We start from the raw sequence: 57,671 nt of genomic DNA on the forward strand, positions 1-57,671 counted from the left end.
ACAGAGCCTCACACTGAGGAGCGGCAGCCACTGTACGGGCCAATCACCGGATGGAAGCGATCCAACCACCGCGACATCCGCGGCACCACAGAGCCTCACACTGACGCCACTGTAGACCGCAGCGCCTGAATCCTCGGGAATCCTCGGGCACCGGAATCCTCCGGCATCCGCGCGAGAGGCGTCGCTGCCCTGCGGTGCTCCGCCCCACTCGTGGCGGGCCCGCCCCGTCAAGCGCCGGCAACCTTTGGGGCGTGAGGGCAAAAACTTGGCAATGACCCGGTTGACCTAGCCGTCCACGCCCAGGTCCGACCGTAGATTGACGGAGGTTGTTCGGCGACGCGTACTTCCCCTGTCCGGCGTCGCGCTCGGACAGACGCAGGAACCCGGAATGTGCAGTCGTACTGGAAGCAGGTCGAGATACGTGGCGAATCATCGCGCTGACGGACGCGCCACGGTGCGCAAGCACCGTGCCATCGGAGGAACTCATCGCGACGCGACCCTCCCCGCCGGTGTGGTGAAGGTCAGCGTGCTCGGAGCACTCGCGACCGCCACGATCGCCGCACCGCTGGCCGCTGCCGCGGCCGGGGTCGACGAGGACATGCCCCAGAGCGCGTCCCAGGCGTCCGAGGCCGGCTCCCGGGGCCAGGGTGACTCCGCGAAGCAGGCCGGCCCCGCCGCCGAGGTCCCGCCCGTCGCCCTCCCGGTCGCCGAGGCCGCCGGCTCTGCACAGCAGGCCGCGGCCGAGACCCGTGCGGACGAGGACAGCGCCAGCCGGAGCGAGGAGCGCACCGCTCCCGCCGAGGAGGACGCCGCGTCCGAGGAGCCCGCAGAGGATCTCGGCATCGAGGTGGAGCTCCCCGAGCCCGAACCCGCGGTGAGCGAGAGCTCCGCCGGGGCAGCCGGCAGCAGCGGGTACGTCCGTCCCGTCAGCGGCCCCATCACCTCCGGCTTCGGCGGTCGCATGCACCCCGTGCTGGGCTACTTCAAGGGCCACGACGGCGTCGACTTCGGTGCCAGCTGCGGCACCCCGGTCCACGCCGCGAAGGGCGGGACCGTCGTCGCCGTCGAGTACCACCACGCCTCCGGCAACCGCGTGAAGATCGACCACGGCAACGGGGTCATCACCGGCTACTACCACCTGCAGGGCTTCAACACCTCTGTCGGTGCCACGGTCGAGGCCGGCGAGGTCGTCGGCTACGTCGGCACCACCGGGCGCTCCACCGGCTGCCATCTCCACTTCGCGAAGATGGACGAGGCGGGCAACTACTCCAACCCGATGTCGCTGCTGCAGTGAGCCGCACCCCGGTCGTCCTCGGCGTCGAGTCGTCCTGCGACGAGACCGGATTCGGGATCGTCTCCGACGGCGTCCTGCTCGGTCAGGGCCTCGCCTCCAGCGCCTCCCAGCACGCCGAGTTCGGGGGAGTGGTCCCCGAGATCGCCGCCCGCGCCCACCTGGACGCCGCGGTCCCCACCCTGCGCATCGCCCTCGCCGACTCCGGTGTCGAGGCCGAGGACATCACCCACGTCGCCGTCACCTCCGGACCCGGGCTGGCCACCGCCGTCCACGTCGGCCTCGCCGCCGCGAAGTCCGTCGCCTGGGCCCTGGACAAGCCGCTGTTCGGCGTCCACCACCTGGCCGGTCACGCCGCCGCGGACACCCTCGAGCACGGGCCGCTGCCGGAGCGCAGCATCATCCTCATCGTCTCCGGCGGCCACACGTCGATCCTCGCCGTCGGCGATCTCGTGCGCGACCCGATCGAGCATCTCGGCGACACCCTCGACGACGCCGCCGGTGAAGCCTTCGACAAGGTCTCCCGGCTGCTCGGCCTGGGCTACCCCGGCGGGCCCGCCATCTCGCGCGCCGCGGCAGGCGGCGACCCGGGTGCCTTCTCCTTCCCCCGCGCCCTGCTGCGCCCCGGCGATGCGCCCTTCACGTTCTCCTTCTCGGGTCTCAAGACGGCCGTGGCGCGCACGGTCGAGACCCTCGAGCGCGCCGGTGAGCCGGTGCCGGTCGCCGATATCGCCGCCTCCTTCGAACAGGCCGTGGTGGATGTGCTGGTGACCAAGTCGCTGCGCGCCGTCCGCGAGCGGGAGCTGGACACCCTGGTCATCGTCGGCGGCGTGGCCGCGAACGCACGCCTGCGGTCCGTGGCGCAGGAGCGCTGCGATGCGGCGGGCGTCGAGCTGCGGATCCCGCCGCCGCGGCTGTGCACCGACAACGGCGCCATGATCGCCGCCGTCGGGGACCTGCTGGTCCGCTCCGGCGCCGACCCCAGCGGGCTGCGCATCGCCGCGGATCCGTCCGCGGTCCTGCACGGGGCCCAGCTGCCGCTGCCGCGGTGAGGTCCCTCTCACACCGGCGCCGCCTGCCCGGCACGGATGGTCATCCCGGCGCGTGGTGTTGCTAGACTTCCGTGGTCGGCCCGCGTAGCTCAGTGGATAGAGCGTCTGCCTCCGGAGCAGAAGGTCGTAGGTTCGAATCCTGTCGCGGGCACTGACACCCGGAGCCGGGGCACCGTCAGCACGGTGCCCCGGCTCTCTCATGTGACGAGGTCGCGCATCTGTACGCGACGCTCAGGCGCGGAGGGCGGCGAGCGAGCCCGCTCGGGCCCGCTCGCCGCCCGCTCCTCAGCCCTGCGGCCCGCGCAGCTCGACCAGGCGCTGCAGCAGCGAGCGGACCGCGTCGATGTCCTCGATCCGCAGCCGGGCCGCGGTATCCCCGCCGCCCACCTTGATCCCGACGTCGCCCTCGCCGAGCTGGGAGAAGACGGACTCGTCGGTGACGTCGTCGCCCAGGTACAGCCACGCATCGGCCGCGCTGGCGCGGGCGAGGGCGTCGATCGCCGCACCCTTGGAGGTGTGGACGACCGAGAACTCCACGACCTCCTTGCCGGGGGTGACGGTGACGTCGGGGAGGGTGACGGCGTACTCCAGGGCGGCCTCGGTCGCGTTGATCGAGCCCCGCCCGCGCGCGTTGCGCGTGTGCAGCACGGCGGCCGCCGGCTTCGTCTCGACCTCGGCACCCGGATGCGCACGGGAGATCCGGTTCAGGTTGCCGGTGATCGCGGCGAGCAGGTCCTCCTTCTCGGGGGACATGGTCAGCGCCGCGGAGTCCAGCACCTCGGCCTGCATCCACGGCGGCAGCGCACCGACCTCGGCGCCGTGCGAGCCGACCAGCACCACCGAGCTCGGCATCGAGGTGTGGGAGTCGAGATTGCTCAGCGCCCTGCCGGAGACCAGCGCCACCGCGACGCCGGGCATCTCGGAGAGGTCGCGCAGCGCCATCAGGGCCTCGGGGTCGGGCTGGACGGCGTCGCGGTCGGCGACGATCGGCGCCAGCACCCCGTCGAAGTCGGAGGCCACGAGGATCCGCGGGACGGTGGCGAAGTCGCGCAGGGCGGACTCGACCGCCTCGGGGTCGCTGGGCTCGTCCCCGGTCAGCCGGATGACGGGCTTGGCCACCTGCTCGGGACGCCCGATCTGCTCCAGCTCGTGGAGGAAGGCGTGCGCCCAGGCCTGGACGTCGTTCTCCATCACCTGGTGGCGCAGGGAGCGCATCGACTCCTCCTGCTCCTCCGGCGGCATCGTCAGCGCCCGCAGGATCGCGGCCTTCAGGTCATCGATGTCGTGGGGATTGACCGTCACCGCGGCGCGGAGCTCGTCGGCGGCGCCGGCGAACTCGCTGAGCACGAGCACGCCCTGGAGATCCGGACGGGAGGCCACGTATTCCTTGGCCACCAGGTTCATCCCGTCCCGCAGCGCCGTGACGAGCACGACGTCGGCCGTCATGAACAGGGCGGTCATGTCGCGGCGGTCGAAGGAGCGGTGCTGATACGACACGGCGGGACGACCGATCGAGGAGTGGTCGCCGTTGATCCGGCCGACGGTCAGCTCGACCTCGTCGCGCAGCTGCTTGTAGGCCTCGACCCGCTCGCGCGACGGCGTGGCGACCTGGACCATGACGGTGTCCTGGGGATCCACGGAGCCGTCGTCGAGCAGCTCGCCCCAGGCCTTGAGCCGGTGACGGATGCCCTTGGTGTAGTCGAGGCGGTCCACGCCCAGCACGATCTTCTGCGGATCGCCGAGGTCCTTGCGCAGCTGGACGGCCCGCTCGCGCACCTCCGGATCCTCGGTCAGCGCGGAGATCGAGGCGGAGTCGATGGAGATCGGGAACGTCTGGGCCACGACCTCGCGCACCGGGGCGGCGCCCAGACCGGGGACCGAGATGGTCTGCCCGTCCACGTGGTAGCCCAGCAGCTTGCGGACCGCCGCCACGAAGTTCTGGGCGTCGCTCTCACGCTGGAATCCCACCAGGTCCGCCCCCAGCAGCCCGCGCAGGATCTGGTTGCGCTTGGGCAGCTGGGAGAACAGCTCCACGGGCGGGAACGGGATGTGGTTGAAGAATCCGATGCGCACGTCGCTGCGCTCGTCGCGGATCATCCGCGGCACCAGCTGCAGCTGATAGTCGTGGACCCACACCGTCCCGTGCTCCTCGGCGACGGCCGCGGCCTCGCGGGCGAAGCGCCGGTTGGTGCCGACGTAGGAGCCCCACCAGGTGCGGTGGAACTCCGGATCGACGATGACGTCGTGGTACAGCGGCCACAGCGTGGCATTGGAGAAGCCCTCGTAGTACCGCTCGATGTCCTCCTGCTCGAGACGGACCGGGTAGAGGGACATCCCGTCGGCCTCGAACGGCTCGGGCGGCTCCCCGGGCGAACCGGCCCAGCCGACCCACGCCCCGGACTCCACCGTGCGCATCACGGACTCCATCGCGGTGACCAGGCCGCCGGGGCTGGTGACCCACTCGGTCGCCCCGTCGGGCAGGGTGCGGGTGTCGACCGGCAACCGGTTGGCGACCACCACCAGCTGGTGGCCGGGATCGGGACGGGAAGCGGCTGTGGGCACGGTGTCTCCTTCGCGACGTTCGAACGGGAGCGGCCGGGAAGCCCGCGCCGTCGCGCTGCCGGAGGGCGGCGGAGGCCGGCTTCCGCTCCGATATCGGGAGACTACCAAGTGCGATCACTCACCCGGGACACCTCGGCGGCCGCGCTGCCGTCTCAGCAGGCACGCTGACCAGCACAGATGCCCACCGACCGGCCGGACGGGCCGGCACGGCAGCCCCGTCGGCGAGCCCGCGGGGCGGACGCGGCTCCAGCGCCGGCCCGGCTCGGTCTAGGGTCGGGAGTCGCCGCCGCGCCCGCGACCGGCCATCGAGCAGACCACAGGAGCAGACATGCGCGCCCACGAGGCCGGAGCCCTCCACGGCAACGACGCCGCCCCCACCTGGCTGCCGTATCCCACCGACGTCAACACGCTGATCGACGGACTGTGGTCGGAGACCACCGTGCGCGGTGAGGACGGCTCGCTGCGCACCGGCGGCCTCAGCGTCCACGAGATCGCGGAGCAGGTCGGCACCCCCGTCTTCGTCGTCGATGAGCAGGACTTCCGCTCCCGCGCCGTCCGCTTCCGCGACGCGTTCGCCGGCGCCTTCGCCCATCTCGGCGGGTCGGGCGTGTACTACGCCGGCAAGGCGTTCCTGTGCACCGCGGTGGCGCAGTGGATGCAGGAGGAGGGGCTCGGCCTGGACGTCTCCACCGGCGGTGAGCTCGCGGTCGCCCTGCGCGCCGGCTTCCCCACCGAGCGCATCGCCCTGCACGGCAACAACAAGTCCGATGCGGAGATCCGCCGCGCACTGTCCACGGGCGTCGGGCGCATCGTCATCGACTCCCTGGCGGAGATCGACCAGGTCTCCCGTCTCGCCGGGGAGCTCGGCGTGGTCGCCTCGGTGATGCTGCGTGTGACCACCGGCGTCGAGGCCCACACCCACGAATTCATCGCCACCGCCCACGAGGACCAGAAGTTCGGGATCTCCCTGACCGCCGGGGACGCCCTCGAGGCGGTGCGTCGCGTGATCGCCCGACCGGAGACGCTCGACCTGGTGGGCCTGCACTCCCACATCGGGTCGCAGATCTTCGACGTCGGCGGCTTCGAGATCGCCGCCCGCCGGGTGCTGGAGCTGATGGCCCAGGTCCGCGACGAGCTCGGCCGGGAGATCCTCGCGCTCGACCTCGGCGGCGGCTTCGGCGTCATGTACAACACCCAGCACACCCCCTCGACCCCCGAGGAGCTGGCCGCCGGCATCGCCCGGATCATCGAGCAGGAGGCCGCGGCGCTCTCTCTCCCCGTGCCGCACGTGTCCTTCGAGCCCGGCCGCGCGATCGCCGGCCCCTCGACCCACACGCTGTACTCGGTGGGCACCGTCAAGGACGTCCACCTCGGCGGCCCGCATCACCGCGTGTACGTCTCGGTCGACGGCGGCATGAGCGACAACGTGCGCACTGCGCTGTACGACGCGGACTACTCGTGCCTGCTGTCCGGACGCGTCTCCGACGCCGCCCCCGAAGTCGTGCGCGTGGTCGGCAAGCACTGCGAGAGCGGGGACATCGTCGTCAAGGACGAGTACCTCCCGGCCGACGTGCAGCGCGGTGACCTGGTCTCGGTCCCGGTGACCGGCGCCTACTGCTACTCCCTGGCCTCGAACTACAACCACGTCCCGCGCCCCGCGGTGGTCTCCGTGCGCGACGGAGAGCTGCGCACGCTGATGCGTCGCGAGACGGAAGAGGACCTCCTCGCCCTCGACGTCGGCTGAGGAGCGGGCGCGGTCCGTGGGTCCGCGCACAGTTCTTCGTCGTTCATCGACGGTCACGAAGGACCCGTGACCTCCGATACAGTGCCAGAGCCCGCCCCCGGCCACCGCCGGACCGTGTGGAAGGACCACCTCACGCATGTCCCAGAGCTCTCCCGGCAGCCCGCCGTCACCGGCCGGCGCCGACACCTCGACCGAGCTGCCGACCCTGCGCGTCGCCGTGCTCGGAGCCGGCACCGTCGGCACCGAGGTGCTGCGCCTGCTCTCCCAGCAGGGCGTGGACCTCTCCCACCGCATCGGCGCCCGCCTCGAGGTCATCGGCGTCGCCGTGCGCAACCTGACCCGCGACCGCGGGGAGCACGTCCCCGCCGAACTGCTCACCGAGGACGCCACGTCCCTCGTCCAGCAGGCGGACCTGGTCATCGAGGTCATCGGCGGCATCGAGCCCGCCCGCACGCTCCTGCTGGAGGCCATGGCCGGCGGAGCCAGCGTGGTGACGGCGAACAAGGCCCTGCTCGCCCAGGACGGCGCGGCCCTCTACGAAGCGGCCGACATCCACGGCGTGGACCTGTACTTCGAAGCGGCGGTGGCCGGCGCCATCCCCCTGGTCCGGCCCGTGCGCGAGTCCCTGGCCGGTGACCGCATCCAGCGGGTTCTCGGCATCGTCAACGGCACCACCAACTACGTCCTGGACGCGATGACCCGCACCGGGGCGAGCTTCGACGAGGCGCTGGAGAGTGCGAAGGAGCTCGGCTACGCCGAGGCCGATCCCACCGCCGACGTGCAGGGCCATGACGCCGCCGCGAAGGCCTCGATCCTGGCCTCGCTGGCCTTCCACACCCGCGTGCGCCTGTCCGACGTCCACTGCGAGGGCATCACCGAGGTCTCCGCACAGGACATCGCCGCGGCCACCCGGATGGGCCGGACCATCAAGCTGCTCTCGATCATCGAGCGCATCGAGGACGAGACCGGTGAGCGGGTCTCCGCCCGGGTCTACCCGGCACTGATCCCCGACAGCCACCCGCTGGCCTCCGTCTCCGACGCCTACAACGCCGTGTTCATCGAGGCCGACGCCGCCGGGTCGCTCATGTTCTACGGCCAGGGAGCCGGCGGCGCACCGACGGCCTCGGCGATCCTCGGCGACGTGGTCTCCGCGGCCCGTCAGCGCGTGCGCGGGGGAGTGGGCCCGCGCGAGTCGCGCTACGCCGAGCTCGACGTGATCGCGATCGACGACCTGCGCAGCGCCTTCTACGTCTCGCTGACCGTGCAGGACCGCCCCGGCGTGCTCGCCGAGATCGCCGGCACCCTCTCCGGGTACGGCATCTCCATCTCCACCATCCACCAGGAGCTGCTCGAGGGCGACGGGACCGAGCAGCAGGCGCTGGCGAGCATCGGCATCACCACCCACCGCGCCCTGGAGTCGGCGATGACCGCGTCGCTGGACGTCTTCTCCGCGACGGCGACGGTCCTCGGCATCGATTCCGTCCTGCGCATCGAAGGAGAATGACCCCATGGCACACCAGTGGCGCGGCGTCCTCGCCGAATACCGCGAGCACCTGCCCTTCGCCGAGGGCGATACCCTCCTGAGCCTGGGGGAGGGCGGGACCCCGCTGGTGCCCGCCCCGGCTCTGTCCGAGCGCGTGGGCGCAGAGATCCACATCAAGGTCGAGGGACAGAACCCCACCGGCTCCTTCAAGGACCGCGGGATGGTCGCGGCGATGACCAAGGCCGTGGGCGACGGGGCGACCGCCGTGGTCTGCGCCTCGACCGGCAACACCAGCGCCTCGGCCGCCGCCTACGCCACCGCGGCGGGCATGACCTGCGCCGTGCTGCTGCCGCAGGGAAAGATCGCGGCCGGCAAGCTCGCCCAGGCCGTGGTCCACGGTGCCCAGCTGATCCAGGTCGAGGGCAACTTCGACGACTGTCTCGAGATCGCGCGCAAGCTCGACGCCGAGCATCCCGTCGAGCTGGTCAACTCCGTGAACCCGTACCGCCTGCAGGGCCAGAAGACCGCCGCGTTCGAGGTCAGCGACGCCCTGGGCCGCGCCCCGGACATCCACGTCCTCCCGGTCGGCAACGCCGGCAACATCTCCGCGTACTGGATGGGCTATCGCGAATACCACGAGGCCGGGATCACCGCCGCGCTCCCGGCCATGTGGGGGTTCCAGGCGAGCGGCGCGGCGCCCTTCGTCGCCGGTCACCCGATCACCGACCCCGAGACCGTCGCCACCGCCATCCGGATCGGTGCCCCCGCGTCCTGGACCCTCGCCGTCGCCGCCCGCGACGACTCCGGCGGCCTCATCGACGCCGTCACCGATCAGCAGATCCTCGATGCGCAGCGTCTGCTCGCCGCCGAGGTGGGGATCTTCGTCGAGCCGGCGTCCGCGGCCGGAGTGGCCGGCCTGCTCCAGCAGGCCGAGCGGGGCCTCGTCCCGGCCGGCGCCACGATCGCGGTGACGGTGACCGGCAACGGGCTGAAGGACATCGACACGGCGCTGTCCCAGCGCGACATGACCCCGACGGTGATCGGGGCCGACGTCAATGCCGCCGCCGAGGCCATCGGCCTGTGAGGATCCAGCATCCCCGGGTCTCCGTGCGGGTCCCCGCGACCGCGGCCAACCTCGGACCGGGCTTCGACACGCTCGGCCTCGCGCTCGAGCTCTGCGACGACCTCGAGCTCGAGGCCACCACCGGCGGCACGGAGATCCACGCCACCGGTGAAGGCGCCGACTCGGTGCCCGCCGGGGAGGACCACCTCGTGGTGCGCGCCCTGCGTCGCGGTCTGGACCACGCCGGCGCCCCGCAGGTCGGGGTGCGCCTGCGCACCGTCAACCGCATCCCGCACGGCCGGGGACTGGGCTCCAGCGCGGCCGCCACCGTCGCCGGGCTGCTGCTGGCCCGCGGTCTGCTCGCGGAGCCCGAGGCGCTCGACGACGCCGGCCTGCTGCAACTGGCGAGCGAGTTCGAGGGCCACCCCGACAACGCCGCGCCGGCCGTCCTCGGGGGCGTCGCGCTGTCGTGGATGGACGCCGGCAGGGCCCGCGCCGTTCCTCTGACCCATGCCCCGGGGGTCCTCCGCCCGCTGGTGCTGCTGCCGACGGCGACGCTGTCCACCCACCAGGCGCGCGGCCTGCTGCCCGAGACGGTGCCGCGCGAGGACGCGGTCTTCAACGCCTCGCGCGCGGCGCTGCTCGTGCATGCACTCGCCGGTGATCCCGCGCTGCTGATGGAGGCCACCGAGGACCGCCTGCACCAGGAGCAGCGTGCACCGGGGATGCCTCGCAGCCTCGAGCTGATGCGGGTGCTGCGCCAGGAGGGTCATCCCGCGGTGATCTCCGGGGCCGGACCGTCGGTGCTGGTGCTGTCCGGGCGCCGATCCGAGATCGCCCCGCTGGTCCGCCGCATCGTCGACGAGCCCGAGACGTGGCGAATCGCCCAGGTCCCGGTCCGGGAGCGCGCTGCCGCCCCTGTGGTAGGTTGAGCATGCGTCCAGGCGGCATCGTCCGGCCATGAGCACTGCACGAAGACTGTGAGCACTGCGAACACTGCAGCCCACGCGTCGAGCAGGGTTCCGCGTCACGATGCATCTCCCTGATCAGCGTCCCGCATGTTCCTCTGCGCTCCGCGCACGTCGTGCCGAGCAGGCCCGTGCACCGACGCCGACGCACCCCGAAGCACACCAGCAGGCCGATCACCGGTGCCCTGCACCGTGGATACGACTCCTGCTCGGACGAGCTGCTGCGGCACCCGGACCACATCGTCCCTCTGCCACGCAGCGGCACCCCCAGACCAGATCAGGACCGGCATCGGCCGGTCCGACAGGAAGGAACCCGGGTGAACGACACCACTTCCGGCGCAGATCTCGCGGCGAAGAAGCTTCCCGAGCTGCAGTCCATCGCGGCCGGACTCGGCATCAAGGGCGCCCGCCGCCTGCGCAAGGGCGAGCTGATCGACGCGATCCGCGGGGGCGGGTCCACGTCGGCCCCCTCCGCCGCACCCGCCCAGCAGAGCGCCCCGGCCCCGCAGGCGACGCCGCCGGCGGCCGCAGAGCCCGCCGCACCACCCAACGAGTCCGCGACGAGCGAGCCCGCGACCAGGGGCGGCACGTCGACCCGTGAAGCGCAGGAGGAGCCGGCCTCGGCCGCCGAGAGCACTCGCTCCTCCGGCCGCGGCCGTTCCCGCTCGCGCGAGCGGGACGAGAGCACCGAGGCCGCCCCCGACCTCGGGCTGGAACTGCCTGTGGCCAGCGCGGCGACCGAGAGCGCGGCTCGCCGTGACGAGGACCGCGGCCAGGGCGGGCGCCAGGACGACCGCCGCCAGAGCCGCCGCGAGGATCGCCAGGGTGGCGATCGCCGCGAGGACACCGCCGGCCAGGACCGCTCCCGTGACGACAGCGGCAACGAGGACGACGCTCGCCGAGGCGAGGACCGCGCCTCCCAGCAGGACCGCGGCTCCCAGCAGGGCCGGGACCGTCGTGGTGACCAGGATCGCCGTGGCAACCAGCAGGGCGGGAAGCAGCAGGGCGCGGGCCAGCGTCGCCGCCTCGAGGACATCGAGCTGCCCGACCGTTCGGGTGAGGACGAGGACGACCGCGGCCAGGGTGGGGACAACGTCGACGACGATCGTCGCGGCCGGTCGCGCAACCGCAACCGCTCTCGCGACCGCAAGCGTCGCGGCCGCGGCGGTCAGAACGACCAGGGGGGCTACGGCAACCAGGGGAACCAGGGCCAGGGCGGCCAGGGCAACCAGGGCGGCCAGGGCAACCAGGATGGTCGCGGCGACCAGAACGAGGATTCCGAGCCCCGTGAGGGCGAGGAGCTGATGACGGTCGCCGGCATCCTCGATGTCCGGGACAACAACGCCTACATCCGCACCACCGGGTACCTCCCCGGGCCGAGCGACGTCTACGTGACCATGAACCAGGTCCGGCGCGCGGGCCTGCGCAAGGGCGACGCCATCACCGGCCAGGTGAAGCCGCCCCGCGGTGGCGAGGACCAGCAGTTCGAGCAGCCCCAGCGCCACGGCGGCGGACGCAATCGCCGCGGCAAGGGCGGTGGCGGCGGCAACCAGTCCAAGTACGCGGCACTGGTGCAGGTCGACACGGTCAACGGGATGCCCACGGACCGTGCCCGCTCGCGGGTGGACTTCGGCAAGCTCACCCCGCTGTACCCGGACGATCGCCTCCGCCTGGAGACGGCTCCGACCAACCTCGCCCCGCGCGTGATCGATCTGGTCTCGCCCATCGGCAAGGGCCAGCGCGGTCTGATCGTCGCGCCCCCGAAGGCCGGCAAGACCATCGTCATGCAGCAGATCGCCAACGCGATCACCCAGAACAACCCCGAGGTCCACCTCATGGTGGTGCTGGTCGACGAGCGCCCCGAGGAGGTCACCGACATGCAGCGCACGGTCAAGGGTGAGGTCATCGCCTCGACCTTCGACCGTCCCGCTTCGGACCACACGATCGTCGCGGAGCTGGCCATCGAGCGCGCCAAGCGCCTGGTCGAGATGGGCCGCGACGTGGTGGTGCTGCTGGATTCGCTGACGCGCCTCTCGCGTGCCTATAACCTCGCCGCGCCGGCCTCCGGCCGCATCCTCTCCGGCGGTGTCGACGCCTCGGCGCTGTACCCGCCCAAGCGGTTCTTCGGCGCGGCCCGGAACATCGAGCACGGCGGATCGCTGACCATCCTGGCCTCGGCCCTGGTCGAGACCGGCTCCAAGATGGACGAGGTGATCTTCGAGGAGTTCAAGGGCACCGGCAACATGGAGCTGCGCCTGTCCCGTCACCTCGCGGACAAGCGCATCTTCCCGGCCGTGGACGTCAACGCCTCGGGCACGCGCCGCGAGGAAGCTCTCATGGGCAAGGAGGAGCTGGCCATCATGTGGAAGCTCCGCCGCGTGCTCGGCTCCCTCGAGCAGCAGCAGGCCCTGGAACTGCTCATGGAGCGGGTCAAGAAGACCCAGTCGAACACCGAGTTCCTCATGACGGTCCAGAAGAACACGCCGAGCGTGAACGGCCGCAACCCGGACTGACCCTCCGGACGGCGACGAGCCACCCGATGGAGCGCCTGCTGTCATGTCCTGGACGGACATGACAGCAGGCTCTCTCTCATGGGGCGTCGGGCGCCGGGGCAGCCGGCACCTCAGCCCTTGATCGCCCCGGCGGCGATATTGGCGATGAAGTGCCGCGAGCCGATGATGAACACGCCGATCAGCGGGACGACGCTGATCAGCGCTCCCGCCATCACCATCCCGTAGTCGGTGAGGTACAGCGAGTTGAGGTTCTGCAGCGAGGTCTGCAGGGTCTGGCGCTCGGGATCCACGAGCACGATCAGCGGCCAGACGTAGTCGTTCCATGCGGTGATGAACGTGAAGATCCCCAGGAACGCCAGACCCCCTCGCAGCAGCGGGACGGCCACCCGCCAGTAGGTCGCGAAGAAGCCGGCCCCGTCGATGCGCGCCGATTCCACGAGCTCGTCGGGAATCGATCCGGCCGCCATCTGCCGCAGCAGGAAGATGCCGAAGGCGTTGGCCGCTCCCGGGACGATCAGGGCCTGCAGGGTGCCCACCCATCCCAGCTCGGACATGAGGATGAAGCTGGGAACCAGGGACAGGCTGCCGGGCACCAGCATCGTCGCGATCAGCAGCACGAACAGGGCTTTCCGGCCCGGGAAGTCGAACTTGGCGAAGGCGAAGGCCGCCAGCGAGTCGAAGAACATGACCAGCACGGCGCACGCGGTCGAGACGATGATCGTGTTCGTCAGCGACCCCAGCAGGTCGACGCTGGAGACGACGTTGCGGACGTTCTCGGTGAAGCTGGTGCCGAGAGTGAGCTTGGGCGGGTAGCCGAAGATCTCGCCGGTTGTCGACGTCGACATGACGATCAGCCAGTAGAACGGGAAGATCGACAGGAGCACGCCGACGAGCACGCACAGGTGCGTGATGAGTCCTGTGACTCGGCCCCTGGCGACATAGTGCTTCGTGCCCGGGCCGCGCGTCCTCTCCGCCGAGCCCGGGTCCGCGCTCTGATCGGGAACGGGAGTGAGAGTGGTCATCGGCGGGCCTCCGTCGTGGGGGAGATCTTCTTCGCGGGCGTGGGGCGGCCGGTGCCGTCGCCTCTGCCCGAGACCAGGCGCCAGTTGATGATCGAGAAGACGGCGGCGATCAGGAACAGTGCCCAGGCGATGGCTGATCCGTATCCGAAGTCGAACTGGGTGAAGGCCTGGTTGTACTGGTAGAGGACGATCGTCATGCCGGCCTCACCGGCGCCGCCGCTGTCACCGAGCAGGACTTGGGGCTCGGTGAACAGGCTCAGGCCGCCGATGGTCGACGTGATAACCGTGAACAGGATGATCGGCCGGAGCATCGGCACGGTGATCCGGAAGAAGACCTGCGCGAGATTCGCGCCGTCGACCTTCGCCGAGTCGTACAGATCGGTGGGGATCGCCTGGAGGCCTGCGAGGAAGATGATCGCGTTGTACCCGGTGAATCGCCAGATCACCATCACGGCGATCGTGACCTTGATCCCCCAGTTGCTGGAGAGCCACGGGACCGCGTCGATGCCCAGTGCCGTCAAGGCGGAGTTCACCAGGCCGAAGGTGTCGGAGAAGACCGATCCGAAGACAATGGCCATGGCGACCATCGAGGTGACGTTGGGCAGGAAGAACGCGACCCGGTACACCTTGGTGAAGCGGATGTTCTGGTGCAGCAGGAAGGCGATGACCATCGCCAGGAAGAGCATCGGCACCGTGGAGAGGAACCAGATGATGAACGTGTTGGCGACGGCGTTCCAGAAGCGCCCGTCCGTGAGCAGGTACTGGTACTGGGCGAGGCCGACGAAGGAGATGTCCCCCATGCCGTCCCAGTCGGTGAACGACAGCACGATCGAGAACACGATCGGGAACAGCCCGAACACGGCGAAGAGCAGATAGAAGGGGGAGATCGCCAGGTACAGCGGCAGGCGCTCGCGCATCCGTCGCCTCCGGCGGGCGACGTTCTCGCCGCCGCGGGACGTGGGTGCGGTGGTGGCAGTGGTGCTCATTGCTCCACCCCTCTCTTGGCCAGGACCTTCGCGGACTGGGTGAGGGCGTCCTGCCACGCCTGTTCGGGGTCCTTCCCCGCGGTCTCGACGTTGGTGATCTCGAGGGTGAAGGTCCCGGCGATCACGGTCTCCCAGGTGCTGATGAAGGAAGTCGGCACGGTCTCAGCGGCGGCGGAGAAGAACTCCAGCGGGTCCTGGTCGCCGAAGAAGTCGCCCGCGTACTGCATCGTCGGCTCGTCGAACGAGGCAGGTGTGGACGGGAAGAGCTGGACGTCCTGATAGGCGACCGCCTGGTTCTGCGGTGAGTTGACCCAGGTGATGAAGGCCAGGGCGGCCTCGGGGTCCTTGCAGGTGCGGGGGACGGCGGCGAAGGAGCCGCCGTTGTTGCCGGCCCGGACGGGCTGGTCCGCGATGCGCCAGGACCCTGCGGTGTCCGGGGCGGACTCCTCGAGGATCTGTGCCCACCAGGCGGCGCTGATGTTGCCCGCGGTGCGGCCGCTGGACCACGCGGCGTTCTGATCCGTGCCCCGGTCCCGGGGGATCCGGGCGGTGCAGCCCGCCTCGATCGCGGCGACCGTCACGTCCCAGGCCTGCCGTACAGCGGAGTCGGGCCGGTCGTACAGCGGCGCGTCATCGGTGTCGAAGTAGCGCTCGGGACTGGAGTTGAGGAACCCCTCGTAGATCGCCTGGGCGTCATTGACGAGGGCGGATTCGGCGGCGCCGTCGAGCTCACGGCCCAGTTCGACGAACGACTCCCAGGTCGCGATCGCCTCGGAGACCTCACCCGGCTCGCTGGGGAGCCCGGCCTGCTCGAAGACGTCCTGGCGGTAGTAGAACCCGGTGGGCCCGATGTCCAGCGGGAAGAAGCAGAAGCGGCCCGAGGGAGTGGTCCCGAGCTCCCACTTCCACTCGTAGAACTCGTCCTTGACCGCGTCAGCACCGAGTTCGGAGAGATCCAGGAAGAGGTCCTCGTTGGTGAAATAGAGGGCATTGTTCGAGTTGATGTACGTGATGTCGGGGATGTAGGCGTTCCCGGCCAGGCTCGTGCGCAGCTTCGTGTCGAAGTTGGTGCCGATGACATCGGCGCGCAGATGCCGGTCCGTGCCGGGGATCTGCTCTCTCGCCTGGTCGAGCAGCTGCGGGCTCGCGGAGCGATCCCAGTACCACATCACGAGCTGATCGGGATCGTCGGAGATGGACGGGTGGGAGCCGCAGCCGGCCAGTGCCAGCGGGAGCACCGCGGCACCACCCATCAGCGAACGGCGGGACGGCCCGCCCGGGAACAGGGACCTACGTGGTCGTCGTCGTGCGTGCGCGTCGCTCATGCACACCCTCCTCATCGAGTGGCGATCATGGACCGTGAACGTTCACGGGGTGACGCAGATCATGGCATCGGGTGACAGGGGCGTCAACGGTTCGAGGTCGGAGCGTGCTCGGAGGGTCGCGACACGAAGGGGTGTTCCGCTTGTCCTCGCGCCGGTGGTCGAGATAGCGTGACGGGGTCGTGAACGTTCACGGCTCCCCGGACATCGACCCCGAAGGACGACGACGTCTCCATGAGCACCACCTCCACCCCGTTCCGCTGGGCCGTCCTCGGGCCCGGCTCCATCGCCCGTCGCTTCGCCACGCAGCTGCCGTTCTCGCAGGACGGTGTGCTGGTCGCCGTCGGCAGCTCCTCGACCGAGCGGGCCCGCACCTTCGCCGAGGAGTTCCCGCTCCAGGAACCGGGGATCATCGGCGGCTACGAGGAGGTGCTCGCCTCGGACCAGGTCGATGCCGTCTACATCTCGACCGTCCACACCGGCCATGCGCGCCTCGCCGCCGCCGCGCTGGATGCCGGCAAGCACGTGCTGTGCGAGAAGCCCATGACGCCGAACTCCGGGACCACGATGGCGCTCAGCGACCTGGCCGCGCGCAGTGGGAAGGTCCTGCTCGAGGCCTATATGTATCGCTACCACCCGCAGACGGTGCGCGTGCTCGAGCTGGTCGCCGACGGGGCGATCGGCGAGGTCACCCATGTCGACGCCTCCTTCGCCTTCGACACCGGCGGCCGCTCGGGACGTCTGTTCGAGACCGCGACCGCCGGCGGCGGGATCCTCGACGTGGGCTGCTACCCGCTGTCGTTCGCCCGGTTCGTCGCGGGCGCCGCACAGCGGACGGCCTTCGCCGACCCGACCGCGCTGCGCGGAAGCGGCACGATCGGGGAGACGGGCGTGGACGAGTGGGCGAGCGCCGAGGTGACGCTGCCGGGTGACATCACCGCCAGCCTGCGCACCGGGGTGCGCCTCGCCGACCCGCAGACGGCGACCATCACCGGCACCCGCGGCGTGATCCGACTGGCCGACCCCTGGGGGCTGGGGGAGAAGCAGGTGATCGAGCTCGACGTGGTCGGCGAGCAGCCCCAGCGGATCGAGATCCCGTCGGCCGCCCCCTACGCCCTCGAGGCCGACGCGCTCGCACGGGCCGCCCGGGGGGACGGGGTGGTCCCGGAGGTGACGCTCGAGAACTCGCTCGGCCAGGCCCGCGCCCTCGACCTCTGGCGGGAGCAGATCGGACTGCGCTACCCGTTCGAGGCGGACGATGCCGACATCCCCACCCTCACCGGCGCCCCGCTGGTCGCCGGCAGCGTGCAGTCCGGCCCCGCCATGACCTACGGCTCCATCCCCGGGGTGGACAAGAAGGTCTCGCGCCTGGTCATGGGCTGTGACAACCAGATGAACCTCGCCCACGCCTCGGCGATGTTCGACGCGTTCTACGAGATCGGCGGGACCACGTTCGACACCGCCTACATCTACGGCGGCGGCTACGTCGAGAGGCTCTTCGGGAAATGGGTCCGCAATCGCGGCGTGCGCGACGACGTCGTGGTGATCACCAAGGGCGCCCACACCCCCCACTGCGACCCCGAGTCGATCACCCGCCAGCTCGAGGAGTCCCTCGACCGGCAGGGCACCGACCACGCGGACCTCTACATGATGCACCGCGACAACCTCGAGGTCCCCGTCGGCGAGTTCGTCGACGTGATGGACGAGCACCTGCGGGCGGGCCGCTTCCGCGCGTACGGCGGGTCGAACTGGACGCCCGAGCGCGTCGACGAGGCCAACGACTACGCGCGCCGCAACGGCCGCACCGGCTTCACGATCCTCTCGAACCACTTCGGCCTCGCCCAGGCCCTCGACGTGCCGTGGGCCGGCTGCGTCCACGCCACCGACCCGGACTCCAAGGCCTGGCTCCAGGAGCGCGGCATCGCCCTGCTCCCGTGGTCCTCGCAGGCCCGCGGCTTCTTCACCGGGCGCGCGCACCCCGACGACCTCTCGGACCCCGAGCTCGTGCGCTGCTACTACAGCGAGGAGAACTTCGAGCGTCTGGCCCGTGCGCGGACGCTGGGCGAGGAGCACGGCGTGCCCGCCACGGCCATCGCGCTCGCCTTCGTGCTCCATCAGACGTTCCCGACGTTCCCCCTGTTCGGCCCGCGCAGCATCGCCGAGATGCGGTCGTCCACCCTCGGCCTCGGCGTGGAGCTCACCCAGGCCGACCTGGACTGGCTGGACCTGGCATCCGAGACCCGGTGAGCGCGGGGGAGCGCCGGCCGACGATCTTCGACGTCGCCGAGCGTGCGGGCGTCTCCCGGCAGACGGTCTCCCGTGCCCTCAACGACATGGCCGGGATCAGCCCCGCCACCCGGGAGCGGGTGCTGGAGGCGGTGCGCGAGCTGAACTACCGGCCCTCCCGTTTCGGTCGCGGGCTGGTCGAACAGGGGCCGACGACGCTCGGACTGGTCATCATGGACCTCTCGAACGCGTACTACGCCGAGCTCGGCGCCGCGGTCGTGCGCGAATGCTCCACGCGCGGATGGAACGTGGTCCTCGCGGAGGCGGATCATGCTCCTCAGCCCGACACCGTGGCCACCGAGCTCGCCCGGCGCGTCGATGCGATCGTCGGCTACGGCGTGCTGACCAGCGGGATCCGGGAAGGTGCCGGGATGCCGGTGGTCCGGCTGGACGGGTCTGCGGATCAGGTCGACAGCGCCGGAGTGGTCGAGCTGACCATGTCCGGGGCGATGAGGGAACTGGCGGTGCACCTGCGCGACGTCGGCGTCCGTCGTCCCGTCGTGCTCGACCTCGCCGGCGGAGGCATCGGCGAGCGCGCTCGGGAGCTCGCCGCCGCCCTCGGCCCGCTCACCCAGGACGGCGAGGCGGCGATCCACGAGGTCGACGCCCGCAGCGGGCACCGCGAGGCCCTGGAACGAGCGCTCGCCACCGGGGCCGACGCCCTGGTCGCCTTCAACGACGAGCTCGCGGTGCGTCTGCTGCGCACCCTGCACTCCATGGACGTGGCGGTACCCGACCAGGTGCGTCTGGTCGGCATCGACGGCCTCGAGATCTCGGCGCTGGTCAGACCCGAGCTGACCACGCTGAGCATCGACATCGGGGCCCTCGCGCGGGAGACGGTCGAGCTGGTGGCCGGGATGCTGGAGGGGACGACACCGCTCAGCGGCGAGCAGGCGCACCGGGTCGTGCCCTATCGCCTCGAGGTGCGGGGCTCGACCTGAGGCGGCGATGTTGCACACGCCGCACCGCGATCCCTCGCGGAAGGGGAGCGGGCCGTGGCAGACTGTGACGTCGGTTCTGGTTCACGATGCCCGGCCGGGCACCGACCCAGCGACCCCGAGAAGGAGAGACATGAAGGCCGAGATCCACCCCCAGTACGTCGAGACCCAGGTGACGTGCACCTGCGGCAACTCGTTCACCACGCGCAGCACCAAGACCGACGGTGCCATCAGCACCGAGGTGTGCTCCGCGTGCCACCCGTTCTACACCGGCAAGCAGAAGATCCTGGACACCGGCGGCCGCGTGGCCCGGTTCCAGGCCCGGTACGGCAAGAAGGACTCCTGAGTCACGACTCCGACGCCGGTGCGCGCCCCACGGCGTGCACCGGCGTCGTTCTCTGAGCGGCCCCGAGCGGGCGGCGGGAGAGCAGCCGGGCCGGACGGTCCGGCAGCGATGGGTGACCGGGGAACCGGAGACAAGGGGAGCACGCGGCGATGAGCACGGCCGATCACGATGATCGTCTGGCACCGCTGCGCCTCGAGCACGCCCGCCTGCAGGAGGCGATGGCGGAGCCCACGCTCCACGACGACCCCGCTCGGGCCCGCCGCATCGGCCGCCGCTATGCGGAGCTGGACACCGTGCTCAGCACCGCGGCACAGGTCGAGGCCACCGCCGCGGATCTCGAGGCCGCTCGCGAGCTCGCCGAGCCCGGCGCCGCGGAAGGGGACGAGGAGCTCGCCGCGGAGCTCGCGGCCGAGACCGAGCAGCTGACCGCGCGCCTCGAGCAGGAACGCGAGCGCCTGGAGGACCTGCTCGCCCCGCGCGACCCCGACGACGCCCGCGACGTCATCCTCGAGATCAGGGCCGGCGCCGGCGGCGAGGAGTCCGCCCTGTTCGCCGCCGAGATGCTGCGGATGTACCGCGCCTACGCCGAGAGCAAGGGCTGGCGCGTCGAGGTTCTGGCCTCCGCGGACTCCGATCTGGGCGGGCTCAAGGACGTCACCGCCGCGATCGGCTCCCGATCCGGGGCGGCACCGGCCGACGGCGTCTACGCCCACCTGAAGTACGAGGCCGGGGTCCACCGCGTCCAGCGGGTCCCGGTCACCGAATCCGCCGGCCGCATCCACACCTCCGCCGTCGGCGTGCTGGTCCTGCCCGAGGCGGACGAGACCGACGAGGCCGAGGTGCTCGCCGAGGCGATGGCCCCCGCGAACCTGCGCATCGACGTCTTCCGCTCCAGCGGCCCCGGCGGTCAGAGCGTGAACACGACCGACTCCGCGGTGCGCGTCACCCACCTGCCCACCGGCATCGTCGTCTCCTGCCAGGACCAGAAGAGCCAGCTGCAGAACCGCGACCAGGCACTGCGGATCCTGCGCACGCGGCTGCTGGACGCCCGGCGCGCGGAGCAGGAGCAGCAGTCCTCCGCCGCCCGCCGCTCCCAGGTGCGCACCGTGGACCGCAGCGAACGCATCCGCACCTACAACTTCCCCGAGTCCCGGGTCGCCGACCATCGCACCGGCTACAAGGCCGGGAACCTCGCCCAGGTCCTCGCCGGCGACCTCGACGACCTCATCGCCGCCTCGCGCGAGGCCGAGCGCGCCGCCCGGCTCGCCGACTCCCAGCGCTCCGCCGAGACCGAGACCGAGTCCGAGACCGGAGTCGCGCGATGAGCACGCCCGACGTCCGGGAGCGGCTGCGCGCCGCACTGGCCTCGACGACCCAGCGCCTGGGACAGGCCGGTGTGCCCTCGGCAAGCGCCGACGCCCGCTCCCTGATCGCGGCGGCCGCTCGCACCGAGCGGCCCCTGGTCCTGCTCGACGAGCTCCCGGAGGCGTTCGCCGCGGACCTGGAGCAGCTGACCGCGCGCCGCGAGCGGCGAGAACCGCTCCAGCTCGTGCTCGGCCGTGCTCCTTTCCGCGGGCTCATGCTCGCCGTGCGGCCCGGCGTGTTCATCCCCCGCCCGGAGACGGAACTCGTCCCCGACCTGCTTCGCGAGCATTCGGCCGGACCGCTGGAGCTCGTCGTGGACCTGTGCGCCGGCGGCGGGACGCTCGGGGCCTCGGTGCTGGACGAGCTCCCCGGAGCCCGCGTGCTGGCCGTCGAGATCGACCCGCTCGCCGCCGAGCTCGCCCGCGAGAATCTCGAGCTGGCCGGACCCGGCCGCGGCCGGGTCCTGGAGGCCGACCTGACGGCCGATCCGCAGACTCCCGCACTGGAGACCCTGGCCGCCATGGCGCCGGTCGACGCGGTGCTGGCCAACCCGCCCTACATCCCGCCCGAGGCCGTGCCCCGGGACGCCGAGGTGCTCGAGCACGACCCCCACCGCTCCCTGTTCGGCGGCGGCGAGGACGGCCTGGAGGTTCCCCGCGCGGTGATCTCCTGGGCCGCCCGGCTGCTGCGGCCCGGTGGGATCCTGATCATGGAGCACGCCGACGTCCAGGGAGCGGCCACCCGTGACACCGCCGCCCGGATCGGCGGCTTCGACAGCCTCAGCACCGTCCCCGATCTGACCGGCCGCGACCGCTTCCTGGTGGCGCGCCGTGCCGCCGGGGACCCGACCCCTGGAAGTGAGACACTGACCCGGTGAGCGTGCACGACACCCAGAACCCCGAAACCCGCGAGGCCGCCCTGACGGCCGCGACCGACGCCGTCCGCGCGGGCAAGCTGATCGTCCTGCCGACGGACACCGTCTACGGCATCGGCGCCGACGCCTTCACCGCCGAGTCCGTCACCGCTCTGCTGGAGGCCAAGGGCCGCGGGCGGGACACGCCACCGCCCGTCCTCGTCGGCGACCACGCCGTGCTGCTGGCCCTGGCCGTCGACGTCCCCGACTACGTCGAGCGCCTCGCCGAGGAGTTCTGGCCCGGCCCGCTGACGCTGATCCTGAAGGCCCAGCCCTCCCTGACCTGGGACCTGGGGGAGACCCGGGGCACGGTCGCCCTGCGCATGCCCGATCACGAGATCGCCCTCGAGCTGCTGCGCCGCACCGGCCCGCTCGCCGTCTCCAGCGCGAACCGCCACGGCAAGCCCGCCGCGGTGACGGTGCTGGATGCCGCCACCCAGCTCGGCGACGCCGTCGAGGAGTACCTCGACGGCGGCCCGGCCCGACTCGGCACCAGCTCCACCATCCTCGACACCACCGTCGAGCCCGCCGAGATCGTTCGCGAAGGCGCCGTGACCGCCGAGCAGATCATCGCGGTCGTCGGCGACATCTTCACCGCCCCCGAGCCAGAGCCGAGCCCCGAGGAGCGCCCGGCCGCCGACAGCGAGCCCACGGTCGACGGCTCCGAGGACACAGCCGCCGGGACCACCGCCCCTGCGGCCGATCCCGCCGGGACCGAGCTGCCCGGCGAGGACGGCACGGAGGGTGCTCCGGTCACGGCGGGAGTCGTGCCCGTCTCCGCGGACGGCGCAGGCTCCGACGACGCGGCGGGCGTGCTGGACCTGCCCTCCGAACCCGATCTCGTCGAACTCTCCTCCGAATCGGTCGCTCCCGACAGCGACCTCGCCGCTGCCGCCGGGGAATCCCCCGCCACGGAGGAGCCCACCACCGACGAGCCCGCCACGGATGCGTCCGAAGGCGGCCGCCCTGCAGCGGGGCCGGGGGACAGGCCGGAGAATCCGACCGGGTGAGGATCTATCTCTTCATCCTCCTGGTCTCCGCGGCGGTCACCTACCTGATCACGCCCGCCGTGAGGCTGCTGGCACGGCGTGCGGGAGCCATGACCGCGGTGCGCGACCGCGACGTCCACGATTCCGTGACCCCGCGTCTCGGCGGCGTGGCGATGTTCGCCGGGGTCGCCGCCGCGATTCTCGTTGCCAGCAACGTCCCCTTCCTCGAGGGCCTGTATCGCGACTCCGGACAGCCGTGGGCGATCCTGGCGGCGGCCGGGCTGGTGTGCCTGCTCGGGGCGGCCGACGACAAGTGGGACCTGGACTGGGTGACCAAGCTCGCCGGACAGGTCCTCGCCGCCCTGCTCCTGGCCTGGCAGGGAGTCCAGCTCGTCTCCCTGCCCATCGGCGGGGTCACCCTGCTCTCCCCGCGCACCGCCCTGGTGCTGACGGTGCTGGTCGTCGTGGTGAGCATGAACGCCGTGAACTTCGTCGACGGCCTGGACGGGCTCGCCGCCGGGGTGATGGCGATCGGCGGCGCCGGGTTCTTCGTCTACGCCTACACGCTGACCCGCAGTGCCTCGACCACCGACTACTCCTCGCTCGCCGCGCTGCTGACCGCGGTGATGATCGGTGCCTGTCTGGGCTTCCTGCCGCACAACCTCACCCGGGCGCGCATCTTCATGGGAGATTCCGGCTCCATGCTGCTGGGGCTGCTGCTGGCGGCCAGCACCATCGCCGTGACCGGGCAGGTCGACCCGGCCCGGCTCTCCGGGGCGGACTTCTTCGGCCAGTTCCTGCCGATCCTGCTCCCCGTGGGCGTGATGGTGATCCCGATCCTCGACTTCGGCCTCGCCGTGGTCCGCCGGATCGGTTCGGGCCGGTCCCCGTTCCACGCCGACAAGGCGCACCTGCACCACCGCCTGCTGAGCCTGGGACACTCCAAGCGCACCGCCGTGCTGATCATGTACACGTGGACGGTGGTGATCTCGGTCGGGCTGCTGCTGCCCATCGTGCTCTCCGCCCGCGCCGTGATGATCTTCTGGGCGTGCGGACTCCTGTTCGCCGTCCTGCTCACCTTCGACCCGCTCAGATGGCGCCCAGGCCGTCACCGGAAGGAATCCGATGTCTCCGCACCCTGAGTCCCGGCGCCGCGCGGTCGGCGACCGCGCTATGCAGCGAGCCACGCTCATCGCCCTCGCCGTCGGCCTCCTGCTCGACGCCGTCGTCCTCGCCCTCGCCGCGTCCCGCCCCGATTCCGGCGCTCTCGTCGGCGCGCTCATCGGCACCGGACTGACCCTCGTGGTCGTGCTGCCCACGGTCGCGATCGCCCTGCTCGGCAAGCGCATGACGCCGGTGACGATGGCGGCCACGGTGCTCGGGTCCTGGGCCGTGAAGATGCTGATTGTGATCCTCGTCCTGGTGGCGGTCCGGGACCTCGACTCGGTCTCGACGCGCTGGATCGGTCTGGCCCTGCTGGTCGGCGCCGTCTCGGCCGTGCTGGTGGAGGCTGTGCTGCTGGCACGCTCCCGTCAGCCGCTGGATGTCGAACCCGCTCGCGAGCCCGACGCGGCTCCTGACGAGCAGTGACGTTCTGTTATGCTTTCGAAGGTGCTCGACCGCTGATCACGGTGCAATACCGCAGCGAGTCCGACCACTGATCGACCACCCGGAACGCCCTGGCGTCGTCCATCGCCGTACGCACGGTGGCCGCAACGGGACTGGACTCGATCGAGATGACGGCCAAGGCCGGCGCAGCAGCGCCCGGCACTACGACCACGGGAGATCGAGCTGAACACCGCAGACGGCACTCCGGCCCTGTACGCAGAAGGCGATGAGCTCTTCCACGTCCCGAGCCTGTCGGAATTCTTCCCGGCACCGATCCTCTTCGACGGCACCTGGTTCGAGTTCAACCGCGTCCAGCTGGTGCGACTCATCGTCCTGGCCGTGGTCCTCATCGTCCTGGCGATCATCGCCTCCCGCGCCAAGCTCGTGCCCGGCCGCGTCCAGAGCATCGTCGAGCTGATGCTCGACTTCGTGAACAACACGATCATCAAGAACACGCTCGGGCTCCGCGAGGGCAAGCGCTTCGCCCCGATGCTCACCACGCTGTTCTTCCTCATCCTCGCGATGAACCTCGCCGGCGTCGTACCCGGGCTGAACCTCGCGGGCACCTCGGTGATCGGCCTGCCGCTGGTGCTGGCCCTGTGGACCTTCGTCACCTACGTCGTCTCCGGCGTCAAGGTGCACGGCTTCGGGGGCTACCTCAAGCACGAGACCATGCCTCCCGGTCTGCCCAAGCCGATCTACCTGCTGCTGGTCCCGATCGAGTTCCTCCAGGTGGTGCTGATCCGCTGGGGCTCGCTGACGATCCGACTGCTGGCCAACATGGTCGCCGGTCACATCATGATGGTCGTCTTCATCGGCCTCACGCAGGGCCTCCTGCTCTCCGCGAGCTGGCTCATCGTCGTCTCGCCGCTGGCCGGTGCGCTCGCCATAGGCATCTATGGCTTCGAGATCTTCGTCGCCGCCCTCCAGGCCTTCATCTTCACGATGCTCTCCGCGGTGTACATCCAGATGGCCATCGCCGACGAGCACTGAGCCGGCCCGCTCGCTCGACATCTTCCGTCCCCGCAAGACCCAGTTCCGCCGTCCGCCCGGGCGGCACAACGAAAGGAAACCCCTGTGGACCCGATGATTCTCTCGGAGCTCAACGGCAACGTCGCATCCGTCGGCTACGGTCTCGCCGCCATCGGCCCCGGCATCGGCATCGGCATCATCGTCGGCAAGACCGCCGAGGCGACCGCTCGCCAGCCCGAGCTGCGCAGCCAGCTCCAGACCACCATGTTCATCGGTATCGCCTTCACCGAGATCCTGACCCTGCTGGCCATCGTCACCGGCCTGCTCTTCGGCAGCTGAGGCACCCCCTATGACCTACGCCGAAGGAGAAGTCGAGGGCACCGCCCTCCTCATCCCCGCGCCGTCGGAGATCATCTGGACGCTCATCTTCGTCCTGATCTTCGCGGTCGTCTTCATGAAGTTCATCCTGCCTCGCCTCAACGCCGTGCTCGATGAGCGCTCCGAGAAGATCGAGGGCGGGCTGAAGAAGGCCGAAGAGGTCCAGCAACAGGTCGATGACCTCAAGGCCACGCAGGAGCAGGAGCTCGCCGCCGCCCGTCAGGAGGCCGCGAGCATCCGCGACAAGGCCCGCCAGGACGGTGCGCGCATCGTCGAGGAGGCCAAGGCGCAGGCCGAGGCCGAGTCGGAGCGCATCCTCGCAGCCGGCCGCCAGCAGCTCAGCGCCGAACGCCTCTCGGCCTCGGCCGAGCTGCGCGGCGAGGTCGGCTCGCTGGCCAGTGACCTGGCCTCCAAGATCGTGGGGGAGTCCCTCTCCGACGACGAGCGCTCCCGCCGTGTGATCGACCGGTTCCTGGACGACCTCGAGTCGAGCCAGTCCACCACCCGATAAGGACCCGTGATGCGAGGAACCTCCTCCACCTCATTCGGTGAGGTGCTCCAGCAGGTCGAGACCGTCTTCGCGGCGGTCGACGGCCCGCTCGAGCCCATCGCCGAGGAGCTGTTCTCGGTGGCCGACGCCATCGACTCCAGCAACCAGCTCGTCCGACTGCTCTCCGACCCCGGCCGCCCCGCCGCGGTCAAGGAGGCCTCGGTGCGTTCGCTGTTCGCCGCCCAGATCAGCCCGCAGGCGCTCGAGGTCACCCTCGAGGTCGTGCGCCGGCGCTGGTCCGAGCAGGAGGACATCCTCGACGCCCTCGAGCTGCTCGGAGTCTCCGCCCTGCTCGACCAGGCGCGCTCGGAGGGCGTGCTCGAGCGGGTCGACGAAGAGCTGTTCGAGGTCTCGCTCCTCATCGACGGCAGCGGTGAGCTCACCGGGGCCCTCGACGACGCCCGGGAGGATCCCTCGCACCGCACTCGTGTCCTGCGCCGGTTGCTGGACGGCCGCACGCACCACCTCACGGCCGTGCTCGCGGGTCGCGCCGTGGGTCGCCGCACCGATCAGAAGCCGGCGCGGCGGGTGGCGGAGTTCGCCCGCTTCGCCTCCGAGCGCCGGCGCCGCGCCTTCGCCGCGGTCGCCAGCGCCGTGCCTCTGAGCGAGACCCAGCAGGCCCGGCTCACGTCGGTCCTGACCGGGATCTACGGCCGCGAGGTGCAGATGAACTTCCAGGTCGACCCCGACGTCGTGGGCGGTCTGCGGATCCAGGTCGGCGACGACCTCTACGACGCCACCGTGCTGGCTCGGCTCTCGCGGGCCCGAGCTTCGCTGGTGGCCTGACTGAAGCCCCGACGCCCCGGCGTCCCCCAGCATCTTGTAGACCATCCCCGTCCGACGGGGAGACCGAGAGGAAGCGAAGCAGCAGATGGCGGAGCTCACGATCAGCCCGGAGGAGATCCGGAACGCCCTGGACACCGCAGTGTCCACTTATCAGGCAGGCGCCACCGAGCGCGAGGAGATCGGCCGCGTCAGCGAGGCCGCCGACGGCATCGCCCGCGTCGAAGGCCTCCCCGACGTCATGGCCAACGAGCTGGTCCGCTTCGAGGACGGCACGCTCGGACTCGCGCTGAACCTCGAACTGCGCGAGGTCGGCGTCGTCGTCCTCGGTGAGTTCACCGGCATCGAGGAGGGCCAGGAGGTCCGTCGCACGGGCCAGGTCCTCTCCGTCCCGGTGGGCGACGGCTACCTCGGCCGCGTCGTCGACCCGGTCGGCAACCCGATCGACGGGCTCGGCGAGATCGAGACCGTCGGCCGTCGCGCCCTCGAGCTGCAGGCGCCCGGCGTCATGCAGCGCAAGGAGGTCAAGCAGCCCCTGCAGACCGGGCTGAAGGCCATCGACGCCATGACCCCGATCGGCCGCGGCCAGCGTCAGCTGATCATCGGCGACCGCCAGACCGGCAAGACCGCGATCGGCATCGACACGATCCTGAACCAGAAGGCCAACTGGGCCTCGGGTGACCCCGAGAAGCAGGTGCGCTGCATCTACGTCGCCGTCGGCCAGAAGGGTTCGACCATCGCCTCGGTGCGCTCGACCCTCGAGGAGAACGGCGCGATGGAGTACACCACCATCGTGGCGGCCCCGGCCTCCGACCCGGCGGGCTTCAAGTACATCGCCCCCTACACCGGCTCGGCCATCGGCCAGCACTGGATGTACGAGGGCAAGCACGTCCTGATCGTCTTCGACGACCTGTCCAAGCAGGCGGAGGCCTACCGCGCCGTCTCGCTGCTGCTGCGCCGCCCGCCGGGCCGCGAGGCGTACCCCGGTGACGTCTTCTACCTCCACTCCCGTCTGCTCGAGCGCTGCGCGAAGCTCTCGGACGAGATGGGCGGTGGCTCGATGACCGGCCTGCCGATCATCGAGACCAAGGCCAACGACGTCTCGGCGTACATCCCGACCAACGTCATCTCGATCACCGACGGTCAGTGCTTCCTGCAGTCGGACCTGTTCAACGCGAACCAGCGCCCGGCGGTCGACGTCGGCGTCTCGGTCTCCCGCGTCGGCGGCTCCGCCCAGACCAAGGCCCTGCGCAAGGTCTCCGGCACGCTGAAGATCGCCCTGGCGCAGTACCGCGACCTGGAGTCCTTCGCGATGTTCGCCTCGGACCTGGACGCGGCCTCCAAGCAGCAGCTGAACCGCGGCGCGCGCCTGATGGAGCTGCTCAAGCAGTCCCAGTACTCGCCGTTCCCGGTCGAGGAGCAGGTGGTCTCGATCTGGGCCGGCACCAACGGCAAGTTCGACGAGATCGAGGTCGAGGACGTCCGCGACTTCGAGGCCCAGCTCCTGGAGCACCTGCGTCACAACGGGAGCGTGCTGGAGAACATCCGCAGCACGGGTCAGTTCGCTCCCGAGACGGAGGAGGAGCTCACGAAGATCCTCGAGGACGTCAAGCGGGACTACCTCGCCGGCAAGGGCGCGGAGGCCGGCCGCACCGACGAGACCGGCCGGCTCGACGCCGATCAGATCGAGCAGGAGCAGATCGTCCGCGGCTGATGCGTGAGGCCGCCGTCCGGCAGGACGGCGGCCGCCCGCCGAGGACGCATCCACCCCCGCACGAGGAGAGACATGGGAGCCCAGCAGAGGATCTACAAGCAGCGGATCAGGTCCGCCCAGGGCATGAAGAAGATCTTCAAGGCCCAGGAGATGATCGCGGCCTCGCGCATCGCCAAGGCCCACGCCCGGGTCACGGCGACCACTCCGTACGCCGAGGCGATCACCCGCGCCATCGGCTCGGTCGCCACGCACTCGAACGAGATCGCTCACCCCTTCCTGCAGGCGGAGCGCCAGGAGACCGGCCGCGTCGGCATCCTGCTGATCACCGCGGACCGTGGCATGGCCGGGGCCTACTCGCCCAATGCGATCCGTTCCGCGGAACAGCTGGCGAACCTCCTGCGGGACCAGGGCAAGGACCCGGTGATGTACGTCGTCGGCCGCAAGGGCGATTCGTACTACCGGTTCCGCAACCGTCCGCCGCACCGCTCGTGGACGCCGTACAAGGAGGAGGAGCTGCCGGACCTGGGGCGCGACATCGCCCAGACGGTCACGGCCGATCTGCTCTCCCTCGACCCGGCCGAGCACCTCGATGAGCTCTACGTGGTCGGCACCCGGTTCGAGACCCGCTTCATCCAGAAGACGGCTCAGATCCGTCTGGTGCCGATGGGGCTGGTCGAGGCGGAGACGGGGGAGCATAAGCCCACGTACCCCCTGTACGACTTCGCCCCGGACGCCGACACCGTCGTCTCGGAGCTGATCCCGCGCTACGTCGAGTCGCGGATCATCAACATCCTGCTGCAGTCGATGGCGTCCGAGCACGCCTCGCGCCAGCGGGCGATGAAGACCGCCACCGACAACGCCGAGACCCAGATCGACAAGTTCACCCGGCTGGCGAACACCGCTCGCCAGGCGGAGATCACCCAGGAGATCACCGAGATCGTCGGCGGCGCCGACGCGCTCTCGGGATCCGGCCGCACCGAACGCTGAGGCGCTGCAGCACCGCGCCGGCGTCGCACCCAGTGGAGAGAATGGACATGACCACCCTTACCGATACCCAGGCCCCCGCCGCCGAGGCGCAGGGCGCCACCGGGCGCGTCGCCCGCGTCACCGGCGCCGTCGTCGACATCGAGTTCCCCCCGGGCAGCATCCCGGACATCTACAACGCCCTGACCATCGAGATCTCCGGTGAGGGCTCCGGCCTGGAGGCCTCGACGCTCACGCTCGAGACCGCGCAGCACCTCGGCGACGGCATGGTCCGCGCGATCGCGCTGAAGCCCACCGACGGCCTCGTCCGCGGCCAGGCTGTCCTCGACACCGGCGCGGCGATCTCCGTGCCGGTGGGCGATGCGACCCTCGGCACCGTGTTCGACGTGGTGGGCAACCCGCTGAACAAGCCTGCCGACCAGCTCCAGGTCCAGGACCGCTGGCCCATCCACCGCAAGGCCCCGAACTTCGACCAGCTCGAGTCGAAGACGCAGATGTTCGAGACCGGCATCAAGTCGATCGACCTGCTGACCCCGTACGTCCAGGGCGGCAAGATCGGCCTGTTCGGCGGGGCCGGTGTGGGCAAGACGGTGCTGATCCAGGAGATGATCTACCGCGTGGCCAACAACCACGACGGCGTCTCCGTGTTCGCCGGCGTCGGCGAGCGCACCCGTGAGGGCTGGGACCTGATCGAGGAGATGACCGAGTCGGGCGTCATCGACAAGACCGCTCTGGTCTTCGGCCAGATGGACGAGCCGCCGGGCACCCGCCTCCGCGTCGCCCTGTCCGCACTGACGATGGCGGAGTACTTCCGCGATGTCCAGAGCCAGGACGTGCTGCTGTTCATCGACAACATCTTCCGCTTCACCCAGGCCGGCATGGAGGTCTCCACGCTGCTGGGCCGCATGCCCTCGGCGGTGGGCTACCAGCCCAACCTGGCGGACGAGATGGGCGTGCTGCAGGAGCGGATCACCTCGACCCGCGGCCACTCCATCACCTCGATGCAGGCCATCTACGTGCCGGCCGACGACTACACCGACCCGGCCCCGGCGACCACGTTCGCCCACCTGGATGCGACCACCGAGCTCTCCCGTGAGATCGCCTCGCGCGGCCTGTACCCGGCGATCGACCCCCTGAGCTCCACCTCGCGCATCCTCGACCCGCGGTACGTGGGTCAGGAGCACTACGACACCGCGGTGCGCGTGCGACAGATCCTGCAGCGCAACAAGGAGCTGCAGGACATCATCGCGATGCTGGGCGTGGACGAGCTCTCCGAAGAGGACAAGGTGATCGTCTCGCGCGCCCGCCGCATCCAGCAGTTCCTCTCTCAGAACACCCACCTCGCCAAGCAGTTCACCGGCGTCGAGGGCTCGGACGTGTCGCTGCGCGACACCATCGAGGGCTTCAAGGGCATCTGCGACGGCGAGTTCGACCACATCACCGAGCAGGCGTTCTACAACGTCGGCGGCATCGACATGGTGCTCGAGAACCATCACCGGATCCAGAAGGAGCTCGGTCAGTGAGCTCCCTCGAGGTCACGTTCGTCACCGCGGATCGCACCGTCTGGTCGGGGCAGGCCGCGCAGGTCGTCGTGCCCGCGGTCGACGGCTCCATGGGCATCCTGCCGCAGATGCAGCCCACGCTCGCGATTCTCGACCGCGGCGCCGTGCGCATCATCGACCAGGACGGCTCCGTCACCGAGCGTGCGGTCCACGGCGGGTTCGTCTCGGTCGATGCCGACGTCGTCACCATCGGCGTGGATGACGCCGAGGTCCGCGACACGGATCGCTGACCGGAGCCCTCCCCGCCCATGATCGATCTGAGCATCCCGGTCCTCCTCCTGGGGACCGGGATGCTCATTCTCGTGGCGGTGGTGGTGCTGGCGGTGGGACTGGTGTGCCGCCAGCTGGCGCTGTCCCGCCAGCGCGGCGCCTTCGAGTGCAGCCTGCAGCGTCGCGGGCTGGTCGGCGGTGAGGGCTGGCAGCACGGCATGATGCGGTTCGGCACCGACCGTCTGCGCTGGTTCCGCGCCTTCTCCCTGCGGCTTCGTCCCGAGGTCGTCATTCGCCGGGCGGATGTCCTGGACGTCTCCCGCCGTCGGCTGCCGGCCCAGATCGAGGGCGGCCACGACACCTATCTGGTCGAGTTCACGATGCGCGGGGATCGGGAGATCCGCGCGATCGTCGACCTCACCTCCGGGGCGGCCCTGAACTCGTGGCTCGAAGCCGCACCGACGGGCCTGGTCCTCGGCGACGCCGACTGACCGGGAACGGGCCGCCGCCCCGTTCAGTCGCTGCCCCGCTCAGTCGCCGACCGGGACGCCGCCGCGCAGCACCGTGACCGGTCGCAGCCCGGGGTCGGTCAGCACCACGTCGGCCCGTCGGCCGGGCTCGAGGGAGCCGATCCGGTCCTGCATGCCCAGCACACCGGCCGGGACCGCGCTGGCCGCGTGCACCGCGCGGGCCAGGTCGACGCCCGCCTCGGTCACCGCAAGACGGACCACATCCAGCAGATGGGCGGTGCCGCCGGCGATCGACGTGCCGCCGGTCAGGGTCGCCACCCCGGCATCGACGGTGACGTCCAGGGCCCCGAGGCGGTACTGACCGTCGGGCATGCCCGCTGCGGCCATCGCGTCGGTCACCAGCACCACGGCATCCTCCGCGGCGACGGCGAAGACGTGCGCGACGGTGCGGGCATCGAGGTGGACGCCATCGGCGATCAGCTCTGCCACCAGGTCTCCGCGCGCCGCCGCGTCCAGGGCCGCGAGCACGGGGCCGGGGTCACGGTGATGGATCGGGCGCATCCCGTTGAACAGGTGGGTGGCCGTCGGTCTCGGTGAGCGGCCGTGCTCACGGCGCAGCTGCTCGCGGGAGAGTGCCACGGCGCGAGTCATCGCAGCGCTGGAGCCGTCGGTGTGCCCGAGCGAGGGCACGGTCCCGACCTCGGCGAGGGCCTCGATGACCGCATCGGCGTCCTCCGCCTCGGGGGCCACGGTCATGGTCGCCAGCGCGCCGCCGGCGATCTCGGCGAGCTCCCGCACCAGATCCGGGTCTCCGGCCACGATGTGCTCGGGGTTCTGCGCGCCGCGGCGGTCGGCGGAGATGAACGGACCCTCGAGATGGATCGCGGCGATCTCCCCGTCGGCCGCGAGCCCTGCGAGGTCGCGGACCCGGTCGCGCAGGACCGCCGCCGGAGCGGTCACCAGCGAGGCCACCAGCGAGGTGGTGCCGTGGCGACGGTGCTCGCGGACCGCGGTGAGCATGTCACGAGGTCCGGAGGCGTCGGGGAAGGAGGCTCCGCCGCCGCCGTGGCAGTGCAGATCCACCAGGCCCGGGAGGATGAGCCCGGGATGCTCGAGCGTCTCGGTGGCGCTGTGCTCCGGGGCGTGGGCGGCCGGCCCGGACCAGACGATGTCGCCTCCGGCGATCAGCACCAGCGCACCGGGGAGGACGCCGCGCTCGAGCACAGCGGTGCCGCTCAGGGCGAGGTCGACGGGAACGTTCATGCGGTCTCCTCGGTCGGGGGATCAGAACAGCCGCGAGTCGACGTCGTCGATTCCGCGCAGGGCGTCGTAGTCCAGCGTCACGCAGTCGATGCCGCGGTCCTCGGCGAGCACGCGGGCCTGCGGTTTGATGGCCTGGGCGGCGAAGATGCCGCGCACCGGGGCGAGCAGCGGGTCGCGGTTGAGCAGCTCGAGATACCGGGTGAGCTGCTCGACGCCGTCGATCTCACCGCGGCGCTTGATCTCGATCGCCACGGAGGTCCCGTCGCCGTCGCGGGCGAGGATGTCGACCGGTCCGATGGCGGTGCCGTACTCGCGCCGCACCAGGGACCATCCGGTGCCCAGGGTCTCGATGTTCTGGGCCAGGAGAGCCTGGAGATGGGCCTCGATCCCGTCCTTCTGCAGCCCCGGATCCACACCCAGCTCATGGGCGGTGTCCTGGAAGGTCTCGTGCAGGCGCACCCGGAGCCGGTCCCCGGACTTGTCGTGGACGACGTCCCACTGCTCGAGCCACTCGCCCTCGGGATCGCCGGCCGCCTCCTCCGGGTCGCGCGTGCTCACGCGCAGGGTGCACGGCGGGCTCATCCAGTTCAGCGGTTTGTAGCTGCCCCCATCGGAATGGATCAGGACGCTGCCGTCGGCCTTGACGATCAGCAGCCGGGGAGCCGCGGGCAGATGGGCGGTGAGTCGACCGGTGTAGTCGACGGAACAACGAGCAACGACGAGACGCACTCCGACAGGGTACGGCACCGATGGGGTGGGCCGGGGGCTCCCATGGGGCGCGGATGAGCAGGCCATGAGGCGATCTTTACGCAGGTGCAGATGCTCACGTGGGGCTGTCGCCGAGCGCGTCCCGGCCCTATCGTGGGCAGGTCCCCCGCCTGGGCCCGCTGCCGGGCCGCCCCGAAGGAGCTTCCTACCGTGCAACGCCTGCTCGCCGTCCTCCTGGTACTGGTCGGCCTGATCGGACTGGTGCTGGGCCGCCTCGGCGAGACGACGTGGGCGCCGGCCACCGAGACCACCGCCACGGTGGAGCTCGAGGACCCGGGCCCGGCCGTGGTGATCGATCCGGGCGTGCTCTACGTCGGCGGGACGGAGGGCGAGGTCAGCATCGAAGGGGCCTCCGACGTCTCCGTGATCACCGCGGCCAACAGCGACATCGAGGCCTACCTGGCTGATACCCGCTACACCCGCATCACCGGGGCGAGCGACTGGACCACGCTGAGCACCCAGGAGATCAACCCCGATGGGGCCGGCGAGCTGAGCGACCCGACCGGCTCGGACCTCTGGCGCAGCGTGGAGACGTCGCCGAGCCCGTTCACGATGCCGGTCGAGGACTTCGCCGAGGGGGAGACGGGGGAGAACAAGCAGGTCTACCGCGCGATCCTCGTGGTCACCGACGGCGCGGATCCCGGTGCGCAGTCCGTCTCCATCACCTGGCCGGTCGACGATGAGAACGAATGGGTTCCCTACGCCTACGCGGGTGGTGCCGCGATCGCGGTGATCGGCCTCGTGCTGCTCGTCGTCTCGCTCGGCGGTCGCCGTCGCGAGGATGAGCTGGAGGACGAAGCGGAGGCCACCGGCGCCGCCGGTGCGACCGGCGCCATGGCTGCCGGCGCGCACCGCGCACCGTCCGCGGCCGATGACGCCGCGCCCGCCGACGCCGCGCCTGCCACGGCCGACGACGCACCGGACGAGATCGGCGACACAGCGCCCGCCGAGGGCGACACTGCACCTATCGAGAACGACACGGCGCCCATCGAGAACGACACTGCGCCCGCCGACACCGACAGCGCCCCGGAGGAGCCCGCCCCGACGGAACCGTCCCGGCCGCGTCCGGGACCGCACGAAGCCGACACGGCCCCCGTGGTGATCCCCGGCGGGCGACCCGCGGCCGGCTCCGGCTCCGACGAGCCGGCCGCCGGTGAGGAGACCGAGACCCTCGGCGTCGTCCCGGACCACAAGCTCGCATCGGACGACGAGTCGGCCCCGGTCCGCCTGTTCCAGGATCGCGACCCCGGGAACGACGGCGATGAGCCGGTCCGGCGCCTCGACGAGGACACGCTGGACGAGAACGGGCCGAGCAGCGAGGAGCGCCGATGAGCCCCCAGCGCCGATCCGCCTGGAAGGATGAACGGATGACGAGCCGACCCATCGCCCGCCGTGGCCTGTTCCTCGGTGCCGGGTCCCTGCTCGCCTCGGGAGTGCTCGCGGCATGCGGCTCCGAGCCCGAGGCGCCGCCCGCCCCGCCCGAGGGTCCTTCGCTCGCCGAGCCCACACCGGCCCAGACCGCTGAGCAGTTCGGCCGCTTCGTCGAGGAGATCAACGCGGCGGTGACCGAGGCCGACGAGGCCCGCGACGCCGAGAAGCTCGCCCCGCGGGTCTCCGGCTCCGCGGCGGAGTTCCGCGGCGCCACGTACGCGCTGATCGCGAAGGCCGAGGCGTGGGCCGAGGAGCTCACCGTGCCCGCCCCGGCGATCATCGTGCCGATGACCGCCGTGACCACGGAGTTCCCCCGCATCGCGATCGCCATGGTCGAGAACTCCGCGGAGGACGGCGCACCGTTCTTCATGGCCCTGCAGCAGGCCGATGCGAAGTCCCCGTACACGACCTGGGGATGGGCGGAGCAGAACGTGGACGTCGAGATGCCCAGCGTGGCCGACCAGCGCGTCGGCTCCGAACCGGTCACGACCGACGCCGACGGTCTGATCATGACCCCCGCCGAGGCCCTGAGCCTGTACGCCGCCACCCTCACCGATGGTGACAAGGCGGATCCCGACGACCGGCTCGCCACCGATCCCTACCTCACCGATCTGCACGAGGGGATCCAGGCCGAACGGGCCGCGCTGAACGAGGGAGTGGAGAAGGACGAGGCCGCGACCATCCGCGAGACCTACGAGGTCGACGACGCGGAGTTCGCCGGGCTGCGCACCGATGACGGCGGCGCCATCGTGATGGGGACCCTGCGGTCCACGCGCACGATGACCGTCAGGAACGACGCGACCGTGAACTATCCCGAGAGCAGGTTCACGGCGGCGGCGGGCACCCAGGAGTTCACCGAGCAGTACGTCCGCGAGTACGGCAATCACGTCGCCCTCTACGTTCCGCCCGAGGGATCGGACGCCCAGGTCCAGCCGATCGGTGGGACCCGGACCACCTTGAGCGTCACGGGCGAGTGAGATCCCGCCGGATTTCCTGGACTGCCGGATTCCCTAGACTGTCTGCATCAGACCACGTCGAAGGAGCACTCCCGTGACCGATCCGTACGGAATCATCGACCTCGCAGCCCTGAAGCAGCCGGCAGGCTCCGGCCAGGGCGGCAACGGCGGGGGAGCGGCCGGGACCGCCGGCACTCCCGCGAAGCACGAGGTGGCCGTGACCGAGCAGGGCCTGGAGCAGCTGGTCGCCGATTCGCAGCAGATCCCGACCCTGCTGCTGGTGACCAGTTCGCGGGTCACGAACGGAGCACAGTTCCTGGGCTCCCTGCGGCGCGCCGTCGACGCCCAGGGCGGAGCGATCCGCCTGGCCACCGTCGACGCGGATACCCAGCAGCGGGTCGCCGCCGCCCTGCGCGTCGAGCAGCTGCCCACCCTGATGCTGCTCATCCTCGGCCAGGTCCAGCCGATCGTCCAGGCGGTCCTGCCGGACGCGGAGATCGACAACCTCATCACCCAGGTGCTCGAGGTCGCTCGTCAGCAGGGCATGGACACCAGCGGCGCCGGCCAGGGCGAGGACCAGGAGCCGCAGGAGGAGCCGCTGCCCCCGCTGATCGCGGAGGCGTACGAGGCGATCGAGAAGGGCGACCTCGATGCGGCCGTCGCGGCCTACGAGAAGCAGCTCAGTGACTCACCGGGCGATGCCGAGGCGAAGGCAGGACTGGCCACCGTCTCGCTGATGCGTCGCACGCAGGATGCCGAGCCCACCAAGGTCCGCGAGGACGCCGCCCAGCGCCCCGGAGACCTGGACGCGCAGCTGCTGGCCGCCGATCTCGACATGCTCGGCGGCCACGTCGACGACGCGTTCGGCCGGCTGCTCGATCAGCTCCGCAGTGCCGACCAGGAGACCAAGGACGTCGTGCGCGCCCGCCTGCTGGAGCTGTTCGAGGTGGCCGGCCCCGCCGATCCTCGCGTCGCCCCCGCCCGCAAGCGCCTGGCGAACCTGCTGTTCTGACGGCCGGCCCCTCGGGGCGGCTCTCAGGTCTCCCGCAGCCGCTGCGGCGCCAGGATCACGGCGCCCAGCGGCGGCACGGCCAGGCGCACCGAGTGCTCGCGGCCGTGGACCGGCAGGGACTCGGCGTCGACCCGTCCGAGGTTCCCGATCCCGCTGCCGCCGTAGACCGGCGCATCGGTGTTCAGCAGCTCGAGCCACGTCCCGCCCTCGGGCAGCGGCACCCGGTACTGGTGCCACGGCTCGGGGGAGAAGTTCAGGACCACCACCACCGGCTCGCCGGCGTCGTTGCGCCGCACGAACGCGATCGTGTTGTGGCCGGCGTCGTCCCCGATCAGCCACTCGAAGCCGCCCGGGTCCTGGTCGCGCTCGTACAGCGAGGACAGCTCGGCCTGGAGCGCGTTGAGGTCGGTGACCAGCTGCTGGGCCCCACGGTGGAGCGGGTACTCCAGCAGCCACCACGGCAGGCCGTCCTGCTCGGACCACTCGGTGCCCTGGGCGAACTCGCTGCCCATGAACAGCAGCTGCTTGCCGGGGTGGGTCCACTGCAGCGCCAGGTACGCGCGCAGCGAGGCCGCCTGCTGCCACTCGTCGCCCGGTGCCTTGCGCAGCAGGGAACCCTTGCCGTGGACCACCTCGTCGTGGCTGATGGGCAGGACGAAGTTCTCGGAGTACTGGTAGACCATCGAGAACGTCAGCTCGCCGTGATGGTACTGACGGTTTATGGGGTCCTCGCCGAGGTAGACGAGGGTGTCGTGCATCCACCCCATGTTCCACTTGAAGTCGAAGCCGAGGCCGCCGGTGTCCGTGGAGGCGGTGACTCCGGGGAACGACGTGGACTCCTCGGCGATCATCACGATCCCGGGAGCACGCTTGGACGCTGTGGCGGTGGCCTCCTGCAGGAATGCGATGGACTCCAGGTCCTCGCGCCCCCCGTACTGGTTCGGCACCCACTGGCCGTCCTCGCGGGAGTAGTCGAGGTAGAGCATGGAGGCGACGGCGTCGACCCGCAGGCCGTCCACGTGGAACTCCTCGAGCCAGTAGCAGGCGTTGGAGACCAGGAAGTTGCGCACCTCGTGCCGTCCGGTGTCGAAGACGTAGGTGCCCCAGTCGGGATGCTCCCCCCGGCGGGGATCGGCGTGCTCGTACAGCGGGGTGCCGTCGAAGCGGGCCAGGGCCCATTCGTCCTTGGGGAAGTGGGCGGGGACCCAGTCCACGATCACCCCGATGCCGGCCCGATGCAGCGTATCGATCAGGTGGCGCAGCTCGTCCGGCGATCCCAGGCGCGAGGTGGGCGCGTAGTAGCCGGTGACCTGGTATCCCCAGGAGCCGCCGAAGGGATGCTCGGCCAGCGGCATCAGCTCGACGTGGGTGAAGCCGAGCTCGGTGACGTAGTCGACGAGCTCGGTGGCGAGCTCCCGGTAGCCCAGGCCCGGCCTCCAGCTGCCCAGGTGCAGCTCGTAGATCGACATCCGCGAGGAGACCGGGTCGTGGGAGGCGCGCTCGGCGAGCCAGGCGTCATCGCTCCACTCGAAGTCGCTGTCGGTGACGACGGAGCCGGTCGCGGGAGGCACCTCGGCCCGTCGGGCCATCGGGTCGGCCTTGTCCTTCCAGACCCCGTCGGCCCCCAGGATGCGGAACTTGTAGGTCTCGCCGACGCCGACCCCCGGCACGAAGATCTCCCAGATCCCGGAGGAGCCCAGGGAGCGCAGGGCGTGGCCGCGTCCGTCCCAGCCGTTGAAGCCGCCGACGACCTGCACGGCCCGGGCGTTGGGCGCCCAGACGGCGAAGGAGGTCCCCGCGACCTCGTCGATCGTGCGCACGTGCGCCCCCAGGGCCCGCCACAGCTCCTCGTGACGGCCCTCTCCGATCAGGTGCCGGTCGAGTTCGCCGACCGTCGGCCAGAAGCGGTACGGCTCCTCGTACTCGACCGGGGATTCCCCGCCGGCCCAGGTGACGCGCACCCGGTAGGAGGGGAGCTCGGCCATCGGCAGCGAGGCCACCCAGATGCCCTCGAACTCGTGCTCCATCGCGGCCGAGGTGCCGTCGGGCAGGAGCACCTCCACGGCCCGTGCGAAGGGCTTCAGGGTCCGCACCGTGACGCCGCCGTCGTACTCGTGGGCCCCGAGCACCGAATGGGGATCGTGATAGCTGCCGGCCGCGGTGGCGCCGCGCTCGTGGTCGCTCAGCGGCATCACCTGCGGGGCGGGGGGATGCGGCGCGGTGGGAGACGGTGAGGGGACGGGGTCTGTCGGGCCGGTCATGTCAGGCCTCCTCGGGGTGGATGATCCGCAGGATGTGCGCGGGCCGGTCGCTCGCGCTGAGGATGACGTAGGGATCCCGGGTCCAGGTGAAGCGCTCCGAGGTCATCAGGTCCGCGACCTCGAACGGGCGGTCGGGATCCTCGAGGCCGAGCTCGGCGGGATCCAGGTGCAGGGTGGTCCAGGCGTCGCGGTCGTGCTCGGTGAGGGAGACGACGAGGATCGTGTCCGGTGCGCCGGTGCCGCTGGCGTGGGCGTCGAGATGCTTGGAGAAGACCAGCACCTGGGCATCGTCGGCCTCGTGGAAGCGGATCGCGGTCAGCGACTGCAGGGCGGGATGCTCGCGACGGATGCGGTTGAGGTCCCTCAGCAGCGGCTGCAGGCTCGTGCCCGCGGCGAGGGCACCGGTGTAATCGCGCGGCTTGTACTCGTACTTCTCGTTGTCGATCTGCTCCTGCGCGCCCGGGCGCGGCACGTCCTCGACCAGCTCGTAGCCGCTGTAGATGCCCCACGTCGGCACCAGGGTCGCCGCGAGGATCGCGCGCAGCACGAAGGCGTTGCGCCCGCCGGAGGACATGAACGGGGTGAGGATGTCATGCGTGGTGGGCCAGAAGCTGGGACGCATGTACGGCGCCGCCGCGACCAGCTCCTCGAGGTATTCGCGCAGCTCCTCGGCCGTGTGCCGCCACGTGAAGTAGGTGTAGCTCTGGTGATAGCCGACCTTGCCCAGGGTGTGCATCATCGTGGGCCGGGTGAAGGCCTCGGCGAGGAAGATGACCTCGGGGTGCTTCTCGTCGAACTCCGCCAGCAGCTCCTCCCAGAACCGCACCGGCTTGGTGTGGGGATTGTCGACCCGGAACAGCGTCACGCCCCGGGAGACCCACAGCTCCAGCACGTCCCGGATCGCCGCGTACAGACCCTCGTAGTCGGTGTCGAAGCTGAGCGGGTAGATGTCCTGGTACTTCTTCGGCGGGTTCCCCGCGTAGGCGATGGTGCCGTCGGCCCGGACCGTGAACCACTCCGGGTGCTCGCTCACCCACGGATGGTCGGGGGAGCACTGCAGGGCGAGGTCCATGGCGACCTCGAGCCCCAACTCCTGCGCGCGGCCGACGAAGGCCTCGAAGTCCTCCTCGGTGCCCAGATCGGGGTGGATCGCGTCGTGGCCCCCGTCGGCCGACCCGATCGCGTACGGGGAGCCGGGATCGCCGGGCCGCGGATCCAGGGTGTTGTTGCGGCCCTTGCGGAAGGTGGTGCCGATGGGGTGGACCGGGGTCAGGTAGGCGACGTCGAAGCCCATGTCCGCGATCCGCTCCAGCGACTTCGCGGCCGTGGCCAGGGTGCCCGAGACCCATCCGCGCTCGGGCTCGAAGCGGGCCCCCTCGGAGCGGGGGAAGAGCTCGTACCAGGAGCCGTACAGCGCGCGCCGGCGGTGGACGACCAGACGGTACGGGCCGGAGACGGTCACTCCCTCGCGCAGGGGCCGCTCGGCGAGCAGCCCGCGCAGATCCGCCGCCAGGGCGGGGGCCACGCGGGCCGATGCGGGCAGGCCCGGGGAGCGCAGGCTCTCCAGCGCCGCGCGGACCACCGGTCCGTCACCGGCGGGACGCTCGCCCGCCTCGACCTCGGCGAGCACCCGGGACAGGACCAGGGCGCCCTCGGCGCAGACCAGGTCGGGATCGATGCCCGCGGGGATCTTGACCTCCGCGGTGTGGGCCCAGGTGTCGTACGGCGCCGAGAACGCTTCGATGCGGAAGGACCAGTGCCCCGTGCGATCCGTGCGCACGGTCGTCTCCCACAGGTCGAGGCCGGGGTTGACCGACTCCATCCGCAGGCGCTGCTCCGCCCCGTCGGGGTCGGTCAGCACGGCCTGGACCCCCATCGCGTCGTGGCCCTCGCGGAAGGCGTTCGCGGAGATCGTCACCGTCTCGCCCTCGGCGCAGGAGGCCGGGAACCGCCCACCGTCGACGACGGGGCGGACGTCCATGATCGGGATCCGGCCGATGCCCGCGTCGAGGCCCGCCGGGCGCCGGTGACGAGGGATGGACTCGGTGGTCTCGGACATGGCCTCTCCTGCCTGACACCTCGGTGTCTGCGTCGGACGCGGTGACGGTCCTCACGATAGCTGTTCGCGGACCTCCCCCGGGTCGTCGGCGGTGATCCCGAGGACCACCACGCTGGCCGGCTCCACCACGACCGCGCGGTCGCGCACCGGAGCGGCGGGCAGATCGTCCTGGCGCTCGAGCGCGGTGTCCAGGAGCACGCGGGCCCGGCCCTGCGGCCACGGCGGGCCCGGCAGCTGCACGGTGGTGGCCTCCGCCTCGGCCGAGAGGATCACCAGCAGGTGCTGGGATCCCTCACGCCCGGGCACCGCAGGACGGAGCATGGACAGCAGGTGCCGGGACGGGTCCATCCATGCCGCATGGTCCAGCTCCTGCCCGTCGGCCCCGAACCATGCCACCGCTCCCGCATCCAGGGCGGCGGGATCCGCCGGGCGCAGGAAGTGGGGCGAGCGCAGCTGGGGATGCTCACCGCGCAGCGCCAGGACGCGCTTGACCGTCTCACGCAGGGGACCGGGCCTCCACGGGACCCATGAGATCTCGTTGTCCTGGCAGTAGGCATTGTTGTTGCCCTGCTGGGTGCGGCCCATCTCGTCCCCGGCCGTCAGCATCGGGGTCCCGGACGCCAGCAGCAGGGTGGCGAGCATGCCGCGGGCGGTGCGACGGCGGGACGCCTCGAGCTGGTGATCCTCGGGCCCGGCCTCTCCCTCGTGACCGTGGTTCCAGGAACGGTTGTCGGAGGTGCCGTCGCGGTTGTCCTCGCCGTTGGCCTGGTTGCGCTTGGTCTCGTACACGGTCAGATCGCGCAGGGTGAAGCCGTCGTGGGCGGTGACGTAGTTGATCGATGCCCACGGCGAACGGAGGCTGCGGCCGGGCGGCAGCTGCTCGGGGTCCTGCCCGGTCAGCAGATCGCTGGAACCGGCGAGACGGGTCGCGAGGTCGCGCACGCCGCCGATGCCGTCCTCGCCGGTGCGTGCGCGCTGGGCGCGGTCGGAGAGCCAGAAGGCCCGCACGTCGTCGCGGAAGGCGTCGTTCCATTCGGCGAACGGCACCGGGAAGCCGCCGGTCTGCCAGCCGCCGGTGCCGACGTCCCACGGCTCGGCGATCAGCTTGACCCCGCGCAGCACGGGGTCGGTGACGATCGCGCCCAGCAGGGGATGGTCGGGCCGGAAACCGCGGTCCTCGCGACCCAGCGTCGCGGCCAGGTCGAAGCGGAACCCGTCGACGTGCACCTCGCTGACCCAGTAGCGCAGCGAGGCCAGGATCAGGTCCATCACGTGCACCGAGCGCGGATCCAGGGTGCCCCCGGTGCCGGTGACGTCGACGAAGGTGCCCTGGTCCATCCAGTAGTACTCACGGTTGTCCAGCCCGCGCAGGGACAGGGCCGGCCCGTCGGCCCCGCCCTCTGCGGTGTGGTTGTAGACCACGTCGAGGATCACCTCGAGGCCCGCGGCGTGCAGGCTGCGCACCATGGTCTTGACCTCGTCGAGCACGGCCTGCGCGCCGGCGTTCTGGGCGGCGGCCGTGGCCAGCGACGGCTCCGGGGCGAAGAACGACAGCGTGGAGTAGCCCCAGTAGTTCGGCAGTCCCAGCCGGGTCAGGTGCGGCTCGTCCATCGCGGCATGGATCGGCAGCAGCTCGACGCTGGTCACGCCCAGGTCGCGCAGGTGGCCGGTGACCGCGGGGTGGCCGAGTCCGGCGTAGGTGCCGCGCTGCTCGGCCGGGACGTCGGGGTGCAGCCGGGTCAGTCCCTTCACGTGCGCCTCGTACAGCACGGTGGCGTCCCAGTCGACCAGGGGACGCAGGTCGTCCTGCCAGTCGAAGGCGTCGGAGACGACGACGGACCACACCGCGTCCTCGCCGTCGTCGATGTCGCTGGCCACCGGCGGGTCGCCGACGCGATCCAGCATCGCGTCCACCTCGAACGGGAAGAAGGAGCTCAGCAGCGGCGAGGAGTGCGACACGCCGCGGGCCCACGGGTCCAGCAGCAGCTTGCGCGGGTTGGACAGCAGGCCCGCCGCGGGATCCCACGGGCCATGGACCCGCAGCCCGTACCGCGTGCCCGGGAGCATGCCGGTGACGTGGTCCCAGCGCAGGCCACCGTCGAAGTGCCGCAGACGCACCCGGCGCTCGGCGGTGCCCTGACGGATGCACAGATCCACCGCACCGGCACGCGGAGCCGCTACGGCGAAGGTGCCGCGTCCCTGGTCGTCCACGGAGAGTCCGGGGGCGGTGGGTGCGACCGGGGGCGTGGCGCGGTCGAAACGATCTGCTAGCACCTGCGCATTCTGCCACTGCACCTTCGCCCACCGCTGCCCGCGGACGCGGCGACACCGCCGGAGCCCACTGCCGTTAGGATCGACGCGGACCAGCAGGCACAACAGGTACGCACGACGGGGGAGCCGCAGCGCATGAGCAATCCACCGAGCCAGCAGGCAGCACCAGCTGGACCTCCCGGCGCAGCCCCGGGCCCCGGCCGGCCCGGTCAGGGCGGGTCCGCTCAGGGCGGGCCGCAGCGACGGCCCGGTGACTTCGCCCCCTCCTCGTCGGCGATCCCGCCCGCCGATCTCGAGCGCAGCTCCTCGATCGTCTCCACCATCGCGAAGGTCTTCCAGTCCCGCGTGGTCGGCCAGGAGAACCTGCGGCTGACCCTGCTGACCGCCCTGGCCGCCGGCGGCCACGTGCTGCTCGAGTCCGTGCCCGGCCTGGCCAAGACGACCGCCGCCAGCGCACTGGCCTCCTCGATCACCGGGTCCTTCGCGCGCATCCAGTGCACCCCGGACCTGATGCCGAACGACATCATCGGCACCCAGATCTTCAACTACGGCTCCGGCACCTTCACCACCCAGCTGGGCCCGGTCCACGCCAACGTCGTGCTGCTGGACGAGATCAACCGCTCCAGCGCCAAGACGCAGTCGGCCATGCTCGAGGCGATGCAGGAGCGCCAGACCTCCATCGGCGGCGAGGTGTACCACCTGCCCGAACCGTTCATGGTGCTGGCGACCCAGAACCCGATCGAGGAGGAGGGCACCTACGTCCTGCCCGAGGCGCAGATGGATCGCTTCCTCATGAAGGAGATCCTGACCTACCCGCGGCCGGGCGAGGAGCACGAGATCCTCGACCGCTCGACCTCGGGCAGCCTGACCGGGCCCCGGGAGGCCCTGGGCAACGTCTCGCTGGAGGACGTGCAGTTCCTGCAGTCGATGGTCGACGCCGTCTATGTCGATCCGGCCGTGAAGCGGTACATCATCGACCTGGTCTTCACCACCCGCGGGTCCGGTCCGCGCCCGGTGCCGAACCTGACCCAGTCCGTGCGCGTCGGCGCCAGCCCCCGCGGCTCCCTCGCGCTGATGCGCGTGGGGCAGGCGCACGCGCTGCTGCAGGGGCGCGACTACGTCACCCCCGACGATGTGCGGGCCATGCGCTACGGGGTGCTGCGCCACCGGCTCGTGCTCACGTTCGACGCCCTGGCCAGCGGGGTCAAGCCCGAGCAGATCATCGACGCGGTGTTCCACGCCGTGCCGATGCCCTGAAGTCGACCCTTCCCCGACCCCTTCCCACGACACGGACGGAGCGCGCGAGAACTCGATGGCCACCTCGTTGCTGACCCGGGTCAAGGCCCGGGTCGACCTGCACACCTCGAACCGGGCGCGCGGGCTCATCCAGGGCCGCGGACGCTCCCTGTTCAAGGGCAGCGGCGAGGACTTCGACGACCTGAAGTACTACCAGCCCGGGGACAAGATCTCCGACATCGACTGGAAGGCCACCGCCCGCTCCGGTGAGCCCCTGATCCGGCAGTTCAACGAGGAGCGGGTCCGCCACCTCTCGATCGTGGCCGACACCTCTTCCGCGATGGCCGCCACCGCGGCCGACGGCACCTCCAAGCGGGAGGCGATGGTCCTCGCCGCGGGAATGATCTGCTTCCTCGCGCAGAAGAACGGGGACCTGACGGGACTGGTCGCGGGCGACGAGCGCCGCCCGATCCAGCTGCCCTCCCGGTCCAGCGACGGCCACCTCGAGCTGCTGCTGCGCAGCATCCAGCAGGGCACCACCACCGCCTCGTCGGCCCCGGACAGCGCCTGGCTGCTGGAGCGGGCCTTCCGCGTCACCAAGCATTCGACGCTGATGACGATCATCACCGACGAGGCCCGACCCTCGGTGGAGGACTTCACCCTGCTGCGGCGCCTGACCACGCGGCACGACGTGATGGTCATCCGCGTCGCCGATGCCGACCCGTTGCAGCGCACCGACCTGGACCACGACGTGGTCGACGTCGACAATCCCCGTGAGGTGGCGTCCCTGGTGCGGACCTCCAAGCGGGTCGCGCGGGACGTCGAGGCGTACCGGCGGGCGCGGCGGGACGGGATCACGGAGATGCTGGACCGGCTGCACGTCAGCCACATCCTCACCCAGGGCGAGACCACCGTGGTCGAGGACATGATCGCCATGCTCCGGGCGAGGGAGTACCGCCATGCCCGTACCTGACCTGCTGCTGGCCTCGCCGTTGCTGGCCGAGCCCGCTCCGCCGGAGATCATCGACCCGCCCCAGTACTCCGTCGCCTGGATCATCCTGGCCGTGCTGTGCCTGCTGGTGATCACGGCGCTGATCCTGGGCACCCTGAAGATCACCCGTGCCATCGAGAAGCGCATCGCTTTCCGTCGGCGCCCCAGCGACGTGGAGAACCTCAAGGCCGAGTTCCTGCGCGCCGTCAACGACATCGCGGATCGGCACGACGCCGGCGACGTGGGCGCTCGCGAAGGCCATCATGAGCTGACCGGGGTGATGCGACGCTTCGTGCGCCGCACCACGGGCCACGACGTGACCAGCCAGGACATCACCACGCTGAGAGCGGATCCCCGCACCCGCGAGGTGGGAACCCTGATCGCGGACCTGTACGAACCCGATTTCGCGATGGCCTCGGACGCCGACCTGCGTGAGTCCGTGCGCCGCGCGAGGGAGGTGATCCGGCAATGGTCATGATCTTCTGGTGGGTCACCGCCCTGCTGCTGCTGGCCGCGCTGGCGGTCTGGGCGATCACGTTCTGGAACCGACGCGCGATGCGCAAGTCTCCCGTCCTGGTCGCCAACTCGCGGTACATGGACCGCATCCCCAGCTTCGTGCGCGCCCAGCGCATGGCCCGCGCGGTGCGGGTGCTGCAGGTGAGCATCGCCGTGATCGGCGTGCTCGCCGCCTCGCTGCTGTCGGGGCGGATCGCCACCGAGCGGATCGAGACGCCCGAGTTCTCCTCGCGCGACATCGTGCTGTGCCTCGACGTCTCCGGCTCGATGTACGAGTACGACACCGAGATCCTGCAGACCTTCGCCGAGATGGTGGACAACTTCCAGGGCGAGCGGGTGGCGCTGACGATCTTCAACTCGACCAGCCGCACCGTCTTCCCGCTGACCAACGACTACGACCTGATCAAGCGCGAGCTCGAGGAGGGCGCCGAGGCGATCGACTTCGACGAGTTCGGCTATCGCCTGGGTACCCGTGACTACTCCGATGAGAAGGTCCGCCAGTACGTGGAGTTCGTCGAGGGCACCCGCGGCATCGCCGATCAGGCGTCGATCGTGCCGGACGGCCTCGCCTCCTGCGGCATGGAGTTCGACCAGGCCGAGGAGGATCGCTCGCGCTCGATCATCTTCGCGACCGACAACGAGGTCAACGGCGAGCCGATCTACACCCTCCAGGAGGCCACCGAGGCCGTCGCCGGGCGCGATATCGACCTCTACACGTTCTACCCCGGGGCGTACGAGTGCGGCCCCGAATGCTTCGAGGAGCTCAAGACGGCCACCGAGGATCAGGACGGGGAGCTGTACGAATCCTCCGATCCGGAGGCGATCCCCTCGATCATCAACGAGATCCAGAAGACGCAGGCCGAGACGATGGGGGCCTCGCCGACAGTCGTGCGCACGGACCACCCGGGCCTCGGGTTCGTGCTGACCTTCCTCTCCCTGATCGGCATCCTGGTGCTGGGCTGGAGGGCTCGCTGATGCGCCTGGAGCACCTGATCCCGCTGTGGGCGAGCATCCCGCTGTTCGGTGCGATGACGATCTTCTGCGTCGTGCTGCTGATCCGGCGCCCGCGGCAGCGCGTGGCGTGGATGCGCCGGCTGCTGATGGTCCTGCTGCTGCTGGTGGTGGCGCTGCGACCGGTGACCCCGCTGGAGAGCGAGCAGACCGAGCGCATGAATGCCAACGTGTTCTTCGTCGTCGACCGCACCGGCTCCATGAACGCCGAGGACTACAACGGGGACCAGCCGCGCCTCGAGGGCGTCAAGGCCGACATGAACCGCATCATGGGCATGACCGAGGGATCGCGGTACTCGATCATGTCCTTCGACTCGACGGCCACCCAGCAGCTGCCGCTGACCACCGACGCCGGCGCGGCTCGGGCCTGGGTGGACACGCTGACGACGGAGCCCACCGCGTACTCCAAGGGCTCCAATGTGGACCGTCCTCTCGAGCAGCTGCAGGTCGAGCTGTCCGAGACCGCGCGCGAGGACCCGGAGTCGCAGATCCTGGTGTACTTCCTCTCCGACGGGGAGAACACCGACGAGCGGGAGTCGGAGTCGTTCAGTCCGCTCGCCCAGTTCGTCGACGGCGGGGGAGTGCTCGGGTACGGCACTGCCGAGGGTGGCCCGATGAAGGCTGAGGGCGGCCCCGAGGACGGCGAGTACATCACCGATGACAGCGGTCAGCGGGGGATCTCGAAGATCGACGAGGAGCAGCTCCAGACCATCGCCGGCGAGATGGGGGTGCCGTATCTGCACCGGGATGATCCGGAGGCGCCGATCGAGGGCACAATGGACGATGTCACGCTGCGGCCGATCCCCATGGAGTCCTCCCGCGACGTGGCGAGCTTCGATGACTGGTACTGGATCGCCTCGATCCCGCTCGCAGCCCTGCTGATCTGGGAGCTGGGGGAGATGACCTACAGACTTCCGCGCAAGCTGGATCGTCACGACATCTCAGGAGCGCAGAGATGAGCACACCGATCGCGGAGAGGCCGCGCACGGAGCAGTCCGCGCCCGCGGGCCCGCCGCCTGCGCTGGCGCAGGACACCAGCGGCAGGCCGAAGGACTTCGGGCTGAACGTGCGCCGTCTCCGGCGGACGCGGATGATCGTGTTCGCGATCCTGGCGCTGCCGATCCTGCTGCTGGCCCTGTTGGCCGCGAAGTTCATCTCCATGCCGATCACGCAGGCCACCCATCTCTCCGCGTACGGGGACGAGGAGTACCCGGTGGCCATCGAGCGGCTGGCGCCGGTCGAGTTCCTGAACTGGTTCGAGCCGTATCTGCCGCACCTGTCCAAGGGGACCGTGCTGCTGCAGCAGGGCGAGGACGCCGCTGCCGAGGAGGAGCTGCGCACCGCGCTGGAGGAATGGGAGAGCTCGAGCGACCTCAACGCGCCCATGCACGCCCAGTGCAAGATCATCAACAACCTCTCGATCGCCATCGAGCGCCAGGCAGACCAGATCGAGGATCCCCAGGCCCGCGCCGATCGCCTGTACGAGGCCGAGGAGATGCTCGCCGCCTGCGGTGGTGGCGGCGGTGGCGGCGACGGCGAGGGCCAGGGCGGCCAGGGCGGCGGCTCCGGGAACGAGGAGTCCGAGACCACCGAGGAGAACGGCGAACGGGTCGAGGAGAAGCGCCGCGAGGCCGACGAGGAGGCCGGCAACGACCCCGACGAGCGCGGCTCCGAAGGAGGCAGCGAGGGCGAGGGCGAGGAGCCCGGCGGTGGCGAACCGCCGCCCCCGGGCGACCCGAGCCGGGAGGATCCCGAAGGGGACGGCCCTGAGGAGGAGGCTCCCACCGAGGGCGACGGGGAGCAGCAGGAGAAGGACGACGAGCTCGAGGAGCGCAACAAGGACGCCCAGGGCGGCGAGGGCGAGGACGAGCCCAGCGGATCGGAGCAGGATCCGGCGAAGCCATGGTGAGCGACCCCGACGAGCGCGCATACCTCGACCATGCGGCGACCACCGTGCTGCGGCCGGTCGCGCGCGACGCCTTCCTGGAGGCTTCGACGGTGCGTGGCAATCCGTCCTCGGTGCACTCCTCGGGACGCCGCGCCCGCGCTGTGCTGGACGAGGCCCTCGAGACCATCGCGGGGCTGCTCGGGGTTCCCCGCAGCTGGCTGATCATGACCTCGGGAGGCACCGAGGCCGACAACCTGGCGATCCGCTCGGTACCGCTCGGCGTGATGGCGAAGGAACCGGCTCGCACGGCCGTGGCCGTGGCTGCGACCGACCATCCCGCGGTGGTCGCCACGGCGAGATCGCTGGCGTCGCTGACGCCGCCGGTCCAGGCGCGTGTGCTCGATGTCGATGCGCGGGGCCTGCTGCGTCCGGGGTCGGTGAGCGAGACTCTGGCCGACGGCGCTGTGAGCGTGGTCAGCGCGGCGCTGGTGAACAACGAGACCGGGGCACGCCAGGACATCGCTGCGCTCGCCGCAGCGGCGCGACCGCATGGGACCCTGGTCCATACCGACGCGGTCCAGGGCGTGGGCCACGTCCAGCTGCCGTCTTTCGAGGACGTCGACCTGATGTCGCTGTCCGGTCACAAGATCGGGGCGCCCGTGGGTGTAGGGGTGCTGGTGGCGAAGCCGGAGGTGCCGTTCGGCGTCGCCAGCACCGGCGGCGGCCAGCAGCGCGGGGTGCGCTCGGGAACGCTGGACGCGGCGCAGGCCTCGGCATTCGCGGCAGCCCTGCGCGAGACCCTGGCGGAACGGGACCGAGAGGGCCGGCGCGTGCAGGCGCTGGCCGACCAGCTCCGAGCCGGCATCCGCGAGATCGATCCCAGCGCGCGGTTCACCCTGCCGGAGGACTCCCCGACGTCGCCCCATATCCTTCATGTCGTGTTCCCGGGGGCCGATTCGGATTCGCTGCTCTTCCTGCTGGATGAGCGCGGGGTGGACTCCTCGGCCGGATCGGCCTGCTCGGCGGGGGTCACTCAGGCGAGCCCCGTCCTCGCGGCGATGGGCTTCACGGGCCCCCAGACCCGCGGCGCGCTGCGGTTGTCGCTGGGATGGACCAGCACGGATCATGACATCGACGTGCTTCTCAGTGCGCTGCCGGAATCACTGGAGAAGGCCCGCGCGGTGGGAGCCCTGCTCGGCTGAGCCCTCTCGGTCGGGTCGTGAGCTCTCCCGGCTCGGTACGTCAGAACTGCGGGGACTGTCCCGGATTGCGGAGCGGGACGCGGTCCCACGTCTCGTGGCGGCGGTGGTCCCGTGTGCTGTGCCGGAGCCGAAGCTGCACGTTGTGCAGGTGGACGGCCGTGATCTCGGTGGGCGTCCCGGTGCCGCGGTGTTCCGGGCATCGGTGCGGACACCGAGACGCTCGGTCAGGACGTTCCGGCGACGCTGGCCCGTCGGCCTGCCCGGTCTGCTCGGCCTCGGCAGCGACGGCAGCAACGCCGGGGTCCTCGGTGCCACGGGTACCACCGCTGCTCAGCGGGCCGGGGCGATGGGGGAGCAGCGCCGCCAGCTCGCTCGGAGTGGGGGTGACGTCGACGGTCGAACCGTACCGGGTCCGCCACCGCACGCGATGGCGACCGTCGCCGACGGTTGAGCCCGCCGGCCGAGCGGTGAGCTGCTGGTTCTCCTTGTCGTTGCACCGCGCGCACAGTCCATTGCCGTTATCGAGACTGGTCGCGCCGTCTCTGCTGTGCGGCTGGATGTGGTCATCGTGGCGGATCTCGGCGTTGCAGAACGGACCCGAACAGGTCATCGACCGCCATCGCAGGAAGCGCGAGAGGCCGTGGGGAAACGCTCGCGCACGCGACTCGACGGCGACCAGCTCGCCACTGGTGGGATGGGTGTAGAGGCGGCGCAGCGTGGCGCGGAGCGCCGCGTCGTTCGCGCGCTGCGCACCGTCCACGTGCGCGCCGCCGGCATCCGGACCGTCGACGTCTGGATTGCCCGCGTCCGGATCGTCGACGTCTGGATCGCCCGCGTCGCTATCCGGCTCTTGAGTCGCCCGGCGTAGGGACGCGCTGACCTGTGAGACCGGTACGGCGCCGTAGCCCTCGATGAGAGCCGGCTCGGAATTCTGCGGGCAGAACAGGGCGCGATCGGTGATGATCACGCCGATGTCGAGCTTCACCGGATCGACCCCGTCGCTGCGGCCGACCAGTGCGTCCGCCGCGGTATCCGCCATGATCGCGCTGTGGCCCCGGGTGTCCCCGGCGGCGCGGAGCTTCTCGCCCTCGAGGCTGAGACGGGCACGGGCGGCGGAGGCATCGAGCGCAGTGGTCGTGATGGCCAGCGTGGCCATCCCGTTCTCGCGAGCGCGCAGGGTGACATTCCGGTGGCGCCGCGCGACCTCGTGTCGCCGCTCCTCGCCGTCGGCGTCCACGAGCTGGGTGATCGCCTCGATCTCGCGACGCCACTGTCGCTGCCCCGCGCCGGCGAGCTCGCCGAGCCGTGCCGTGAGCGCCTGATCGACCTCGCCCCTCTGCGTCGGATCCAGGGGCGCGACAGCCTGCCCGGCGGCATAGGCCTTCTCGGCGTCGATATCGCCCTCGGCCAGAGCAGACAGCACGCCTGGCAGGTTCCGGACCAGGCGCCGAGAAGCCTTCATCCGACGAGATGCCGCGGACGGCGAGATGCGCGAGACCACGGAGACTTCGCGGGTCGAGACACGATCCGTCGACTCGGACTCCTCGCCCGAACCATGGGCGTCCCGGCTCACCGCTTCCGCCAGTGCATCAGTCGCACGGATCTCCACCGCGGCGACAGCTGTCGTCAGCGACCGGAGGCGGTCCAGGAGATCGAGCAACGACTCGGCGTCGAGCGCCGAGTCGTTGCCGGGTGACAGGGAGTCGGAGCCCAGCGATCCGACCCGGCCGAGGGCATCGGTGACGCCCTCGAGGTCGTACGCTCCCACCGTCGTGGCGCCGGCGCCCGCGCGGATGACGGGCCGGCCGGCCGCATCGGCCGTCTGCTCGTGATCATCCGCGTGGTGGGTCATGGCTCCAGTATCGAACGCCAGAACGAAATAGTCAACGGTTCTGGTTCCTCGGTGCAAAAATGTGGACGAAGGTGCGGTGGGGAGGAAAGGTGGCGGTGTCCGGGTGCGCAACGACGGTGATTCCCGGGCGTCGGATCCCGCTGCGCTCTGCTGCCGCAGCCCGAGGTCGCTGGCGCGGAACCGTCCGCGAATGGCACTTGCGGAGGCGCGGCACCGTGTTCCGCTCACGGAAAAGACGTCCCTGCAACCCCGCAAAGAAGATTGTGGATAAGAGGTCAATGTGGAGGGCTCGGTATTGGCGGTGGCGTGACGTCCACAGGGGCATTGCGGTGTTGGAGATATTGCCGTGCTGGAGATATTACTGTGCTGGAGCCATTGCTGCGCCGTGCCAGGGCCCCACAGGAACGCGAGCGGTGCGCAACAGGTCGATCCACGAAAGCGGCCATCCGAATCGGCGTGCGCCGCCACCCGGCGCCGGGCACGGACCCCGCCCGGCGTAGGGCACGGGCGCCACCCGGCGCAGGGATGCGGGGCGCCGGCCACGAGGGGAGCACGAGGGGAGAGCGATCGCACGCGCGAGGCGGCTGACATCACGCTCGCCGGCCGGTCCGGGGACCTTCACGATCCGTACACTCGACAGGGTGCACAGGCGGACGGTGGCCCAGTGGAGGCGGACGGTGACCCAGGAGGTGGAGGCGGCATGAAGGTGCTGGCAGCGATGAGCGGCGGCGTCGACTCGGCAGTGGCCGCGGCCCGAGCCGCGGACGCCGGGCACGAGGTCGTCGGCGTGCACATGGCGCTGTCGAAGAACCGCGACCAGAGCCGCACCGGCTCGCGCGGGTGCTGCACCGTCGAGGACGCCTCCGATGCCCGTCGTGCGGCCGACCGCATCGGCATCCCGTATTACGTCTGGGACCTCTCCGATGACTTCCACGATCTCGTGGTCGAGGACTTCCTGTCCGAGTACGCCGCCGGCCGCACTCCCAATCCCTGCGTGCGCTGCAACGAGCGCATCAAGTTCGCCTCGCTCATGGAGCGCGCCACGCTGCTCGGCTTCGACGCCGTCTGCACCGGTCACTACGCCTCCATCCGCGCCGACGGGCCCGATGGCGCCCCCTCGCTGCACCGTTCGCGGAACATGGACAAGGACCAGTCCTACGTCCTGGCGGTCATGGGGCCCGAGGCCGTCCGCCGCTCCGTCTTCCCGCTCGGCGAGTTCGAGACGAAGGAGGAGGTGCGCGCCGAAGCCAGGGCACGCGGCCTCGGCGTCTCGACCAAGCCCGACAGCTACGACATCTGCTTCGTCGCCGACGGGGACACCCGCGGTTTCCTCGAGCGCAATCTCGGCGAGGCCCCCGGGGAGATCCTCGACGAGGCCGGCGCCGTGGTCGGCTCCCACCGCGGCACCCACGGATTCACCATCGGCCAGCGCAAGGGCCTGGGCATCGAGCATCCCGCGCCCGACGGTGCGCCGCGCTACGTCGTCGACATCGACCCCACCTCGCGCCAGGTCGTGGTCGGTGCCGCTGAGCTGCTCTCCACCCGCGAACTGATCGCCGGTGACGTGGTCTCCTTCGAGCCGCTGGAGGTGGGCCGCCGGGTCACCGCACAGATCCGCGCCCACGGTGAGGCCACCCCGGCGACGATCCTCGAGGCGCCGGCGGGCGGTCAGGACTCCAGCCTGCGCGTGCAGCTCGAGACGCCGATCCGCGGCGTGGCCCCCGGCCAGACCCTGGTGCTGTACGACGACGATCGCGTCCTCGCCGCCGCCACCCTCGAGCGCCGCGCATGAGCCACCTGGTCACCCTCACCGGGGACGGCACCTTCCGGGCACCTGCGGCCGCCGACGCCGCCCGGTACGACGTGCCCGAGGACCCTCATCTCGCGGCGCTGATGCGGATCCGGGCCCTGCTCGGTGACGATCTCGAGGAGCAGATCGCCGCCCGGCCCTACCTCCCCTCAGCGCTCGGCACCGATGACACGGATCATCTGCTGCCCGCGACCCTCGCGCTGCTCGCCGAGACCACGGGAGACCTGGTCAGCTACGGATGGCGGCTCGGTCCGGGCGTGGGCCGAGCCTGGCAGCACGCCCGGGAGCTGCGCGAGCGCACCCTCGATGCCGCCCGCGTCGCGCTGCTGGGGTACGAGGGGCCGCTGTCGACGACGGCACTGGGCCCGGCCACCCTGGCCGGCGCCACCTTCCTGCCGTCGGGGGAGCGCACCCTCGCCGACCCCGGCGCCGTGCGCGACCTGCCGATGCTGCTCGCCGAGGGCGTCACCGACCATCTCGATCTGCTCCGCGAGCGGGTGCCGGGCGCGCAGCCGCATCTGCTGCTGCGGGAGGACGCCGTGGCGGCCGTCTCCGCCGGACTCATCAGCACCCCATCGGGCCGCAGCCGGTACCCCGCCGTCCCAGCGCCCGAGATCGGTGTGCTGTGGCGCTGCCTCCTCACCGCCCTCGAGGAGGGCGGGCTGGACGCGGAGTCGGTCACGATCGGCGTCGGCGCGGACCATGGTCTCCTGCGCGCCGCTCGCGAGGCCGGCGCACGCCGGGTGGCCTTCGCGCCTCGCCAGCTGCCGTCCCTGGACACGGCCTCGGGGCGCAGGCTGTGGGAGGGCCTGGCCGAGGCGCACGATGCCGGGTGCCGCTTCGAACTCGTCGTCGACCCGCGCGCCGGCGGGAGCATGGCGCGTGAGCTCGACCAGCTGCTGGAGATCTGGCACCGGCTGGGCCATACCGACGCCGACGCCGCCGGCTTCACCCTGATCGCGCACACCGGCGCCTCGCACGACGTGCAGGCGGGGCGCATCGACCCCTCCAGCCAGCCGGAGCGGTCCACGCTGCTCGACGAACCCTCGCTCGAGGCCCTGCTGCGCGCCGCTCCCGCATGGGCGGCACGCGTCAGCTCCTGAGCGCCCCGCGCACGCAGCACGATCGGTCAAGTTCGGGCCGGTCATGATCACGATCCGTGGAGAACGGGGTGATCTCCCCGCCTAGGCTGGCGTCGGACGCCATAGCCGCGCGCATCGATCTGCACTGACGCACCCGCAACGACGTGGACAGCATCGACGACGCGGCCCGGCACTGCCCGACGATTCCGATGGAGGACGAGCCATGCGCACGAGCACCCAGGTGCAGCGGGTCGAGCTGGACGGGAACGGTGTGCTCCGTGTGGTCACCGAAGGCGTCGAGATCCGGCTGCTCATGATGACCTCGGACATCGTGCGGATCCGCGCGGGCTTCGACGGGGACTTCGCCGAGCAGTCCTACAGCCTCACCACCACCGCCTGGCAGGACCGCCTCGATCCGGTGCTGGGGGAGGAGCGCACGCGCATCGCCCCGGTCCCCGTGCAGCTGGAGGAGACGGACGAGACGGCCGTGCTCATCGGCCCCCGGCTGCGCGTCGAGGTGCGCCGCTCCCCGCTGGAGATCCGCGTGCTGGACGCCGACGGCAGCGTGCTGCACGCCGATGTGCCCTACATCGCCTACCGCGAGGACACCAACCACCGCCGGATCCACACCACCCGGCTCGAACCGGGCGACGCCTTCGTCGGCTTCGGCGAGACCACGGGCGAGCTCGACAAGGCCAAGCAGCTGGTCTCCCTCAGCCCGCGCGACAGCCTCGGCTACGACGCCCGACGCAGCGCACCGCTGTACAAGCACATCCCGTTCTACCTCAAGGTCAATCGCGATTCCCGCCAGGCGGTCGGGTACTTCTACCACGGCACCCGCGACGTCTCCTTCGACCTGGGCCGCTCGCACAGCAACTACTTCCCCCACCACACCCAGATGATCGCCGACGGCGGCGACGTCGATCTGTTCCTCATCGCCGGCCCGCAGGTTCGGGACGTCGTGGCCCGGTACACCGAGCTCACCGGACGTCCGCCCGTGCTGCCCCGCCAGGCACTGGGCTATCTCGCCTCTTCCATGTACTACGCCGAGCTGACCTCCGGCAGCGACCGGGCCATCACCCGGTTCGTCGATCTCGCCGGTGAGCACGGGATCCCGGTGGACGGCTTCCAGCTCTCCAGCGGCTACACCACCCAGCAGACGGCCGACGGCGCCAAGCGCTGCGTGTTCACCTGGAACCAGGAGCGGTTCCCCGATCCCGCTGGCTTCTTCTCCGCCATGGACGAGCGCGGCGTCGTCGTCTCCCCGAACGTGAAGCCCGGCGTGCTCACGGTCCACCCGCGGCGCGCCGAGTTCGCCGAGCGCGGCGTGTTCGTCGGGGCCAGCGACGACGCCCTGGACCAGGCCGCGACCACCGCCCCCGCGCTGTCCGTGACCGGCGGGGGAGAGGCGGACCCCGACGCCCCGCGCCCGCCCGCCGTCGGCGCCTGGTGGGGCGGACCGGGACACTTCGTCGACTTCACCTCCCCGCGAGCCCGGGACGTCTGGAAGCAGTGGCTGACCGAGTCCGTGCTCGCGAAGGGCACCGCCTCGGTCTGGAACGACAACTGCGAGTACGAAGGCGTGCTCGACATGGACTCCGAGGTCGACGGGGACGGCGCCCCGAGCACACTCGCCGAGGTGCGCAACGTGATGCCCAACCTCATGTGCCGCGTCACCCAGGACGCCATCACCGAGGCCCACCCCGACCAGCGCCCCTACATCGTCTGCCGCGCCGGGCACGCCGGGATCCAGCGCTACGCCCAGACCTGGGCCGGGGACAACTCGACCTCCTGGGAGACCCTGCGCGCCAACATCGCCACCATCCTGGGCATGAGCCTGTCCGGCGTCGCCAACCAGGGGTGCGACATCGGTGGTTTCCACGGGCCCCGGCCCGAGCCGGAGCTGCTGCTGCGCTGGGTCCAGCACGGCATCTTCCAGCCCCGCTTCTCCATCCACTCCGTGAACTCCGACAACACCGTCACCGAGC

At 70.9% G+C, this 57,671-nt stretch carries 47 protein-coding genes and 1 tRNA gene (1 of these 48 running past the window's edge); 38 read left to right on the forward strand and 10 right to left on the reverse strand.

What is annotated here, in order from left to right:
* The first annotated feature begins 421 nt into the window (after window positions 1-421).
* The 3 genes from ACFQRJ_RS13795 (at window position 422) to ACFQRJ_RS13805 (ending at window position 2,494) form a co-directional block, all read left to right on the forward strand.
* Window positions 422-1,294, forward strand: coding sequence for a M23 family metallopeptidase (locus ACFQRJ_RS13795; RefSeq protein ID WP_377019754.1), 873 nt, complete (start codon window positions 422-424; stop codon window positions 1,292-1,294).
* Complete coding sequence (gene tsaD / locus ACFQRJ_RS13800) at window positions 1,291-2,343, forward strand: tRNA (adenosine(37)-N6)-threonylcarbamoyltransferase complex transferase subunit TsaD (protein ID WP_377019755.1); 1,053 nt, start codon at window positions 1,291-1,293, stop codon at window positions 2,341-2,343. Before ACFQRJ_RS13795 ends, tsaD begins: the two co-directional genes overlap by 4 nt.
* Window positions 2,344-2,421: 78 nt before the next feature.
* A tRNA-Arg gene (locus tag ACFQRJ_RS13805) sits at window positions 2,422-2,494 on the forward strand.
* A gap of 134 nt (window positions 2,495-2,628) precedes the next feature.
* On the opposite strand, the gene ACFQRJ_RS13810 is transcribed toward ACFQRJ_RS13805, so the two are convergent.
* Window positions 2,629-4,905: a bifunctional alpha,alpha-trehalose-phosphate synthase (UDP-forming)/trehalose-phosphatase gene (locus ACFQRJ_RS13810; protein WP_377019756.1), complete on the reverse strand. Its 2,277-nt coding sequence runs from the start codon at window positions 4,903-4,905 to the stop codon at window positions 2,629-2,631.
* Between the two features lie 328 nt (window positions 4,906-5,233).
* On the opposite strand from ACFQRJ_RS13810, the gene lysA reads away from it, so the two are divergent.
* The 5 genes from lysA (at window position 5,234) to rho (ending at window position 12,676) form a co-directional block, all read left to right on the forward strand.
* A complete protein-coding gene (lysA, locus tag ACFQRJ_RS13815; RefSeq protein WP_377019757.1) occupies window positions 5,234-6,649 on the forward strand; it encodes a diaminopimelate decarboxylase in 1,416 nt (471 codons plus the stop codon).
* Between the two features lie 136 nt (window positions 6,650-6,785).
* On the forward strand, window positions 6,786-8,153 hold the full coding sequence (locus ACFQRJ_RS13820; RefSeq protein WP_377019758.1) for a homoserine dehydrogenase: 1,368 nt from the start codon (window positions 6,786-6,788) through the stop codon (window positions 8,151-8,153).
* Window positions 8,154-8,157: 4 nt separating this feature from the next.
* The gene (gene thrC, locus ACFQRJ_RS13825; protein WP_377019759.1) at window positions 8,158-9,216 is read left to right on the forward strand and encodes a threonine synthase; all 1,059 of its coding nucleotides are present in this window, start codon (window positions 8,158-8,160) and stop codon (window positions 9,214-9,216) included.
* Window positions 9,213-10,127 (forward strand): homoserine kinase, encoded by a 915-nt coding sequence (gene thrB / locus ACFQRJ_RS13830; RefSeq protein WP_377019760.1) that lies wholly within the window; start codon window positions 9,213-9,215, stop codon window positions 10,125-10,127. Before thrC ends, thrB begins: the two co-directional genes overlap by 4 nt.
* A 353-nt stretch (window positions 10,128-10,480) precedes the next feature.
* Window positions 10,481-12,676 (forward strand): transcription termination factor Rho, encoded by a 2,196-nt coding sequence (gene rho / locus ACFQRJ_RS13835; RefSeq protein WP_377019761.1) that lies wholly within the window; start codon window positions 10,481-10,483, stop codon window positions 12,674-12,676.
* 110 nt (window positions 12,677-12,786) lie between these two features.
* Here the strand turns inward: rho and ACFQRJ_RS13840 are convergent, their stop codons facing one another.
* The 3 genes from ACFQRJ_RS13840 to ACFQRJ_RS13850 are packed head-to-tail and all read right to left on the reverse strand — an operon-like array spanning window position 12,787 to window position 16,009.
* Window positions 12,787-13,698, reverse strand: coding sequence for a carbohydrate ABC transporter permease (locus tag ACFQRJ_RS13840; RefSeq protein ID WP_377019762.1), 912 nt, complete (start codon window positions 13,696-13,698; stop codon window positions 12,787-12,789).
* Window positions 13,695-14,684: a carbohydrate ABC transporter permease gene (locus tag ACFQRJ_RS13845; protein WP_377019763.1), complete on the reverse strand. Its 990-nt coding sequence runs from the start codon at window positions 14,682-14,684 to the stop codon at window positions 13,695-13,697. Before ACFQRJ_RS13845 ends, ACFQRJ_RS13840 begins: the two co-directional genes overlap by 4 nt.
* Window positions 14,681-16,009, reverse strand: coding sequence for an ABC transporter substrate-binding protein (locus ACFQRJ_RS13850; protein ID WP_377019765.1), 1,329 nt, complete (start codon window positions 16,007-16,009; stop codon window positions 14,681-14,683). The genes ACFQRJ_RS13845 and ACFQRJ_RS13850 overlap by 4 nt, the downstream gene beginning before the upstream one ends.
* Before the next feature lie 231 nt (window positions 16,010-16,240).
* Here ACFQRJ_RS13850 and ACFQRJ_RS13855 point away from each other — a divergent pair, with 231 nt between their 5' ends.
* From ACFQRJ_RS13855 to ACFQRJ_RS13935, 17 genes are all read left to right on the forward strand, one after another.
* Complete coding sequence (locus ACFQRJ_RS13855) at window positions 16,241-18,253, forward strand: aldo/keto reductase (protein WP_377019766.1); 2,013 nt, start codon at window positions 16,241-16,243, stop codon at window positions 18,251-18,253.
* Complete coding sequence (locus ACFQRJ_RS13860) at window positions 18,250-19,233, forward strand: LacI family DNA-binding transcriptional regulator (protein ID WP_377019768.1); 984 nt, start codon at window positions 18,250-18,252, stop codon at window positions 19,231-19,233. Before ACFQRJ_RS13855 ends, ACFQRJ_RS13860 begins: the two co-directional genes overlap by 4 nt.
* A 130-nt stretch (window positions 19,234-19,363) precedes the next feature.
* On the forward strand, window positions 19,364-19,576 hold the full coding sequence (rpmE, locus tag ACFQRJ_RS13865; RefSeq protein ID WP_377019769.1) for a 50S ribosomal protein L31: 213 nt from the start codon (window positions 19,364-19,366) through the stop codon (window positions 19,574-19,576).
* Between the two features lie 149 nt (window positions 19,577-19,725).
* Window positions 19,726-20,901 carry a peptide chain release factor 1 gene (prfA, locus tag ACFQRJ_RS13870; protein WP_377019770.1) on the forward strand — a complete coding sequence of 392 codons (1,176 nt, stop codon included), beginning with the start codon at window positions 19,726-19,728 and terminating at the stop codon, window positions 20,899-20,901.
* Complete coding sequence (locus ACFQRJ_RS13875) at window positions 20,898-21,818, forward strand: N5-glutamine methyltransferase family protein (RefSeq protein ID WP_377019771.1); 921 nt, start codon at window positions 20,898-20,900, stop codon at window positions 21,816-21,818. Before prfA ends, ACFQRJ_RS13875 begins: the two co-directional genes overlap by 4 nt.
* Entirely contained in the window at window positions 21,815-22,864 is a 1,050-nt protein-coding gene (locus ACFQRJ_RS13880; RefSeq protein ID WP_377019773.1) for an L-threonylcarbamoyladenylate synthase, read from the forward strand. Before ACFQRJ_RS13875 ends, ACFQRJ_RS13880 begins: the two co-directional genes overlap by 4 nt.
* Complete coding sequence (locus ACFQRJ_RS13885) at window positions 22,861-23,985, forward strand: glycosyltransferase family 4 protein (protein WP_377019774.1); 1,125 nt, start codon at window positions 22,861-22,863, stop codon at window positions 23,983-23,985. The genes ACFQRJ_RS13880 and ACFQRJ_RS13885 overlap by 4 nt, the downstream gene beginning before the upstream one ends.
* The gene (locus ACFQRJ_RS13890) at window positions 23,969-24,433 is read left to right on the forward strand and encodes a hypothetical protein (RefSeq protein WP_377019776.1); all 465 of its coding nucleotides are present in this window, start codon (window positions 23,969-23,971) and stop codon (window positions 24,431-24,433) included. Before ACFQRJ_RS13885 ends, ACFQRJ_RS13890 begins: the two co-directional genes overlap by 17 nt.
* Window positions 24,434-24,769: 336 nt before the next feature.
* A complete protein-coding gene (gene atpB, locus ACFQRJ_RS13895; protein ID WP_377019777.1) occupies window positions 24,770-25,444 on the forward strand; it encodes a F0F1 ATP synthase subunit A in 675 nt (224 codons plus the stop codon).
* 84 nt (window positions 25,445-25,528) lie between these two features.
* Complete coding sequence (atpE, locus tag ACFQRJ_RS13900) at window positions 25,529-25,762, forward strand: F0F1 ATP synthase subunit C (RefSeq protein WP_377019778.1); 234 nt, start codon at window positions 25,529-25,531, stop codon at window positions 25,760-25,762.
* 10 nt (window positions 25,763-25,772) lie between these two features.
* Complete coding sequence (locus ACFQRJ_RS13905) at window positions 25,773-26,312, forward strand: F0F1 ATP synthase subunit B (RefSeq protein WP_377019780.1); 540 nt, start codon at window positions 25,773-25,775, stop codon at window positions 26,310-26,312.
* A gap of 9 nt (window positions 26,313-26,321) precedes the next feature.
* Window positions 26,322-27,137, forward strand: a complete 816-nt coding sequence (locus tag ACFQRJ_RS13910; RefSeq protein ID WP_377019781.1) for a F0F1 ATP synthase subunit delta — start codon at window positions 26,322-26,324, stop codon at window positions 27,135-27,137.
* A gap of 85 nt (window positions 27,138-27,222) precedes the next feature.
* A complete protein-coding gene (atpA, locus tag ACFQRJ_RS13915) occupies window positions 27,223-28,848 on the forward strand; it encodes a F0F1 ATP synthase subunit alpha (protein WP_377019782.1) in 1,626 nt (541 codons plus the stop codon).
* Window positions 28,849-28,920: 72 nt separating this feature from the next.
* Entirely contained in the window at window positions 28,921-29,835 is a 915-nt protein-coding gene (locus ACFQRJ_RS13920; protein ID WP_377019783.1) for a F0F1 ATP synthase subunit gamma, read from the forward strand.
* 47 nt (window positions 29,836-29,882) lie between these two features.
* Complete coding sequence (gene atpD / locus ACFQRJ_RS13925; RefSeq protein WP_377019784.1) at window positions 29,883-31,355, forward strand: F0F1 ATP synthase subunit beta; 1,473 nt, start codon at window positions 29,883-29,885, stop codon at window positions 31,353-31,355.
* Window positions 31,352-31,624 carry a F0F1 ATP synthase subunit epsilon gene (locus ACFQRJ_RS13930; protein ID WP_377019785.1) on the forward strand — a complete coding sequence of 91 codons (273 nt, stop codon included), beginning with the start codon at window positions 31,352-31,354 and terminating at the stop codon, window positions 31,622-31,624. The genes atpD and ACFQRJ_RS13930 overlap by 4 nt, the downstream gene beginning before the upstream one ends.
* A gap of 18 nt (window positions 31,625-31,642) precedes the next feature.
* Window positions 31,643-32,095 (forward strand): DUF2550 domain-containing protein, encoded by a 453-nt coding sequence (locus tag ACFQRJ_RS13935; protein ID WP_377019786.1) that lies wholly within the window; start codon window positions 31,643-31,645, stop codon window positions 32,093-32,095.
* A gap of 39 nt (window positions 32,096-32,134) precedes the next feature.
* Here the strand turns inward: ACFQRJ_RS13935 and ACFQRJ_RS13940 are convergent, their stop codons facing one another.
* Both ACFQRJ_RS13940 and nucS read right to left on the reverse strand, forming a co-directional pair.
* Window positions 32,135-33,337, reverse strand: coding sequence for an N-acetylglucosamine-6-phosphate deacetylase (locus ACFQRJ_RS13940; RefSeq protein ID WP_377019787.1), 1,203 nt, complete (start codon window positions 33,335-33,337; stop codon window positions 32,135-32,137).
* Window positions 33,338-33,358: 21 nt separating this feature from the next.
* A complete protein-coding gene (gene nucS / locus ACFQRJ_RS13945; protein ID WP_377019788.1) occupies window positions 33,359-34,066 on the reverse strand; it encodes an endonuclease NucS in 708 nt (235 codons plus the stop codon).
* A 189-nt stretch (window positions 34,067-34,255) separates the two neighbouring features.
* Here nucS and ACFQRJ_RS13950 point away from each other — a divergent pair, with 189 nt between their 5' ends.
* The 3 genes from ACFQRJ_RS13950 (at window position 34,256) to ACFQRJ_RS13960 (ending at window position 37,504) form a co-directional block, all read left to right on the forward strand.
* A complete protein-coding gene (locus tag ACFQRJ_RS13950; RefSeq protein ID WP_377019789.1) occupies window positions 34,256-35,437 on the forward strand; it encodes a hypothetical protein in 1,182 nt (393 codons plus the stop codon).
* Between the two features lie 35 nt (window positions 35,438-35,472).
* Complete coding sequence (locus ACFQRJ_RS13955; RefSeq protein WP_377019790.1) at window positions 35,473-36,513, forward strand: hypothetical protein; 1,041 nt, start codon at window positions 35,473-35,475, stop codon at window positions 36,511-36,513.
* 73 nt (window positions 36,514-36,586) lie between these two features.
* A complete protein-coding gene (locus ACFQRJ_RS13960; protein ID WP_377019791.1) occupies window positions 36,587-37,504 on the forward strand; it encodes a co-chaperone YbbN in 918 nt (305 codons plus the stop codon).
* A 23-nt stretch (window positions 37,505-37,527) separates the two neighbouring features.
* On the opposite strand, the gene glgB is transcribed toward ACFQRJ_RS13960, so the two are convergent.
* The 3 genes from glgB to glgX are packed head-to-tail and all read right to left on the reverse strand — an operon-like array spanning window position 37,528 to window position 44,098.
* On the reverse strand, window positions 37,528-39,765 hold the full coding sequence (glgB, locus tag ACFQRJ_RS13965) for a 1,4-alpha-glucan branching protein GlgB (protein WP_377019792.1): 2,238 nt from the start codon (window positions 39,763-39,765) through the stop codon (window positions 37,528-37,530).
* A 1-nt stretch (window position 39,766) separates the two neighbouring features.
* On the reverse strand, window positions 39,767-41,824 hold the full coding sequence (locus tag ACFQRJ_RS13970) for a maltotransferase domain-containing protein (RefSeq protein WP_377019793.1): 2,058 nt from the start codon (window positions 41,822-41,824) through the stop codon (window positions 39,767-39,769).
* A 51-nt stretch (window positions 41,825-41,875) separates the two neighbouring features.
* On the reverse strand, window positions 41,876-44,098 hold the full coding sequence (gene glgX / locus ACFQRJ_RS13975; RefSeq protein ID WP_377019794.1) for a glycogen debranching protein GlgX: 2,223 nt from the start codon (window positions 44,096-44,098) through the stop codon (window positions 41,876-41,878).
* Between the two features lie 132 nt (window positions 44,099-44,230).
* Between glgX and ACFQRJ_RS13980 the strand changes: the two genes are divergently transcribed.
* Genes ACFQRJ_RS13980 through ACFQRJ_RS14010 form a run of 7 tightly spaced genes read left to right on the forward strand, consistent with a single transcriptional unit; the run spans window position 44,231 to window position 50,939 of the window.
* Window positions 44,231-45,352, forward strand: coding sequence for an AAA family ATPase (locus ACFQRJ_RS13980; RefSeq protein WP_377019795.1), 1,122 nt, complete (start codon window positions 44,231-44,233; stop codon window positions 45,350-45,352).
* Window positions 45,353-45,407: 55 nt separating this feature from the next.
* On the forward strand, window positions 45,408-46,304 hold the full coding sequence (locus ACFQRJ_RS13985) for a DUF58 domain-containing protein (protein ID WP_377019796.1): 897 nt from the start codon (window positions 45,408-45,410) through the stop codon (window positions 46,302-46,304).
* On the forward strand, window positions 46,291-46,800 hold the full coding sequence (locus tag ACFQRJ_RS13990) for a hypothetical protein (protein ID WP_377019797.1): 510 nt from the start codon (window positions 46,291-46,293) through the stop codon (window positions 46,798-46,800). The genes ACFQRJ_RS13985 and ACFQRJ_RS13990 overlap by 14 nt, the downstream gene beginning before the upstream one ends.
* Window positions 46,791-47,813 carry a VWA domain-containing protein gene (locus tag ACFQRJ_RS13995; RefSeq protein WP_377019798.1) on the forward strand — a complete coding sequence of 341 codons (1,023 nt, stop codon included), beginning with the start codon at window positions 46,791-46,793 and terminating at the stop codon, window positions 47,811-47,813. The genes ACFQRJ_RS13990 and ACFQRJ_RS13995 overlap by 10 nt, the downstream gene beginning before the upstream one ends.
* Window positions 47,813-48,808, forward strand: a complete 996-nt coding sequence (locus ACFQRJ_RS14000) for a VWA domain-containing protein (RefSeq protein WP_377019799.1) — start codon at window positions 47,813-47,815, stop codon at window positions 48,806-48,808. Before ACFQRJ_RS13995 ends, ACFQRJ_RS14000 begins: the two co-directional genes overlap by 1 nt.
* Window positions 48,805-49,758, forward strand: a complete 954-nt coding sequence (locus ACFQRJ_RS14005) for a hypothetical protein (RefSeq protein WP_377019800.1) — start codon at window positions 48,805-48,807, stop codon at window positions 49,756-49,758. The genes ACFQRJ_RS14000 and ACFQRJ_RS14005 overlap by 4 nt, the downstream gene beginning before the upstream one ends.
* Complete coding sequence (locus tag ACFQRJ_RS14010) at window positions 49,752-50,939, forward strand: cysteine desulfurase family protein (protein ID WP_377019801.1); 1,188 nt, start codon at window positions 49,752-49,754, stop codon at window positions 50,937-50,939. The genes ACFQRJ_RS14005 and ACFQRJ_RS14010 overlap by 7 nt, the downstream gene beginning before the upstream one ends.
* Window positions 50,940-50,979: 40 nt before the next feature.
* Here the strand turns inward: ACFQRJ_RS14010 and ACFQRJ_RS14015 are convergent, their stop codons facing one another.
* Window positions 50,980-53,259, reverse strand: a complete 2,280-nt coding sequence (locus tag ACFQRJ_RS14015; RefSeq protein WP_377019802.1) for a DUF222 domain-containing protein — start codon at window positions 53,257-53,259, stop codon at window positions 50,980-50,982.
* A 232-nt stretch (window positions 53,260-53,491) separates the two neighbouring features.
* On the opposite strand from ACFQRJ_RS14015, the gene mnmA reads away from it, so the two are divergent.
* From mnmA to ACFQRJ_RS14030, 3 genes are all read left to right on the forward strand, one after another.
* Window positions 53,492-54,583 (forward strand): tRNA 2-thiouridine(34) synthase MnmA, encoded by a 1,092-nt coding sequence (gene mnmA, locus ACFQRJ_RS14020; protein ID WP_377019803.1) that lies wholly within the window; start codon window positions 53,492-53,494, stop codon window positions 54,581-54,583.
* A complete protein-coding gene (locus ACFQRJ_RS14025) occupies window positions 54,580-55,704 on the forward strand; it encodes a hypothetical protein (RefSeq protein WP_377019804.1) in 1,125 nt (374 codons plus the stop codon). Before mnmA ends, ACFQRJ_RS14025 begins: the two co-directional genes overlap by 4 nt.
* Window positions 55,705-55,906: 202 nt before the next feature.
* On the forward strand, window positions 55,907-57,671 hold the 5' portion of the coding sequence (locus ACFQRJ_RS14030; RefSeq protein ID WP_377019805.1) for a TIM-barrel domain-containing protein. 815 nt of this gene lie beyond the right edge of the window; 1,765 of the gene's 2,580 nt are visible here — the first part of the coding sequence; the start codon lies at window positions 55,907-55,909; the stop codon falls past the right edge of the window.

Source organism: Brachybacterium sp. GCM10030252, from assembly GCF_042666535.1.
Classification (GTDB): Bacteria; Actinomycetota; Actinomycetes; order Actinomycetales; family Dermabacteraceae; genus Brachybacterium.

What these genes read in the sequence shown, in the direction of transcription:
- lysA (WP_377019757.1), top strand. Translation starts at nt 5,234, where the DNA reads ATGCGCGCCCACGAGGCCGGAGCCCTCCACGGCAACGACGCCGCCCCC.
- ACFQRJ_RS13820 (WP_377019758.1), top strand. Translation starts at nt 6,786, where the DNA reads ATGTCCCAGAGCTCTCCCGGCAGCCCGCCGTCACCGGCCGGCGCCGAC.
- thrC (WP_377019759.1), top strand. Translation starts at nt 8,158, where the DNA reads ATGGCACACCAGTGGCGCGGCGTCCTCGCCGAATACCGCGAGCACCTG.
- ACFQRJ_RS13840 (WP_377019762.1), bottom strand. Translation starts at nt 13,698, where the DNA reads ATGACCACTCTCACTCCCGTTCCCGATCAGAGCGCGGACCCGGGCTCG.
- ACFQRJ_RS13845 (WP_377019763.1), bottom strand. Translation starts at nt 14,684, where the DNA reads ATGAGCACCACTGCCACCACCGCACCCACGTCCCGCGGCGGCGAGAAC.
- ACFQRJ_RS13850 (WP_377019765.1), bottom strand. Translation starts at nt 16,009, where the DNA reads ATGAGCGACGCGCACGCACGACGACGACCACGTAGGTCCCTGTTCCCG.
- ACFQRJ_RS13855 (WP_377019766.1), top strand. Translation starts at nt 16,241, where the DNA reads ATGAGCACCACCTCCACCCCGTTCCGCTGGGCCGTCCTCGGGCCCGGC.
- rpmE (WP_377019769.1), top strand. Translation starts at nt 19,364, where the DNA reads ATGAAGGCCGAGATCCACCCCCAGTACGTCGAGACCCAGGTGACGTGC.
- prfA (WP_377019770.1), top strand. Translation starts at nt 19,726, where the DNA reads ATGAGCACGGCCGATCACGATGATCGTCTGGCACCGCTGCGCCTCGAG.
- ACFQRJ_RS13875 (WP_377019771.1), top strand. Translation starts at nt 20,898, where the DNA reads ATGAGCACGCCCGACGTCCGGGAGCGGCTGCGCGCCGCACTGGCCTCG.
- ACFQRJ_RS13890 (WP_377019776.1), top strand. Translation starts at nt 23,969, where the DNA reads ATGTCTCCGCACCCTGAGTCCCGGCGCCGCGCGGTCGGCGACCGCGCT.
- ACFQRJ_RS13905 (WP_377019780.1), top strand. Translation starts at nt 25,773, where the DNA reads ATGACCTACGCCGAAGGAGAAGTCGAGGGCACCGCCCTCCTCATCCCC.
- ACFQRJ_RS13910 (WP_377019781.1), top strand. Translation starts at nt 26,322, where the DNA reads ATGCGAGGAACCTCCTCCACCTCATTCGGTGAGGTGCTCCAGCAGGTC.
- atpA (WP_377019782.1), top strand. Translation starts at nt 27,223, where the DNA reads ATGGCGGAGCTCACGATCAGCCCGGAGGAGATCCGGAACGCCCTGGAC.
- ACFQRJ_RS13920 (WP_377019783.1), top strand. Translation starts at nt 28,921, where the DNA reads ATGGGAGCCCAGCAGAGGATCTACAAGCAGCGGATCAGGTCCGCCCAG.
- atpD (WP_377019784.1), top strand. Translation starts at nt 29,883, where the DNA reads ATGACCACCCTTACCGATACCCAGGCCCCCGCCGCCGAGGCGCAGGGC.
- ACFQRJ_RS13935 (WP_377019786.1), top strand. Translation starts at nt 31,643, where the DNA reads ATGATCGATCTGAGCATCCCGGTCCTCCTCCTGGGGACCGGGATGCTC.
- ACFQRJ_RS13940 (WP_377019787.1), bottom strand. Translation starts at nt 33,337, where the DNA reads ATGAACGTTCCCGTCGACCTCGCCCTGAGCGGCACCGCTGTGCTCGAG.
- ACFQRJ_RS13955 (WP_377019790.1), top strand. Translation starts at nt 35,473, where the DNA reads ATGACGAGCCGACCCATCGCCCGCCGTGGCCTGTTCCTCGGTGCCGGG.
- glgB (WP_377019792.1), bottom strand. Translation starts at nt 39,765, where the DNA reads ATGACCGGCCCGACAGACCCCGTCCCCTCACCGTCTCCCACCGCGCCG.
- ACFQRJ_RS13970 (WP_377019793.1), bottom strand. Translation starts at nt 41,824, where the DNA reads ATGTCCGAGACCACCGAGTCCATCCCTCGTCACCGGCGCCCGGCGGGC.
- ACFQRJ_RS13980 (WP_377019795.1), top strand. Translation starts at nt 44,231, where the DNA reads ATGAGCAATCCACCGAGCCAGCAGGCAGCACCAGCTGGACCTCCCGGC.
- ACFQRJ_RS13985 (WP_377019796.1), top strand. Translation starts at nt 45,408, where the DNA reads ATGGCCACCTCGTTGCTGACCCGGGTCAAGGCCCGGGTCGACCTGCAC.
- ACFQRJ_RS13990 (WP_377019797.1), top strand. Translation starts at nt 46,291, where the DNA reads ATGCCCGTACCTGACCTGCTGCTGGCCTCGCCGTTGCTGGCCGAGCCC.
- ACFQRJ_RS13995 (WP_377019798.1), top strand. Translation starts at nt 46,791, where the DNA reads ATGGTCATGATCTTCTGGTGGGTCACCGCCCTGCTGCTGCTGGCCGCG.
- ACFQRJ_RS14000 (WP_377019799.1), top strand. Translation starts at nt 47,813, where the DNA reads ATGCGCCTGGAGCACCTGATCCCGCTGTGGGCGAGCATCCCGCTGTTC.
- ACFQRJ_RS14005 (WP_377019800.1), top strand. Translation starts at nt 48,805, where the DNA reads ATGAGCACACCGATCGCGGAGAGGCCGCGCACGGAGCAGTCCGCGCCC.
- ACFQRJ_RS14010 (WP_377019801.1), top strand. Translation starts at nt 49,752, where the DNA reads ATGGTGAGCGACCCCGACGAGCGCGCATACCTCGACCATGCGGCGACC.
- mnmA (WP_377019803.1), top strand. Translation starts at nt 53,492, where the DNA reads ATGAAGGTGCTGGCAGCGATGAGCGGCGGCGTCGACTCGGCAGTGGCC.
- ACFQRJ_RS14025 (WP_377019804.1), top strand. Translation starts at nt 54,580, where the DNA reads ATGAGCCACCTGGTCACCCTCACCGGGGACGGCACCTTCCGGGCACCT.